The following is a 53,114-nucleotide window of genomic DNA, read 5'->3' as shown; positions in this document are numbered from 1 at the left end:
TTGTTGGATCACGTCCAATTTAAATTCTTTGCTGTAGGTTCGTCTTTTACTCATAATAGGTATTGGTCATAAATTGCGGCGACAATCTATGGCTTAACTGGGTGTCCACCAAAATGTAGCAAGTTCAAACTGCTAACTTACACCCCAAAAAACTTTCCAATTCCGTTCAAGATAAACTGAACACCAATAGCCATCGCAATAAAGCCCATCATTCGGGTGATGGCATTCATACCGGTAGGGCCAATATATTTGGCTGAAAAGGGAGCCACCCGCAATACGCCGTAAGAGATCAGGGCAACTAAAACAATAGCTCCCGACATAATTATCAGATCTATAAATCCTTCAGCCTGTGAAGCCAGGCCTATGACTACGGCAATACTTCCCGGCCCCGAAAGCATAGGCATGGCCATGGGGCTAAACGAAATATCCTCTTTGTCTTTGGCGGCCTCCTGTGCTTCTTCCGAAATCTTGCGCTCTGAGTGGTCGGGATTTAACATGGCATAGGCCGCCCGCAGGATAATAAGTCCGCCGGCAATACGAATGCCCGAGAGACTGATTCCAAAAAAACTCATAATATAGGTCCCCAAGAGTAAAAAAATCAGGAGGATGCTAAACATGTAAAAGGAAGATTTTTTTGCTATAACTACCCGCTCAAGATCAGAACTGCGTTCCGTCAGCGAAATAAAAACAGGCATAGCCGCAAGGGGATTGGCTACAGAAATGATGGAAGTAAAGGCTGCGATCAACAGGCTGGTTGGGCTGGAAAGATAAGTAGTAAAGAAATCATTTTGAACGAGGAGGTCTTCAAACATAATAGGAGCCGGCAGAAAGTTTGTTAGCGCAGATGAAGTTTTTGGTAGAGCTTATCTTTTCTTGGGAATAATAAAGTCGTATTTTACAACCCAAAATTTAGCTCTTAACCGAATTAATCAAGTTATAGTGGAAGATACGAAGTTACTGCAGAATGAAGTAAGCAAAATTGTTGAAAGTGCTGATCAAAGCCGTGATGAGAAACTTCAGCAAATCTGCCAATTGCTATCGGATGAGGTAGAAGTATTTGATTGGGTAGGGTTTTATATCGTAGATCCCAATGCCGAACGGGAACTGGTATTGGGACCCTACGTAGGAGAGCCTACGGATCATACGCGCATTTCTTTTGGCAAAGGAATCTGTGGACAGGCTGCCGAGACGAATAAGACATTTGTTGTGCAGGATGTGAGTCAGGCCGATAATTATTTATCATGCAGCATCCATGTAAAGTCAGAAATTGTTGTGCCAGTCAAAAAAGATGGGAAGTTTATAGCCGAACTCGATATCGATTCCCACACTAAAGATGCCATAACAGGAGATCATCAATTATTGCTGGAAGAGGTTTGTGGAAAGGTGGCCCGACTGTTTTAGATTAAGGCTTTTATTTCACCAACATTAAGGTTCGCCTGCTTTAACTAACAAAAATCAAGAGAGGCGAAGCTTTTTGAGCTATTTAACATAGCTATTACGTACATAACAGTACACAAACAACCATCAAGAAAACATTTCTATAGCTATGAAAACCAATTATTATTCTATCACCCTAATTTTTGCACTTTGTATTGTAACGCTGCAGGCCTGTAGTGATAACTCTTCGGGTTCTGAAGGTGGAGAAAAAGTGGAAGTAACAGGAACTATCCAGGCACCGGATGGCAGTACGCCACTTGCAGGGGCGACAGTGTTTATCCCCAAAGGTGGAGCCAATAAAGCAATAGCCAGTAAAGCCAAAGCGAGTCCACTGGCAACTACCATGGAAGGAGAATGCCCGGAGCCAGCCGAAAGTTATGCTGCTTTTACCTGCACGAACGCTGATGGTAGCTTTACCTTTAATATTCCGGTTTCCGGCAGCTCGGTTACCCTGAAAATTACGAAGGGCATTTTCTCTTTTGAGCAGAATATAAATATCAATGACAGTGATGGGACGTTAGGAGAGATTGTAATGCCCAGCACCCAAGAGAGCCTGGATGGAGAAGTTGCAGTCGTCGAAGGCTCTTATGATCGCATGCAGGATATTTTGGCAAAGGTCGGTTTTGGAGAAGTTGGAACCGATGAAGCTAACTTCAATTATGGTCGGCTTGTGCCGGGAACGGAACAGTTCGATATTTATAACTATACAAGCAAACTGTTTGAGGATGCCGATGGAGACGGACAAAAGGATCTTTTTAATTATGATATTATCTTTATTAACTGTGGTGCCAGTGAATCGCCGCTTAACGAAAAGGTAAGTACGCACACGCACTCGCATCTTCACGCAAAATCTTCGGACGGAGCAGCCCTTTTAAGTACAGAAGATCGTACGGCCCTCAAAGACTTTGTAGAGTCGGGAGGAATCTTATATACCACAGACTGGGCCTATGATTATATTGAACAGGTTTTCCCTTCTTATATTGATTATTATGGATCTGATGATACCCCTGCTGATGAACCAGAGGGCGAAAATTTTGCACAGAGTGGAAACGCTGGTATCGAAACTGACGGTTTAATCCTTCAGCCTAACATGGAATCGTGGTTGGCAAATGTAGATTGCTTTGATGGTGAATCCTGCTTGAATGCTGACAATACGGTTCATATTACTGACTTTTTAGGCGGATGGGCAGTCATTGACGGTCCACATGCATCTGCTGATGTAACACAATGGGTGGAAGGTAATGTTGAATGGGGTGGAGAATCAGGTGTTCGTCCATTAACTGTATCCTTCCAGGCAGGTGACGGAAGCGTCTTCTACAGCTCATATCATACTGTTGAATCCGAGCATACACCTAACTGGAGACCACAGGAACGACTTCTGCAGTACCTGGTTTTTGAATAATATGGATTAACGGCTCAGCCTTTATATGGATACAAAGAGAAAAGCGTATAAAGGTTGGGCCTTGTTAATCTTTGGTAATTTGTGTACTTATAATAAATAACTGGATGAGGGATAAGCATTAAACCAAGGATTATGGATATACAGTATATTATTGACAGAGCAAAAGGGATTATTGTAAGTCCAAAAGACGAATGGCAGGCAATTAAAGGGGAAAGTAAATCGAATAAAGAGCTCATTGTATTTTATGCCCTGCCGCTCGTGGTACTGGCCACTTTAGCTGGATTGATAGGTCATTGGTCTTTAAATATAGCCGTGTACCAATTGGTGATGCCTCTGCTTGGAATTGTAGTTGCAGCTTATGTGGCAAATGAACTGGCAGAAAAGTTTAATTCTACTAAAAATCTGAATAATGCTTTTAAGTTAGTGGTATATGCCGCAACCCCTTCATTTTTAGCTTCTGTCATTGCTAACCTTTCTTTTTTGTTGAGTTGGGTTAGTCTCTTTGGGCTTTATAGTATTTATCTGTTTTGGGTGGGCATCCCTGTAATGATGGAAACCCCTGATGATAAGCGCTTAGCCTATGTTATTGTTTGTGCTCTGGTCGTAATTGTCGTACAGCTTATTGTTTCTGCTCTCTTTGCTCCACCTATGGCAGGTATTTATTAAAGAAAAGGAATAGGCATTCTGCTCCTGTTGGAGGAGAGGCCGAAAGGGCGAAATAGCTTGCATTAGATGGAGGCAGGCTTAGGAGAGACAATTCAAGTCCGTCGATTCATTGTATGAGTCGGCGGGCTTTTTATTTTCCAGAGATATTATCTCTGGAAAAGTATTTCAGTTCTCAGCCAAATACCCTTATTTTTATCAATCGAAAAGAATATATTAATGCTTGCCTATCAGGTAATAACCCGGCAGTAAGGATAATATTATGACCTCCAAGAATAAGCTAAAATATGTCTTCATTGCAGTTGTTGTTGTGTTAGCTGGCTTGGCCCTGGCTGATGCACTTGGCTATTTTAATGAAAAGTCGTATACCGCGGTGTCACATGGTTCCCATTCCCACTATGTGCCTTACGATCGCGATCCTAATGTATCGATCGATAAATTTCCCATGGAAGAACCTGCACCCGGAGAAAAAATTACTCCCACCGGGCAGATCGTACCCGCAGATCAGTAGTTACTTGATTTGTCTTATAGGCAGAGAACTTTAGTCTGTTTGAGATCGAAATATTACTCTGCTTTGGCCTCAAGAACGTAATCCAGGGCACCTCTCAGAAGATCTAAGAAATGGGGTTCCGAATAGCTTTCCTCGGTATGGCCAAGCCCGGTATAAAATGCTCGCCCTCCATCATAGTCATGATACCAGCTGATAGGATGGTAGTCTCCATTTTCGCCGCCCTCATAGCTGGACTCATCCAGCTCAATAAGCACATTGATTTGATCACTGATCTCCTTATAGTTATACCACTCATCTGTTCGAACCCACTCGGATGGCAGGTGAGAGGTGGCAGGATGGGATTGGTCAATGACATTTAAGGTTGCCTCTTGTATTGCGGGGTGACTCACAAAATAGGCGCCCACCATATTTCCGTACCATGGCCACTCATATTCGGTATCGGCTGCAGCATGGATACCTACGAACCCGCCACCTTGCTGAATGAATTGCTCAAAATGTTGTTGCTGTTGGTCGTTTAGGATATCTCCCGTAGTATTCAAAAAGATGACCGCCTCAAAGGAAGCGAGGCTGTCAGGATGAAAGTAGGCAGCATTTTCGGTATGCAAAGGTTGTAACTCTTCCTCAGAAACCAGTTTTTGCACGGCCTCTGCACCTGTTTCAATCGATCCGTGTCGAAATCCTTCGGTCTTTGAAAAAATGAGTATTGAGGAGTTTTCTTCGGCCGGATTATTTTGTCCCTCTGCAGAGTCTTGATTACAACCTATAAATAATAATGTCAGCAATAGCAAAGAGAGTGTGTGGAAACGGAATTTTGAATGGATAAACATTTGAGCTTTTTAAGTGATTAGTCATTGATCGGTAATCTATAAAAATGAAGAATCCGTGCAAAATATTTAAAAAAAAGAAAAAGGCTTCACCGATCAGTGAAGCCTTTTGAAAAAAGTAGCTTAATAAGCTTACTTAAAAGTTTATGCCGGCAACAATAGAAAACACCCCGTTTTTACCGTCGCCTTCTTCAAAGGCGTTGGAGAGTCCGGCCGAATATCGTACCCCAACATTAAATTTAGTGATATCCGCTCCTGCACCAACGACAACCCCAAAATCGGTGCCTTTAACTTCATCGCTAATATCAGCAGATCCAGAGGTTTCTCCGGCAGAACCTTCTTGCTCGGCATTAATATTGAAGCCCATATAAGGTCCAAAAAAGACGTGCGGCGTTAGCATTGGATTATCAAGGATGAAATCAAATTTAGCAACAACAGGAATTTCGATATAATCCAGCCTTGTCGTTGTTTCTGCACCTTCTCCTGAAAATTTGGCTCCTTTTTGAGCATAAAATACACCGGGCTGAATGGTGATAGGACTCATAGGGATGCCAAAGTCATACGTCAATCCGGCTGTGAAACCTGATCGTGAGTCCAGGGAAGCATCTGTGTCATTAAAGTTGGCAGAGTTAAAACCTGCTTTGATACCCAATTGGGCATGGGCATTGGTTGCGCTAAAGCAAATAAATCCAGATAACAATAAAACTGACAGTAATAATTTTTTCATAACAAGAATGTTATTTTAAGATTAATGAGTTAGAAAAAACGAACACAAAATTTACTACTATGGTGCTTTAACTATCAAAAAGCACAAAAAGTTTCCATAATAGAAGTTAAAATCACCATTAAAATCGAATGGGATCTATTTTTTAGTTATTAATTAAAGTAATTTCCTATCATGTAAAGGAAGTGTTTTGAAAATCATCTTTTTTGCCAAGGTTTTTAAAGTAAGTGTTGGCAGGAAGTAAAAAATATTCAGAAAGGAATAACAGCTAATAGCTGGATTTTAAGGTGGGATTTGTGATTCCTCTGTAAATATTTCTCTGTTTGGAGTAAACTTATAACACACTTTATCAATTATTCAAGTAAGCTTGCGCTTTTTGGGGTTTCTTCCATGCCGCATAAAGCTTTGCAACTGTTTGCCGGGCCCTTCGAGTACGCCAGTCATTTGGGCCAAATTGCTTTTTTAGTACGCCATAGGTGTTGAGCAGTGTTTGTTCTGCTTGCCTGTATTTGCCTTGGCCAAGCCAGGCAAGGGCTAAAACACCTTCTGAAGCTGCAACTTTCCAGTGATTGGGCGGCAGGTGGTTTTTAAAGCTTTGATAAGCTTTCTTAACCAAGGGAATCGCTTCCTCAATTCTGTGTTCCTCCACTAAAACCCAGCCCAGCCTCAGATGAGACGATGCAATATAAGTATGACCGGGATCAAAAATTTGTTGGCGGATATTCAGAGCCTCTCGGTGATATTCTTCGGCTTTAGCAAGTTTCCCTTTTAGCTGCATTGTTTGTCCCAGCCCGGTCAACGCATTCGCGATAGCAACTTCTGGTTCTTGGTTGTACTCTTTAAACAATTCGATAGATCGCTCCAGGCTTGCCTCCGCTTCATCAAACTGTCCCAGTCCCATCAGTACGTATCCCCGATCCATATAAGTGCCGGCAATTTCGGGTGCACTTTTCTGCTCGTAGATTTGGATCGCTTGATTATACTGGTCCAAAGCTTCCTGGGGACGTCCCGTTTCAGAAAACAGAGCGCCCATCATTTTTACAGCATAAGCGTAATGAGTGTTCTCGATACCATTGTTACTTTTGTATATCCGTTTGGCATCCTCAAAAAGAGTCTCCGTTTCGTTGTATTCACCTTTTCTGAAAAGCATGAATCCCAGCAAAAGAGATGCCTGGGCCACATCCGGGGCGTTGGGCCCGAGTTCTTGCTTGTAGGTAGCCAGCGCATTGCGCAATAGTGGTTCCGCTTTGGGATACATAATGAGTCCGGAATAAACGCTGCCCAGTGCTTCCTGGAGTTCAGCCTTCACCAGTGGTTGAGATTCCAGCGAATTCGATATCCGGTGCATGCCGCGGTCCAAAACGTCCTGGATCGATAAGTCGTTGGCCTCTGGCTCTCGAAAAGGGTCTCCACTTTGGAATATACTGACAAGTAGTTCTTTAACCTGCTCTGCCTTTTGGGCCTGGAGCTGAGCCTCATTGCGCTGCTGGGCCAGTTGAAAGGTATAGAAAATCGTCAATGCGGTTATAATTATTACAGCACCGGCAGCAATACCAATTCTTTTTTTATGCCGCTTATAAAATTTTAAAATGTAATACCGGGTGGATCCATAGCGGGCCGTTACCGGCTTGTCGGCCTTAAACCGGTTCAAATCATCCACAAGTTGGCTGACCGACTGGTAACGTTGATCCATCTCTTTTCTAAGTGCTTTGCAGGTAATAGCATCAAGATCGCCCCTGAGCTGGCCCAAAAGAGCCGTCTGGCTGGTTTTTCGGGCTTCGATAAGAGTATCAGAATCATTGATCGCAGCCTGGCGTTGACTCGGTCTGGGTGGTTCTTCGTTCAGGATGGTCTCTTCAATCTCTTTGATTCCTTTTTCCTCAAAGTTAAAAGGATGTACCCCGGTAAGAAGTTCATATAGCAGGATCCCCAGTGGATAAACATCCGTAGAGGTAGTAATGGTGTTTCCGGACACCTGCTCAGGAGCAGCATATTCAAGACTCATCAACCGCATGCTTTGGCGGGTTTCGGCAGCAGGCAGATCATAAAGATCAGAATCAAGTAGCTTGGCAATGCCGAAATCCAGAATTTTAACATGCCCCTCTTCGGTTACAAGAATATTGGCGGGCTTTAGGTCTCGGTGTACAATCAGATTTTTGTGTGCATGCTGCACCGCTTGGCATACGGTTTTTAAAAGTGATAATCGCTGGTCGATCGTCAGCTGATGCTTATCACAATATTGATCAATGGGGATCCCGTCAACATACTCCATTACGAGGTAGGGGCGGCCGTCATCGCTAATGCCACCGTCAATCAGACCGGCGATATTGGGATGATGCAGACCCGCCAGAATCTGTTTTTCCAGCCGAAAACGCCGCATATTATCGGGCGTATTAAGTCCATGCCGCATTATTTTTAGCGCTCCTTTCTGGTGGATATCGGAGTCGCAACGTTCAACGTGATAGACTTCCCCCATTCCTCCTCGGCCCAGCAGAGCCGTAACTTTCCAGCTCCCTATGGTTTGGCCAACCAGCGAGCGATTGATGTTGGTTTCTTGGAGATGGGTAGTGAGGCTGTTGAGCAGAGCTTTATTTTTCCGAAGATGGTCATCCAGCATTTGGTCTGATGCTTCAACGGATGCCAATAAATCGTTGATTTCTTCTTCAAGTGCCGGATCATCTCTGCAGAGCTGTTTTATATAAGTCGTTCGTCGATCTTGGGGCAGGTTAAGAGCTAAATCAAAAATGTGGCTTATTTTTTTCCAATGTTGACGGTCCATAACTATTTATAAAGTTGATTGTTTTTACCCTCTTTATTAGTAAGACCGTTAAACACCGATATCCTTACAAAAAAATTTAGATTAGGTCTTAGTCAATTCCTGGTAAATCCATCCCCGGGCTTTGAGCCAGTCACGATCGATTGTACGAGTAGAGACATCGAGCAGCTCAGCAATTTCACGGATGGTCATTCCACCAAAAAAACGCATCTCAACGACCCGGCTTTTGCGTTCATCAAATTCGGCCAGTTTATCAATAAGGTCATTAAGCTCCAGCAGCTGTTCAGTATGATTGTCTAAGGCAATCTTTTCTTCATCAAAGGGCAGGGGCTCTTGGTTGCCTCCTCGTTTTTGGGCGTTTCGTTTCCGGGCATAATCTATCAGTATCTGACGCATAGCACGAGAGGCGATAGCATAAAAGTGTGTCCGGCCTTGCCAATCAACCCGAGTTTGATCAATAAGTTTAAGGTATACCTCGTGAACCAAGGCTGTTTTCTGTATGGTATGGCCGCTACGTTCTTTGCTGAGCTGGGCTTTCGCGATATCACGGAGCTGGTTGTATACGTGGGGATATAGTGCATCCATAGCCTCTTTATCTCCGGAACCGGCCTCGAGTAAAAGTTGTGTCATGCTGGGATTCTTATCCACGGACAAATGAGTTAAAATAGCATGTCGTACTCTTCGCTTTTTTTGCGCTTCTTCTACAGAGGGATCTTCTCAAAAAGTAATATATAAGCAAATATGGTAAAAAGTAAGGTTAACTAGGGTTGGAGAGGCCTACATAAGAGAGAGGGTAGATAATGCCGCAAGCAATTGCCTTGCGGCATTTCTATATGATGGTATATCCACCCGTTCGGTGTCGTGCTTACCATTTTTTTTACGCATAAACATGTTAAGGGATCGCCAAAGTCGATCTTTCGTACTTTAACCAATGAATAATTCAAAATGAGACGAAAAATATGAATATCATCAACCGACAAAGACATATTGCGATATTAAAGCTGGGAAAACGCATTTCTTATCTGCTATTACCTTTGTTGCTAATACTTGTTTTAGGAATGTCAGCTTGTGAAGGTCCACAGGGACCTCAGGGTGTCCAGGGTGAACAAGGACCACAGGGAGAGCAGGGACCAGAAGGCCCGCAGGGTCCACAAGGTGAAGACGGCAATGCCAATGTTATCTATTCAGACTGGCTGGACGCCAACTGGAACTATCTAGATGATCCTCAGAGAAAAGTTATGAGAATATCTCTGGAAGGCCAGATCAACTACAGCGATCTTCAAAACAATACCTTGGTTATGGTTTATGTATCAAACTTTGGAGATAGTTCAATTTATCCCTTGCCTGGAAGTGCCCGATGGGCCAGAGGGGAAGTATTATATTCATTCCGGTTTGGGGATAACCAAGAAAGCCAACGGGGACTGCTAATCATAGTCGAATCACTGGATGGCACTAACTTGCGCGAAATAGAATATGCTGCAGATCGGGGTACCCGGTTCCGCTATGTGATCATACCAGGATCCAATCCTTCTGGATCTTCGAAGCCTAATCTGCCGGTCGATTTGACAAGCTATCACGAAGTAGCAGAATACTATGGTTTAGTACCGACCAGTGAACAGCGGGTCGACAGTTGATTTATAGGCCTACCCAGTTCAAAGTCAGGCAGCCCTGATTTTTTCAGCACTAAATATTTGGAGTGCTATAGCAACAACAAATTGTGTGGTACACCTCCGGCTTTTAAGCACATACAAATAGAGTGTATCTGGTGGTAAGTTCCGTTTTCAGCCCGCTGATGGGTTTCAGGTTGTGTTCAATCAAACGAAAGCGACCATAAATGCTAATTTGTCGGAATCGGAATATGGCCAGGCAGTGCTTCGCAAGGCATGGGAAAGCGGTACGGGATTTCCATTTAATGACTATGACACCAACGGAAACGGGATCATAACGAACGAGGAGTTAGCCATTGTAATTATCAATCCGGGTACCGGATGTGCTGGACAAACACGTTTGGTCGATGTAGCCAGCGTGAACCCTAATATTGGGTCTTCTTTTAGGTATAAAGGACAAATTTCTCAGACCCACGGCGATGCCGATATGGATCTCTACGCATACGAGCTGTTTCACCAACTCGAGGGAGCCGAGCACATCTATGGCTCACCGACTCTGGTCGTTTCTAATCTGATATAGCCCAAATTGGGCTCCACAGGTGAAATAAAGGATAAAAAAATACTACGGTAAGATAGTATTTCACTATTTGTAAAGTGCAAAAAGGAAAAAATTAATCAATGACTAAGAACAAACTCCCACTATGTGTCGTGTTTTTGCTGAGTTTTACGCTTAAGTAAGTAGAAGGGGAAAAACCTTCATTCATCAAAGATAATTTGTAAATCAAATAGAAAATATTATGAATCAGACGAAAACAACGATGCAAGCTGCTACAAATAAGCTCTCTCTCTTATTATTATCGATACTTCTTGCCTTTGGGATGACTCTTGTTGGCTGTGAAGGGTCAACAGGGCCTCAGGGTGAACAAGGACCACAGGGAGAGCAGGGACCAGAAGGCCCGCAGGGTCCACAAGGTGAAGACGGCAATGCCAATGTAACACTCTATATTTTTGACGGGCACGACTTTTCAGCCGAAAACTTAGCCCGTCGTGAAATTAGCGGTCTAACTGAAACCGAGATGAACGAAAGCAAATGGAACGTATACCTGGTACATTCTTCGGGCTGGATCTACCATCTTTCCGGGTATGGATGGAGTGATCAGACCATGTATTTTGCTGCCCACCGCTGGGTTTCGGGAGATCCGGATTATATCGACTTCTGGATAGAAGCTGCCGATGGACCGGGTGATGAATATGAGGAAATTCGCATTATCCGAACAGCGACTAGTAATGTGGATGATCAGCGGTCTAAAGCCGCCGGCCTCGATTACTCCAATTATCAAGAGGTAGCTGATTTCTATGGGCTAACAGAAGAGAATGCCGTGCATATCTCATCAAACTGATGTTGGTGTGAGATAACCACCACTTTTAACATGGCAGGTTTCATAATCTGCCATGTTTTTTATTCAATAAAAAATCATGGCGTACTTGTCGCCATTTTTGTGCACAAAATAATAGAAGGAACATAACATCGTGTTTCATCATGTTATGAATTCACAAATATCAAAACTGAAGTCTATTTCATCATGAAGACCTTAAACGCTTTAAATATACTCGTGTTACTACTTTTTCTTCTGGGCTGTGACCCTATAGGATCAGCAGAGGAAGAAGCCCCGGAAATCGATCTGGCAGCCGAATCTATTACCTTTGACGTAGCAGACACATCAAATTTTGAAGGTACAGCTACTATTACTGGCACTGTAAAAAGTATTGGGGATGATTTTATTTCGGATCCCGGCCAACAAGTAGTCAATCTATATGAAAAACCGCTGGGAGGTTCACAGAAATTGGTCGCCCAAAAAGAATTCAACCGTCTGGATGGAGGGGATAGTCTGAAAGTGTCCTATTCCAGAAACTGGGATGCCTCTTCTCCGGCTGAAGGCGAGTTTCCTCCGGACTATATATTGATTATCTCGTATGGGCCCGATATCTCAACAGATGGTAAACAGACAAATGATGATAGCGATAGTGCTAATAATCGTTTGGAAAGGAGTGGCTCTGGTATCAATGAGATGTTTTAGGGTTGACCTGGCTTTGGGCAGACCAAAGAGATGCATCCAAAAAGATTAAAGGTAAGGTGTAAGGTCTCTGAGGATTTGGCAATAATCCAATGAAAACAAATCCCCTCTGTCGTACTTTTCCCGGTTTTTACGCATTTCCCTTTTTAGAAGTGTTGCAGGAGTTCTCAATTTAAACTCAAGAATGATGAAGATCCCTAAAATAGCTGCTATCGTTCTGTTAGTGATGGTTACAGGTCTTGGACAGGTGTCGGTGGCACAGGAGGAACAGAAGCCCATGAATTCTATATGGACGAACTTCATGGGCTTCAACCTATTGCTATCGTGTTGCAGACCCGGGATTTTTCGGCCAACCTACAGCTTCAACTCCGAAGTTACGCCTGGGCCGGCCCTCTGCGGGAACAGACTACGGATCATGAGGGGGCGCGCCATTTTGCAGATGCGAAAGCCGGAAAAGCGGCTCAGAGTATTGAAGAGCATCTTCGCGAATATGAGAAACTCTCTGATATAGAGGACTTTAATCTCGACCGTGAGGGGGATGACTCAGCTACCATCGGTATATGCCGAGTCGGCCGAGTGTGCCGAATGCTTTAGAAAGGCGCATAACGACCTCGTCTTTTACTGATTTTAGCTTGAAAAGCTGAGGATCATTTACCGGGAATATGCTCCTACGCAAACTCAGCCATCGCCTTTGGCGACAACGTTTCGGGTATCCATGCTGTGTCGGGCCTCGCCAGGCAGACGCAGCGACACCAGAACAAAGAGTCGCTCCGAAACCTACGACGAAAAGTATGGACAACTTATTAAGGCTTGCTGAAGGCGCTAAAACGATTGGGAGTCTGTGATATCTCGTTAAATTTATACCAAGAATGTCCAAGACTATTCTGTTTTTGTAGGTCCACTTCCGTGCATTTAACCAATCATGATCATTGGTGCGGATGGAGATATCAGAAATATTTACGAGGCCGTGTAGTACCGTAGATATTTTAAGCATATAATGACAAGGGGTGATATGTTACTATCAGGGGATAAAATTTCTATACCATAAAGCAAGTAATTATTATATTAGAATTGTAGCTGACGCTCTAGAAAGAACCAATACCTTTTATATATAAGGGAGGGAAGCAGTTTCAGGAAAGCAGACCAGTCGCTTTCGGTAAAACAGATTTGTTGAAGCTGGGCCCAAGAGGCCGGTTTTTAATGAATCAAAGTGAATTGAATGTCGTACTTAGGTCGGATTTTACGCATGAATAAATAAGGAGAGAGTTCAAGATGGGCTCTGTAGTTAAACTAAATAATACAAAAAGATAAGAGACTATGAGAATTGTCAATCGAGAACAAATTATCAGGGATTTAAGTATAAAGTACCACATTTCGTATTTCCTATTATCTTTAATGCTGGTAAGTGGAATCGGGCTGGCCGGTTGTGAAGGACCAATAGGTCCGCAGGGACCTCAGGGAGAGTCAGGGGAACAAGGAGAGCAGGGGCCGGAGGGTCCACAAGGTGAAGATGGCAATGCCAATGTAACGCTCTATATTTATGATGGGCATGATTTTTCTTCATCCTCTTTAGCCCGCCGAGAGGTCACCGGAGTCACTGAGACCGAGATGAATGAAAGTGAATGGAACGTATATTTGGTGCACCCCTCGGGTTGGTACTATCATCTTTCAGGATATGGTGTAAGTGATAGTACGATGTATTTTGCCTCCCACCGTTGGGTAGATAACGATCCGGGCTTCGTTGACTTTTGGGTAGAAGCCGCTGAAGGGCCGGGCGAAGAATATACGGAAATACGCATCATTCGTACGGCAGTTAATAATATCAATGATGAGCGGTCTAAAATATACGGCCTCGATTTTTCGAACTACAAAGAAGTAGCGGAGTTCTATGGATTGAGTGAGAAAGAAGCTGTGCGTGTTTCATCGCCCTAACGGAAGGGTATAACAGGGTTTCCTATATTTTTATCCACGAGAAGTACAAGCTAAGAGTTATTGGTTGGAGAGGATTTTAAACTTCTTAATAAGATCCATGAAGTTTTGAAAATTTTGTGGGTCTATTCTTGTAAAAATGAATATTACTGCTTTTCCGCAACTTAATCGACGGTTATGCAATAATTAAAATATCCTGAGCGGCTTCTAACTAAAAGTTATTGGTCCATAATTATGGTAGGAAGAGGCTCAAGCGCTAATCAGTGTTTGTAAAAAATAGGTCAACCGGGAAAGAACCTGATACAACCAGAAACGACCATGTAAATTTACAGTAAAATAACCTGGTGAGTGGTTAAATTGTTGATTTAGAGCTTTGTTCAACAACCCCTCTTTGCTATTGGGGAATTGTACTGTTGCAAGGTTTAATGAGTGAAATGTCTCCCTTAGAAAAGGGAGTACCGACTTTAGTCGGGGAGGGTTGTCTTTTATAACCGCTGAGCGCGTTAAAATATACTTTCGTTACCTATGACAGAACACTTTTTGATATTAAACTAAATTTGTTGTAATAATATAAAGTATAGTATATGATCACATATATGCTTGTTTTTAATTTATTTTCAAAATTAAGTTACCGTAGTTATGAAAAGATTATTCGGTATATTTGCAGTTCTTTTAGTCTTCACTGCTTTTACAGGCATTAATCCAGGTATCGATGGAACTTGGATTGCCCAAATGGATAGTCCCAATGGACAGGTAGAGATTACCTATAACTTCAATGTTGAAGGGGACACGCTTACCGGGAATGTTGTAGGTGGCATGGGAGAGGTTGAAATTTTGAATGGTGAGGTTGAGGGGAACAAATTTTCCTTCGATACTAAGTTTAACGGTACCACAATCTCTCATCAATGTGAGCTTAAGGAGGATGACAAAATTGCTATGGAGTTTACTTTTGAGGGATAAGGCGGTGCTGGGCCACAGGGTCCACAAGAGCTCACTTTGACAAGGGCTTCGGAGGAATAACTTTTGTACAGACTGGCGTGAGCCACGGCCTTTGCCGAAACAGCTACGCGCAGGCAAGGCATCTGCTCATGCCCAAGAGGCAAGCCAGCTGTGAATTAAAAGGTCGCCAAGAGTCAGTTTCCGGCCGTTATCTGGCTGATTAAAGTACCGTTTTAAGGTATCGGCCGGTGTGGCTTTCTTCAATGTTGGCAATTTCTTCGGGCGTTCCGGTGCCGACAATCTGTCCACCGGCAAAACCACCTTCCGGACCAATATCAATAATGTGATCCGCACTTTTAATAACATCCAGGTTGTGCTCAATAATAATGACGGTGTGTCCGCTGTCAACGAGTTCCTTGAAGGAGTCGAGTAATTTAGCAATATCTTCAAAATGGAGACCGGTCGTGGGTTCATCAAAGAAGTAGAGCGTATGGTCACCGGCCGGCTTGCTGAGGAATTTTGCCAGCTTTACGCGTTGGGCCTCTCCACCTGAAAGCGTCGGTGCGCTTTGTCCCAGCTTCAGGTAACCGAGTCCTACATCCTCCAGCGTTTGTAGCTTGTTGGTAATGCGCTCTTCATCCACAAAAAACTCGATAGCTTCGGAAACCGACATTTCCAGCACATCATGGATGTTCTTGCCTCGGTATTTAACCTGCAGCACATCCTTCCGGTATCGCTTACCGCCGCATTCTTCGCAAGTGAGCTCGATATCGGCCATAAACTGCATTTCAATTGTCTGGATACCTTCTCCTTTGCAGGTTTCACAACGACCACCAGGCACATTAAAAGAAAAATGCCCGGGTTCATAACCCATGATTTTAGACTGCCGGGTGCTTGAGAACAGGTCTCGAACACCATCAAAAGCTTTGGTATAGGTCGCTGGATTAGATCGCGAAGACCGCCCGATAGGCGACTGGTCGACCATCTCTACCGAGTCGATATGATTGATGCCCGTCACTTTACGATGACGACCAATTTTATCGTTATAACTGCCCAGCTGTTGTTGAACGGCTGCATACAACGTATCGTGCACCATGGTAGATTTACCGGATCCACTGACCCCTGTTACACAAATCAGCTTACCAAGAGGAAACTCCACATCCAGCATTTTGAGATTGTTCTCGCAGGCACCCTCCAACAGGATATGATCGCCCGTTCCTTTGCGGCGTTCTTCGGGAACCGGGATCTCTTTTTTACCGCTCAAATATTTACCGGTGAGTGTTTGGGATTCCAGCAATCCATCATAGCTGCCGGTAAAATTTACTTCTCCACCGTGGATGCCTGCAAAAGGACCAATATCAATAATGTTATCGGCGGCCTTGATCATTTCTGGGTCATGCTCAACCACCAACACGGTGTTTCCTATATCGCGCAGAGATTTCAGTATATTAATGAGCCGGTCATTATCCCGTGGGTGGAGGCCAATGGTGGGTTCATCCAGTACATACAGACTACCAATAAGTGAGCTGCCCAGTGAGTTGGCCAGGCTAATACGTTGGGACTCACCACCGCTTAGTGTTTTGGCGAGGCGATTAAGCGTAAGGTAGCTAAGGCCTACTTCATCCAGGTATTTAAGCCGTTTCCGGATTTCGTAAAGCACCTGGTCGGCTACTTCTTGCTCAAATTCTGTTAGCTCAATTTCTTCAAAGAACTCTCGGGCATGGCCGATTGTCATTTCGGCAACCTGGCCAATATGTTTGTCATTAATTTTGACATAAAGAGCATCTTTTCGAACACGGAATCCTTCACAGTCAGGGCAACGGCTGTATCCGCGATAGCGCGAATAGAAAACACGCATATGCACTTTATAAGACTGGCTTTTAACATCTTCAAAAAATGGACGAATGCCGACATACTCATCTTTGCCTTCCCAGAGAATTTTTTTCACTTCATCCGTCAAATCCTGATAGGGCGTATCAATAGGGAGGCTGTTACGGGCAGCAATTTTAATAAAGTCGCGAAGATGTCGGCTGAACTTCTCACCCTGAAACGGTGCAATAGCTCCATTTCGTATGGTTTTATCAGGTTCAGGAACGACTAAATTTTCATCGATACCGGCCACCTTACCAAACCCTTCGCAAGTGTCGCAAGCGCCAAAGGGATTGTTGAATGAAAACATCTGCGGCGTGGGCTCATTGAATTCCATGCCATCCATTTCGAAGCGCTCACTGAATTTGAGTTCTTCGCCGTCTCGTATTTTCACGGAACAACGATCATTCCCCTCCCGAAAGGCCGTTTCAAGGGAACCGGCAATTCGGGTTCGGGTATCTTCATCGCCTTTTAGAATAAGACGATCAACCAGCACCCGGTACTCTGAAGCGTCAATATCGGATGGATTGATATCGTCAGTAGTCAAATCCAGAATCTGCTCGTTTTCAATATTCAGCAGTCGGGGATATCCTTTTTCTTTGAGGACGTTCAACTCCTCTTCCAGGTTCTTTTGCTCGTGTTCGGGGATCGCGAAAAGGACATAGAATTTAGTGTCTTCCTCAAAATCGTCCAGCAGATGTTCAATAACAGTCTTTGTGCTGTCTTTTTGCACTTCCCGACCCGATTTAGGCGAAATAGTATGGCCAATGCGAGCATAGAGCAGTCGCATGTAGTCATAAATCTCAGTCGTAGTACCCACGGTAGACCGCGGATTGGAAGAGGTCGTTTTCTGCTGGATGGCCATCGCGGGCGAAATTCCCTGCATAAAATCCACATCCGGCTTATCCATGCGTTCCAGGAATTGGCGCGCATAACTCGACAGGCTCTCCACGTATCTGCGCTGGCCCTCGGCATAGATGGTATCAAAGGCCAGGCTCGACTTCCCGGATCCTGAAACCCCCGTCACAACCGTCATCTGGTTACGGGGAATTTTAACATCAATATTTTTTAAGTTGTGTACGCGAGCGCCCTTAACGATGATGGGACGCTCTTCGCTGGATTTTGACTCTTGTTTTTGAGAAATAGTGGTTTTCTGAGACATTCAGTCAATTGTTGCGTTTGTATAAACGGGTAAAGGTACAAATTTTATGACAGAAAATGAGGTTGAATCTGTTTGAACGATCTTAATTAACATGTAACGAAAAACCTGCGTTCGCATTGATAAATCAATAACTTAATTACGGGATTATGGAGAAGATACAGCCCCGCTGGTACCTAATACTGGAGGCGCTACTACTGTTTGTTGGAATTCCATTGCTATTTTACTGGGATCTGGTACCCATCCCCAAAATCATTGCATTATTGTTCGTTACAGCCTACTGCGGATACCAGCTTTGGAAAGACTCTTCTTTTGGTCGGGGGCTGCTGGCGGCCAATAAGACTAAAGAGATAAGTAAAAGTCTGATAGTTAGAATTCCCCTGGTAGCTGTTTCTTTAATCTTATTGATTTGGTTGTTTCAGCCGGACCAGTTTTTCTCCTTTCCCTCCGAACAACCTATACTCTGGATGGTGGTGATGGTATTGTACCCCGTTCTTTCTGCTTTGCCCCAGGAGTTCATTTATCGCACGTTCTTTTTTCACCGTTATGATGTCCTCATACTCTATAGAAACGGATCAATCATTTTCAGTACCTTGGCCTTTGCATTCCTGCATATCGTCTACGACAATTGGTGGGCAGTGGGCCTGAGTTTAATTGCGGGCCTGCTATTTGGATTAACTTACCAACGCACCCGATCACTTCTTTGGGTTACTGTAGAGCATGTATTCTATGGCTGGATGATCTTTACCCTGGGATTCGGAAACTTTTTTTACGAGCCTTTTTGAGCTACTCTTTAGATGTTTGATCAATTTGCTTACCCATTTTGATTCCTTTTACCAATAGGATTATTGGAATGGCGGAAGCCCAGAGAATGGGCGAGGTGATTGCTTGAGAAATGCCAGGGGTATCGATATGAATCGCACTGTACAGACCAGCAAGTATCCCCATTAATAAAGAAGCAAAAAGGATAATACCTATAGACTTAGCATTGAATTTAAGTGAGCCAATGACGAATGAAAATTCCATAATCGATAAATCAGTATTAAGCTGAGGCATGATTTGTATTACCATCCGGTGTAATGAATAATGGGTAAGTCCAATAGCTATAACCAATGGCAGCCAGCAGGATCAGAAAGATACCCAATACAACCCCCGCTTTATAAGCGGCAGTTTCGCTTGAGGAAAGAGCAGGCATAAGATCAAACAACAGGCTTTCTATAAATTTAAAAAGAGAAAAAACTAATCCGGATATACAGAAAAACTTTTTCATAGCAGTTTGATGAATGAGGAATGAATCTTAATCTATTTATTCTATTAGATAAGCTCAAATGGTGATACGTTAGGCTTGTGGAATAGATTTCAACAAACCAACTTTTGGATATGATAGTGCTTTGTAGAAAATAAGCCGTTGCTTTTATTTATCAGGGCTGCCCATATAGGAATGAAAAGAGGTTACAATAAAAAAGAGCCACACATTTAAAATGTATGGCTCTTTCCCAGGTATGGGGTTACTTATTGAGGATGAAGAATACGGTTATACAGCTTACTCACCATTATTTGGCTGAGTGCTGTTTTCAGGGTTGGTACCTTCTTCCTCTACCTGTTTGTTCCACCCACCGCCAAGCGCACGGTACAAATTGACGCCAGCGGTTAAACGCAGCAATCTATCATTAACGTTGCTGATCTGGGCGCTCAAGTAATTCTGTTGGGCCGTTAAGACTTCGGCGTAATTAGCTTCGCCATATTGGAGCAATTCACGAGAATATTGTACGGCATTTTCGAGAGCCTTTAGTTGTTTTTTACGGAGCATTAGTTGCTGATCGACATTTTTAAACTGGCTTAAGGCATTGGAAACTTCTGTGCTGGCATCCAGGATGGTACTTCGAAGCTGATTCAATGCCTGTTCTTGCTGTGCTTTTGACCGTTTCAAGCGAGCCCGGTTTTGGCCACGGTTAAAAATAGGCTGAGTCAACCCACCAATCAGGTTATAAAAAACGGAGCCGGGTTTAAACAGATCTTGCGTTTCCAGGCTTCGAAAGCCTCCTTCAGCTGTAAGGGTAAAGGAGGGATAAAAATAGGCTCGTGCGTTATTGGTAAGCTCAAAAGCACTACGGAATGAATTTTCTGCCGCAATGATGTCGGGTCTATTGCGAAGAAGCTGAGCCGGCACGCCCGTAGATAAAGAATCCAAGGCTTCTTGTTCGCTAAGGCTGCTGCGCTGAATAGAACCCGGTGCCCTTCCCAGGAGCTTGCTCAGGGCGTGTTCTTGTTCGGTAATTTGCTGTTGTAGCTGTGGAATTGTGACTTCCGCTGCATATTGATTAGCAATACTCTGCTGAACGGAAACCCCGGTAACTACAGCACTTTCTTTCAGACTTTTGACTGTCTCAACATCCTGCCGACGATTTTCCACGGTTTGTTTGGTAATCTCCAGTTGCCTGTCCAGAGCTAACAACCGGTAATAGGCGTTAGCGACATTAGCAATCAGAGAGGTTTGTACGGCGCGACGCGTGGCTTCGGTTTGAAGCAGTGCAGCGTAGCTTGCCTTTTTGACGCTGGTCAGCTTGCCCCAGACATCCAGTTCCCAGCTTGAGCTCAGAGATACGGCATACTGCTCGCTGGCTGGTATGGCAGCTCCTCCCGTGAGGGTTGAGCTGTTATCGGATTGCTCATTGTAGGAAGCACTTCCATTAGCAGTTAGGCTGGGCAACATGCTCATTTTGCCCTGGTAGAAGTCCGCTTCAGCAATGCGAATCTGTTGAATGGCATTCTGGAGCTCCAGGTTATTGCGAAGGGCTTCTCTGATCAGTTCTTGTAGTTTTGAATCTTCGAATACCTCTTGCCAGGGCATGTCAGCCAGCGTAGTGCTGTCGAGTTCGGCCTGTTTAAAAGGATAGAGGTTTTTCGTTTCAATATCCGGTTGCTCAAATGATTTCGTTGCAATACATGATGACAGGGATACTGCCAGCAGTAGTGCTGCTATAATTTTTGATGTTGGCTTAAAGTACATGGTAATAGTTACTCAGTCTTTAGGTGTTAATGCGCTACGGCATTATAATTTCATCTTTCTTTTTACGGATTACTTCCGGCGGACCTGAAATCTTTTCCTGCAGTTTTTGGAACAGGATAAAGAGTACAGGCACCACAAACAGCCCAAAGAAGGTTCCGATGAACATACCACCGGCGGTACCAATACCAATGGACTGGTTTGCATTCGCATTAATGCCGGTAGCCAGAGCCAGTGGCATCAGTCCCGCGATGAAGGCAAAGGAGGTCATAAGAATCGGTCGTAATCGGGCTTCTGCACCATTGATAGCTGCTTTGGCAATACTCATACCTTGTTCCCGACGGCGTTCGAGAGCAAATTCTACAATTAGGATAGCATTTTTAGCCAGCAGTCCCATCAGCATAATAGCTGAAATCTGAAGGTAGATATTGTTCGCCACGCCAAAGATATTGGCAAAGATAAAGGAGCCGGCCAGCCCGATGGGCAAGGGGAGGATAACGGCCCAGGGAATCAGGTAACTTTCATATTGGGCACTAAGCAGGAAGTATATAAAGAGAAGGCAGAGCGCAAAGATGATAAGCTCTTGTCCACTGGCCCTGCTTTCTTCGCGCGTTAAGCCCGAGAAGGCATAGGTGTAATCATCTGATATTTGTTGGTCAAATACTTCTTCAATGGCATCGATGGCGTCTCCGGAACTGTAACCGGGATTGGTAGCTCCAGTCAACTGGACTGAATTAAAGAGATTGAATCGCGATATATTTTGGGGGCCATACACTCTTTTAAGTTCAACGAAGGAGCTGATAGGCGTCATCTCACCTTGGCCGTTCCGCACAAAAATATTTTGCAGGTCAGACTCCGTAGCTCTATTCTGAGGTTCCGACTGAACATAAATGCGGTATAATTTACCAAAGCGAGTAAAGTTAGAGACATATAGGCCGCCAAAATAAGCTTGCATCACATCTAAGACCGATTTAGGAGATAAGCCCGCTCGTTTTGTTTTGGCCACATCCACATCAATTTGGTACTGGGGATAGCTGGTGCTGAAAAATGAAGTGGCATACTGAATTTCAGGTCGCCTGAATAAGGCTTGTTGCACTTCTTGGCTTGCTTGGGCCAACTCATCGATGTCACCACTTGTTGCATCCTGTACATTCACAGTAAAGCCACTGGTGTTGCCGAATCCTGAAATGACAGGAGGGGCGAAAAAGGAGATATTTGCTTCTTTAATAGAAGCTGTTTTCTTCTGAAGTTCTGCGATAACTTCGTTAACACTTTTTTCGCGTTCGTCCCATGGTTTTAGTCGTCCTACCCCGAAGCCGTAGGAGCTTCCCTGGCCACTAATAATTCCAAAGCCGGAAATGGTAAGTCGGGAATCAACGGCGTCAACGGAGGCAAATATGCTGTCCAATTCGGTGAGTACCTGTTGGGACCGCTGTAGCGATGAAGAGGGCGGCAGGCTTACATTCGTGAAAAACACTCCCTGGTCTTCATCAGGAACAAATCCGGAAGGAGTTGTTTGGAATAAAAATGCAAAGAGCGCAATAAAGCCCGCAATGGCGATAATGGAGGTCCATGCATAACGGGTAAAGAAGCCCAGTGATTTTTTATATCGGTGCTTCGTAGCGTCAAAGACCGCGTCAAAACCGACCTGGAATCGTTGGATAAAACTGCGATTGCCTTCCTTATGGTTATGCGTGGGTTTAAGCACCAACGCACAGAGGGCCGGGCTGAGTGTCAGGGCGTTAACGGCTGATATGATAATGGCAGTGGCGAGTGTAATACCGAACTGCTGAAAGAATACTCCGGTTGAGCCGGTAAGAAAAGTTACCGGGACAAAGATAGCCGCCATGACCAGGGTAATTGAAATAATAGCCCCGGTAATCTCATTCATGCCCTCTACGGATGCTTCAACTCCCGATTCTGCTCCTTGTTCCAGTTTAGCGTGAATGATTTCGACTACAATAATGGCATCATCCACCACAATACCAATAGCCAGCACCAGCGCAAAGAGGGTTAAGAGGTTAATACTAAAGCCAAATAGGTTCAGGAAGAAAAAGGTACCAATAATAGATACCGGAACGGCAATAGCCGGAATTAAGGTTGAACGCCAATCCTGCAAAAAGACAAAGACGACAATAAATACCAATATGAAGGCTTCTAAGAGCGTGGTATAGACCTTGGAAATGGAGGCATTTAAGAAGCTGTTGGCATCATAAAGGGTAGCGAATTCAAGATCATCGGGTAGGTTTTGCTCCGATTGACTAATCTGTTCTTTGACTCCCTCAACAACCTGCTGTGCATTAGAACCGGCGGTTTGTGAGACAAAAAGTCCTACACTGGGGGAGCCATTCGTGCGGCGGATGGATGAATAGGATTGAGAGCCCAGCTCTACCCGTGCCACATCGCCCAGCTTAAGTATCTGGGAAGAGTTACCTCCTTCACGGATAATAATATTCTCAAAAGCAGGAGGGGTAGAAAGACGTCCTTTGTAAGTCAGAGTGTATTCAAAGGATTGATTGCTGTTTTCGCCCAGGGCCCCGGGAGCTGCTACAAAGCTCTGTTCGTTCAGAGCGCTGATGATATCATTGGGTACTAAATCATAGGAAGCCATCACACTGGGATTCAGCCAAATGCGCATGGCGTAGGAATCAGCACCAAATGACTCAGCCGCTCCAACCCCATTTACACGCTGTAATTTCGGCAACAGGTTGATACGTGCATAGTTAGCGATGAAGTTTGAGTCGTAGCTTTTATTTGGGCTATAGAGTGAGAAAATGAGCAGCCGGCTGGTTTGCTGCTTCTGCGTAGTTACCCCGGTTTGGGTAACTTCTTGCGGCAGCAGGCTGGAAGCTTGGGTGACCCTGTTTTGCACATTTACCGCCGCAATGTCAGGATCGGTACCCAGTTCGAAATAGACCTGAATTTGGGCTCGGCCGCTGTTGCTGGCAGTAGAGGTAATGTAGGTCATGCCTTCTACCCCGTTAATCTGTTCCTCCAGAGGGGATACGACACTATTGAGTACCGTCTGGGCGTTAGCTCCGGGATAGGTGGCAGTCACCTGGATAGTTGGAGGAGCAATTTCAGGGTATAGAGAAACGGGCAAGGCCGCATATCCTAACAGGCCTAAAATAACGATGATGATAGAGATGACCGTCGATAATACCGGTCGTTGGATAAAGCGTCTTATCATTGTGTTTGGGTTAGATGCTTAAAATTGTTGGGTCGTTTCGACAATTGGGTAGATCTATTGGGCTATTTGCTGATCTTCAATGGTCAGTGATTGATATAAGCTGTCAGCATTAACCGGTTGAGGCTTAATTTTAGCTCCATCCTGCAGACTTCCCAGGCCTGTAGTTACGATGCTGATCCCTGGAGAGAGACCGTCCTCAACAACAAATAATTGTCTTGCAGAAAGATCCAGGGTGGTAATTTCAGTACTTTCTACCGTATTACTGTCGGTTACCGTATACACAAACCGTTTGTTCTGGATCTCATAGGTTGATTTCTTGGGAATTACGATGGCATCGGTTTGTTGTACCGGAATCTGAATGTTTGCCGAACCTCCACTGCGTAGAATTTCCTGAGGATTGGGAAAGACCGCTCGAAATGAAGCCGATCCCGTTTGTTGGTCAATAAGTCCACTGGCCAGTCGCAATGTGCCTTGTTGCCTGTAAGTTGTATTATCAGGAAGTATTAAGTTAACCTTAGGCATCTCAGAAATACGTTCTTGTAACGTTTTACTCCCTCCCTCGCCAGATGCTGCAACACTTTGCGACATTTCCAGCAACTCACGTTCACTCATGGAGAAGTAGGCGTATATGTTGGTAATATTGGATATCATCGTTAAGGGCTGAGCAATCGTGCTACTCACTAAGCTTCCAATACGGTAAGGAATTTTACCAATAACCCCGGCTGTAGGGCTTTTAACATTGGTATAACCCAGGTTAACCTGTGCATTCTCGAGAGCTGCCTGGGCTTGTGCCAAAGCTGCTTGCTGAGACTTCAGGTTATTTTTAGCCGATTGCAGCTGGTAGTCACTGATAATGTCCTTCTCGGCAAGGCTGCTCAATCGTGTCACTTCGTCTTCAGCTGTACTAACGCCGGCTTTAGCGGCTTCCACATCGGCTTTGGCAGATCGAACCTGCTGTTCAAATTCTTCACTATTTAATCTGAAAAGAGTTTGGCCTTTTGAGACAACCTCTCCTTCATCTACAGGCATATCTACAATATAGCCCTGTACGCGCGGACGTATTTCAACCGTTTGTTGACCTTCCAATGTTGCAGGATAACTGCTGGTTAGTTCGATAGAACGCGGTTGCAGGTTGAGTACCGGATAAGGTTGGACTTGCTGCTGGCCGGGCTGCATTCCTTGTTGACCTCCGCCACCGCAAGAAATAAGCAGAAATGAGGTTATAAAAAGAAGCAGGTTCTGGTTGTTGCGTTTCATGAGATAGTAATTTTAGATATTTACGAGATTAAAATCTTCTTAAAGGTTGATGATATCAACAGAAGTCGTCAGACATTGTTTGGTTGTAAATGTCAGCAAGAAATTCGTCGAGTTTTTCAAGTTTTTCTTTTGGAATACCGTCACTTATTTCCTCATCCAGTTCATGGTCGAGCACTTTGGCTTTTTTGAGTTCCTCAAATCCCGCCTTGGTTATGAGTAAAATTTTCCGCCGTTTATCCTCCGGATCCTTGGTACGGGCAACAAAATGTTTCTCTTCCAGGCCATTGATGTGTCTAAGGACTGCAGACTTGTCTCTGTCAACGATATCCGCCAGATCCTGAAGAATTAACCCTTCTTCATTATTTAAAATATTCAAAAGGAAGAACTGTTCGAGGGTCAGGTTAATTTCTTCATCTTTAAATCGTTTATTAAGGGCTCGCATTATGCCTTTTACAGCATAAGCCATTTTACAGCCTAAAGTATCGCAATACAGTTTTTGATGGGTAGACATAAATCATTCTTTAATTCCAAAACGCTCAAAGATACGAGATAATAGTTGATGTGTGCAACTAAATGATAGATAAATTTACAATTCTTAATACTCTGTTAACATTGCCGGGGGCCGTAGCCATTGGATGGCGGGTCATTAGTATCCATAGATATCCAGCTAATTTGCTTTTAGCACTAATTGGAAGAGGGTAAAACAAAAGTATGCTTGGAATTTTATCGGAGAAGGTATCAGCTAATCGTCAATTTTTTTGGGCTTTATCCTATTGCATTGCATGGACTCAATACAATAGACTATTACAGTTAATTTCTATAAAACGCTTTATTTTTGAGAATAAAGCATTTTTCATTACCTTTTTTAGATGTTTTTAGGAGGGGTAAAATACCTATAAAAACGTGCATATATTCTACATAACCCAAAGTTATAGTTCAGCATTTTATGGATTTATTTGACAAACTTCAGGGCAGGCCCGGACCGTTGGGAGAATTTACCTCGGATGGGTACGGTTATTATACTTATCCAAAACTGGAAGGACCGTTAGGCCCAAAAATGGAATTTGACGGCAAGGACGTTATCGTATGGAGTATTAATGATTATCTGGGCGTAGGCAGCAATGATGAGGTTAAAGCCTATGACGAAGAGATTGCCAAGGAGTATAGTCTAAGCAGTCCTATGGGAGCACGACTGATGACTGGAAATACCTCAGAGCATGAAAAGCTGGAAGAAGAACTTGCTGATTTTGTTCATAAACCAGATGCTTTTTTGCTGAATTACGGTTACCAGGGGATTATGAGTGTAATTCATGCACTGGTTGATCGCAACGACTTTTTGATTTATGACGAGCTGAGCCATGCTTGTATTGTAGATGGGAAACAGCTGGCGATGGCTGAAAAGTATGTATTTAAGCATAATGATATCGAAAGCTTCGAAAAGCAGCTTGAGCGAGCACATCGCAATGCAAGGCCCAACTCTTCTATTCTGGTTGTGACAGAGGGCGCTTTTGGTATGACCGGCGATTTAGGCATACTGGAAGAAATGATCGCTCTGAAAGAAAAATACCCTTTTCGTTTACTTGTCGATGATGCACACGGAGTAGGCACCATGGGTAAGGATGGATCAGGAACTGGAACACACCTCGGATGCCACGAAGGTATTGACCTTTATTTTGGGACTTTTGCCAAGGCATTTGCATTAATTGGAGCTTTCGTTGCTACCGAAGAGCGTGTGGTGGAGTTTTTAAAAGCGAACGTCCGCAGCCAAATTTTTGCAAAATCTGTACCCATGCCCATTGTAAAGTCAGCGCGGAAACGACTTGAGATGATCCGAAATAATCCTGAGTGGAGAGAGAAGCTTTGGGAAAATACGAATATGCTTCGTAACGGTCTTCGGGAAATAGGCTATAATGTACTTCCCGCAGAATGTCCTGTCACTCCTGTCTTAACGAAGGGGAGTACGGATCTTTGCCAGCTTATAATGCGAAAATTGCGCGAGGAACACGGCGTTTTTGTGAGTGGTGTTACTTATCCCGTAGTGCCTAAAGGAACGGTGCTCATCCGATTGATACCAACCGCAGCTCATACGAAAGAACATATACAGCAAACGCTGGATGGTTTTGAGGCTATCAAAGATTTTGCACTGGGTAGTGTAAGTGTAGAGGCTCAAAAGAAGATGACGGCCTAAGACTTATCGTTTAATAACTTGATTGAAATTAAAAAAGCCCCGATTTGATCGGGGCTTTTTTATCTAGGTATTCATTCTTGGAAGAGAGGCGAGATCAAGAAAATAAATTTTTCAACATATTGATAACACCCGACTTTTCATCTTTTTTATTTTTGCCAGCCTTGCCTCCACTTAGCTTATCGTAACTTGGGCGAGGAAGCTCCATTTCATTACTCTTTTTATTTTTCTTCTTAGGTCGGCTTTTTTTCTTGCCGTTTTGTTTCTTCTTTTGTGCGCTTTTCTGCTTCTTCCGCTCCTTAAGTTTTTGTTTAACTTTTTCAGGGAGGTCAAGCTCCTTGGGCGAATGTCCCAGCTTTTTCTCAAGCTCATTGATATCACTTCTATCCTGCTTAGATACAAGAGAAACGATACTGGAGGATTTATCGTCAGAGATTAAATTGGTTCTATACCGGTACTCATCTGCATCTTTGGGGACATCATAATTAATGACTTTTTTCACATCCGTAATGTTAAGCGTAGTAGCCGAGAGGTCGCCAACCAACAAGAATTGTACATCTCCATTCGTAAAGTTGGCAAATCGCTGCGAACGTTTCTCATCCGAAAGCTTGGAATGCAGGCTGGTAGCCTTATAGTTCCGCTTACGCAGAATTTTATAGAGACGATCAGTACCTCTTTTGGAAGCAGTAAAGATGATACATTGGTCCTTGGGAGAGTTCTCAATATGGGCCATTAATGTGGTAATCTTCATGCGGTTTGGCACGTAGATATATCCATGAGATAAATTTTGGGTAACCTCAGGGGGCTTATTGAGAAGCATCTTCTCCTTATCGTTAAAGCCGATGTCTATGCCTTCATTCAATGTGTCCTCGGCAAATTCTTGTATCTCATCCGTCAGCTCATCGGTAAAAATAAGCGTCTGATGATCAGACAATACACGCTTCAAGATGTCCTGGACCTTTTGAAGAAGATTTAAGGAGATAATTTTGGAAAGATCATCAATCACCAGGTAGTCCACATGGCGAAAAATGTAGCGTAATTCTTGCAACGTGTCTGCCAGTGGTCCGGGGTTGCCTACAACCACTTGGGGTTCTGCTGCTAAGGCTTCTCTTTGTTCCTCCTTACTGCTATCAAGATCAATACAGGCACACTCTATTTGTGCATGATAGCCTAAGCCACGGACAAGGTCTTCAATTTGCTGTGCTTCAGCAGAATTGGGAGTGAGAATGAGCGTAGTAATCCCCTCTACATTCTCTTTAGCATCTATTTTAGCCAGTGCGGGTATCGTAAAACATCCATTTTTACTTTTACCCGGCGAGGCCTTAATGATAGCATCTTGCCCTTCAAGTATAGCTGGGAGTGCTTGTTCCTGGAGTTCAGTAAGTTCAGTGTAGTTTACATCTCGAAGCCCGCTCAAAATATTGGGGCTTAATGACATTTCTTCAAACTTCAACGTTCTAACCTTTCATTTTATTAATGTTATCTTGCAATATGCACCGCTTCAACAGCAAGCGGTACTCATCAGGTAATGGAATATACAAAACTTATCGGCCTTGCTCATCTGATTTTGTATTTGCTCTGTACCTTTTACTAAATAAAGGAGCTACCTTCCGTTCATAACCCGACTTCACTATATAAACGTAGGAGCCTCCCCCAATTATTGCCATGCCCAGAACACCTAACAATCCTGCTTCCGGGCCAAATACTCCACCGGTCCAAAATATAGGTCCTTTTTGAGTAATCTGTATGACAGAGGCATCCAGCCGGATACCACTAACAGCAAATCCTAAAATGCCCCCCTGTACGAAATTCCAGCTAAAATGCAGGCCGATTGACAGCGCCAGGTTCCCCGTTATGATATAGGGGATGGCCAATACGATACCCGCCAGCATTATATTAAATATTGCAATTCCCGAACTATTGGGATTAAAGGCGTGCATGAGCCCAAATACAGCTGAAGAGGCCAGCGTAGCTATGGTAACGGCACCCCGAACCCCTAATTTAGGATATTGTAGCCCTTCAGTGAGATTGAGAAGCTGGTAGCCTCGGAAACACCATTCTTCATAAAAGCCAACCAGCAACATAGCCCCCAATGCGCTAAGAATACCCCAAAGAAAAGAGTGCCCGGAGGTTGGTGTCCATCCATAACCGCTGATAATCAGCCATCCCGCGGTCCATTCAATCAAAAAGATAACGCTTAAAGCAAATCCGGCAATAATGATGCCTGCTGCTAAATCCTTCCACCATTGGGGGCTGAGAGATAAGCCATAATCTTCAAGATGTCGTTTATCCAGGGCGTAGGCTGCCAGGATAATACTAACGGCCACACCAATCAGTTGGGGGATGGCAGAGGCTATGCTTAAGCTGCTTGGGAATAAGGCATTAAATGCTAATGCCGCAAACCCCGATATGAAAAAGAAAAGAAAAAACTGGATGAGTACACGCCATCCGGCGCGGGTCCGCTGTTCATCTTTATTAAAAAATAAATTCATATCTATTAAAGAAACATTGGCGGTTTTGTAGCGGTTACCTTAGTATAAAAGAAGTGGAATCTACGTGAAAAGAAGAAAAGACTAAAATTATAGTAAATTTATGAGTGACCGATATGTATTCGATGCTACGAAAGAACAAGTAGAGCAACAGTTTGGCGTTTCTACTAAGCGTAACGATTTCTATGAGTCGCATTTCAATATTACACCAGGTTCATTGATCCCGGTTATATATTTTGAAGACGGGAAAAGGGAAATCTATCGCTTCCGATGGGGACAAATACCCCCTGGGGCCGATGAAGAGCGTGACGGTATCGAAAACTATGAAATATCAACAGACCAGGTATTGGAGAGTAACTGGCAGTTGAAATGCTTGAAGTCGCAACGTTGCCTTATACCTGCACACGGTTTTTATAAGTGGAAGACTACCGAGAAGCAAAGCACCCCTTTTTATATTCGATTGCTATCCAACGAGCTTATGGCTATTGCAGGAATCTATTCGGTATGGGAATCGGATTCCGGACGCAACGTTTATTCCTGTTCGATGCTTACCAGCGATGCCAATGCATTGATACAACCGGTAGGGGATCGGATGCCCGTCATCCTGGAGCCTGAAAACTATAATCTTTGGTTGGCCCAAGAACCATTAGGTCAAGATATTCTGAACAGCCTGGTGAGTCCATTTCCAATGAGTAAAATGGCGGTGAATCGAGTCTCAGAGGATGTTAATGACAGGAGTAATAATAGCCCGGAACTCATCCAGCCCATTCCCAAATAAAACTGCTATTTCTCATCAGAAGAATCTCTTAAAATGCGCATAGTAGGATAGGCCAAATCGATATCCTCATGCTCATCCAGGAGCCGTAGGATATCTTCCCAAATGGCCTGAGTAACGCTTCTCCGTTTTCGTGGATTGGAAAGATGGCGGATGGTCAGGCAGATTCCGCTATCCTGCACATCCGTATAGACAATAGGAGTAAGGTGACGATAGTAAATGAGATATGCTTTTTGTGCTTTCTGAACCTGCTGGTCCGCATTTTTAACAAATTCTTCTAAATGTTTTTCGGCTACTTCCTGCAACAGTTCTTTGGCTTTTTCCCAATCGCTTTCGAAGGTCAGGAGTACTTCCAGTTCATTCCAGATGAATTCAAAGTCACTGGTATAGTTAGCTAATGGGTCAGAAAAAATTTGATGATTGGGCAGGTGAACAACACGTCCGGTACTTTGGTCGCTACGTACCCAATTTCCGATTTCAAGAACAGTAAATTTAAAAATGCGGATATCAATGACATCCCCTTTAACATCCCCCAGTTGAATACGATCTCCCACATCAAAAGGCTTGCGCCATAGAATGAACATCCAGCCCGCAAAATCAGAAACCGGATCTTTCAAAGCAATGGCAAGGCCGGCGGACAATAGTCCCAGAAAGGTAGCCAGCGACTGCAAGCCCTCAAACCAGATGCGTCCAATAATGAACACACCTACAAAAACGGAAATGTAGGTCAGATTTTTGCGCCATTTGTACTGTTCGCGTGCTTCGGGCAATCGCTTATTTACGATACGGACTGTTATCAGGCGAAGGGCCCATATGATCAGAATGATTGCCGCTGAAAGAAATATTTTATAACGCAGTTCGGGGGCATTTTGTACCCATTCCTGTATTTGAGTGATGAAATCTTGCACTAAGAACAGTCTTTAATGAAATTAAATGCTTATATAGCAGTTAGTAATATAAAAAGGAGATTAATTTAAAAGTAGAGTATTGTAAAAAAAGGGAATTTTGCCTAACTTACGAGTCTGAATTTTAGCGTTATCTATATACCATGCTTTATAATATTATTTTAACAGTTATTGTTCTTATTTGTGTACTTCTAACGATTGTCATCCTGTTGCAACCGGGGCAGGGACAAGGCCTTTCCGGTGGATTGGCCGGCGGTATGCAGGGAGGAGCGGGTTTAGGTGCCCGGCGCACAGCTGACTTGCTCTCAAAATCGACTTCTATTTTGGGCGGAGCTTTACTCGTGTTGTGTCTTTTTGCTAACTTTGCTATCGATGGTGGTGAAACAACCAATAGTGCCGTACAGGAACAAGGTGTTGAACTGCCCGGTCAGCAAAATGCCCCTTCCGAGACGCCATCTGCTGTGCCAGAAGTACCGCAGCAAAATAATAATGGAGGAAACAGCGGTGGGGACGGATCCAATGGAGGTTCCGGTTCTGACGGAGGCAACTAACACTCCTGCTGTATATTTTTGTGTATGAAATTTGAAAGCCCGGCTATTGATGTCGGGCTTTTTTTATGTCAACAAATTGAACGATTAGCCATACCATGCTGTTTATTTAGTTTAATGTTAAACGATAAATAGAGAAGCTGTCTAATGGAAAACCACAACATACGACTGCGCCGGAGTGAAGAGCGAGGATTTGAAGATTTTGGGTGGACAGACAACTGGATGACGTTTTCATTTGCCAATTATCACAACCCTGAGTGGATGCGTTTTGGTCCAATTCGGGTGATCGTGGAGAATCATATCCAGCCTCATGAGGGATTTGATACCCATCCACATAAGGATATGGAAATATTAACCTATGTTTCCAGTGGCGTATTAACCCACGGCGACAACATGGGAAATACCGAAGAGATTGGTGCTGGTGAAATGCAACGGTTAACGGCGGGCACGGGTATCGTTCACAGCGAAAAAAATGAACATGCCGAGGTAGAGCATAATATTCAGATTTGGATACTGCCCGACAAGGCAGGCTTGGAGCCGGGGTACCAGATGAAGCGGTTTTCAGAAGAACAGCGCACAGATCGTCTTTGTCACTACGTATCGCAGAGTGGACGCAATGAATCTATGTCCATCAACCAGGATGTGGATATTTATGCGGGAATACTTCCGGAGGGTACCCAAACGATCCATCTGTTGGAAGAGGGGCGAGGGGCCTGGATCCAGCTCATCCACGGAAGCCTCCGCCTGAACGAAGGTATCCGGCTGGAGCAAGGGGATGGTATAGGGGTAGAGAAGGAAGGGAAGCTAAGATTAGAGGCTCTGGATGATGGAACGGAGCTGATACTATTTGATGTAACTATGGACTTTGTAACACCTTACCGACTGGGATAATATAGTAATCCTGAAGTTGATTCAGGATCTACAGGTTGAACAGCTGAACAAATGAAAGAGAGTCATCGGACAAATAACTTTACTTAATTGAAAGGTCTGGAACCCTTCAGTGCCCGATAACTCTTTTTTCTGTTACTGAATATTATCGAGTAAAATTCGGATGAATTGATCAAAATTCTCAATATGGGGCAGATGACCAATACTATCCAGCTCGACCAGTGTGGCATGGGGAATAGCTTCCGCAGTCTTTTTGCCCAACTCCGTGTAGTTACCCATTGTTGCTGCCACGGAATCGGGGACCAGATTAGAACCAAGAGCGGTACGATCGCGTTGACCAATAATGAGTACTACCGGCATTTCCAGTTCCGGGAATTCGTAGAGCACGGGTTGCGTCATCACCATGTCCGTTGTCAGAGCTTGGTTCCAGGCATATCGATCGTAATTGGGGCTATTAAAAAAGGCAGTACGCAGATATAGCCATTCATCGTAGGCCGCTTTCCAGTTGTTATCGTAATAGCTGGCAGACATATATTCTTTTACTCCTTTATACGTTTTGCCAAGCTCTCCCTCGTACCAGGTTTCTACGCCTTGATAAGGTACTTTTCGCTTCCAGTCTTCCAGACCAATGGGATTTTCCAACACCAATTTAGAGGTGTTGTCTGGATACATGAGGGCAAAGCGGGTTGCCAGCATGCCACCCATGGAATGTCCCAGCACAACCGTTCGATTTACACCAAGAGAATCCATTAAAGTTTTGGTGTTTTTAGCCAACTGCTGGAAGGTGTAGTGGTAGTAATCAGGTTTAGATGATTTCCCGAAGCCTACCTGATCAGGAACCAAAACATCGAATCCTTCGCTAAGCAGTCGCTTCATGGTTTGTCCCCAATATGCCCCATTAAAGTTTTTACCGTGAAACAGAAGGACCGTCTTGCCATTGGGTTCTTCGGCCTCTTCATGCATGTAGGCCATGTCCAATGTTTGATTTTGTGACTGAAGAGTGAAAAATTCTGTGTTATAAGGATACTCATATCCTTCAAGGTTTATGCCCAGAGGTTCTTCCTCCGGAGTTTGGGCAAAGGATGACAATGCCATTGAGATAAATAAAAATAATAGGGTCAGACGTGTCATAATTAATGATACATATTTTGTCAGTGATGAATTATTACTCGAAACAAGATGACTTACGCATGCCGCTGAACTGAGAACTCCTTCATGATTTCCGAAAACAGTCGATGCGATTTAATGCGCTCTTGATAATCATAGACATAAGAAGCTATCATCAATTCATTAGCCCCGGTTTTATCTATAAATTCTGTCAGTTCTTTTTGGATGGTTTCTTTGCTGCCTATAAAAGTATATTTCAGCATCTGTTCTACGGCCATTTTCACCCTTAAATCCCAGACTTGGTTCATATCGTCCACCGGGGGCGGCATGGGCTTGCGCTCTTTGGTCACCACGCCCATGAACATCTGCTTTAGAGAAGTGGATAGATATTGGGCCTCTTCATCCGTGTCTGCCGCCACGACGTTAATGCACGGCATAACATACGGTTCATTCAGTTGTTCGGAAGGCTGAAACTTATCCCGATATACCTTCAGGGCGGGCATCAGCTGCTGTGGAGAAAAATGGCTGGCAAACACATAAGGCAAGCCCAAAGCAGCAGCCAGATGAGCGCTGTCGGTGCTGGAGCCCAAAATCCAGATGGGGACGTTCGTGCCTTTACCGGGAATCGCATTGATCTTATTGGAGTTGTCGGAAGAAAAATACTGCTGCAGCTGCTTCACATTATCCGGGAACTGTCGAACCTGCTGCATGCGATCAGGGCGAATGGCCTGGGCCGTAGCTGGATCGGTGCCCGGCGCGCGGCCTAATCCCAAATCGATGCGGTCGGGATAAAGCGTGGCCAGAGTGCCGAACTGCTCGGCAATAATTAACGGTGAGTGGTTGGGCAGCATGACACCGCCGGAGCCGACGCGCAATGTTTCGGTAGCTTGGGCTACGTGACCGAGTAGTACGGAAGTGGCCGAGCTGGCAATGTTTTCCATGTTGTGGTGCTCGGCCATCCAGAAGCGGCTATAGCCCATATCTTCAACCCGGATGGCTAAGTCGCGGCTGTTTTGGATAGCATCAGCTGGGCTCTGGCCTTCAGTAATAACGGCAAGGTCTAAAACGGAATAGCGAATATTATTTGATGGTGGGTAACTGTTCATTGAGTCAATTCAATAGCTTAATGTATGTTTAATCTCTTTTTTTATAAATCAGAACTGACCAAACAAATTTATCAGTGGTAAAGTTTTAATGGATTATCTATCGGTCAATTGTTTTTGGATTTTACTGTCAAAGGTCCCTCTATCTGAGCGTTGATTTAAAAACCGGTAACAGAGCTATTCTTTTGAGTTGATCAGAGGACCCAATACTATGTATTTGAGGTTGCAAATTTTAATGTACCCCGTCGTATAAAAACAATCACTGTGGCAATGAGTACCCCGGAAGCGGCGAGTCCAGCTCCAACGAGATCGGCGGAGGTAAATCCATAGCCGAAAGCAATCGGCAGTCCTGCCAGGTAGGCGCCAGCGGCATTGCCGATGTTAAAAGCACTTTGGTTAAGGGAAGACCCCAGCATTTTAGATTCTTTGGCCGTATTAATCATCATAAGCTGCAGAGGTGTTCCAATGCAGAAAGCAATCAAACCAATGGCAAATGTCATAACCAGCACGGCGGTTTGGTGGGACGCCAAATAAGTGTTGAGTATCAATCCGCCGGACATCAGCGAAAGCGCAAGGATGGAGGCGTAGAGCGGCCCCATCTTTTCAGCCATCTTAGCGCCCGTAAGGTTACCGACGGTCATCCCGAGGCCTGCTAAAATCATGGCCAGGCTTACCATACTACCGGGATGGCCGGCTACTTCGGTAATGAGTGGGGCAATATAGCTGTACCAGGCAAAAAAACCACCGGTGCCGATGGTGGTCAGAAAGAAGACAATCCAGAGCTGGGGACGTTTAAAGACCTTCATATCTTGCAACAGCCCCTCTTCGGAAGCGGAGGGCGGCAGCTTCGGCATCCAGAACCAGATGCTAGTTAACGTCATGATGCCGACAATACCTACAATGATAAATGCGATTCCCCAGCTATAGTGGTGGCCCATGTACGTGCCCAACGGTACGCCGATAACATTGGCAATGGTCAGCCCGGTAAACATCGTAGCGATGGCCCGGGCCTCTTTACCGGGACGCGCCAGCTCACCCGCTACAACCGCGCCAATGCCAAAGAAAGCACCATGAGGAAGTCCAGATAAAAAGCGCACGACAAGCATACTGCTGTAACTGTTGGCAAAAGCCGAGGCGGTGTTAAAAATAGTAAACCAGGCCATAAGTGCTAATAACACTTTGTGAGCGGGCCACTTGCTGCCCATAGCCGTCAGGAGGGGGGCGCCCACAACGACCCCAACGGCATAGGCGGAAATGAAATGACCCGCCTGAGGGATTGTAACGTTAAGAGCGCTGGCAACGTCTGGTAAGATACCCATGATGACAAATTCGGTCATTCCGATGCCGAAACCACCGAGGGCTAATGCTAATAGTGCTTTTTTCACGAAAAAGTATTAAGGATTATTTATGATCACCGGTTAAATAATAGAATTGACTACGCCACCGTCAACGCGCAGAGCTGCACCGTTGGTTGCAGAGGCCAATGGACTGGCCACATAAGTTACCATATTTGCGACTTCTTCGACATCCGCAAACCGATTAATTAGGGAGGTCGGTCGTCTCTCACTAAAAAAGTCTTCTGTTAACTCTTCGATCGTTTGCCCGGTTTCCTCAGCCTGTTCGTTCATACTTTCTTCGAGCGACCTGCTCCACGTAGGGCCAGGTAAAACGGCGTTGACCGTGACATTTGAGCCTTTGGTCAGCCGGGCGAGTCCACGCGATACAGACAGCTGCGCCGTTTTGCTCATACCGTAATGAATCATTTCGGTGGGAATATTCATCCCCGATTCGCTGGAGATGAAGATAATGCGACCTTCATTCTTTTCCATCATTTTTGGGAAATAGTGCCGGGCCAGCCGAACGCCACTCATCACGTTGACTTCAAACATTTCAAACCATTCGTTATCGCTGATGTCGGTAAAATCGACCTCATTAAAGATACCCACATTGTTGACCAGAATATCCAGGTCGGGGATTTTTTCAATAAGGGCATCTACTTCTTCTTTTTTAGAAAAATCGGCTACGACTCCCGAAATAAAGCCATTGTCGGTTGATTGGCGAAGCTTGGAAGCGGCTTCATCTACGTCAGTATGCTTGCGACCATTGATAATAACATGAGCGCCTTCCCGGGCCAGCGATTCAGCGATAGCATAGCCGATGCCAGCCGTTGATCCTGTTACAAGTGCTTTTTGTTCGCTTAGTTGTAAGTCCATGGCTAGAATTATTGGTGTTTAAAAGTGTATGAGTACAGGTGTATCCTAAAGAAATAAAGATCCTAAATTATCTGGATAGAAACGATTGGCGAGCTTACGATCAGGCTGGAGCCACATGAGCCCACATATCAATACCTCGCCAAATACGGATGAAGCTACTTGTTCAGGTTAATCAATGTCGATAATTTGTCCCGTAATTTTGGTCTGAAGGCTTTTGACGTAGCCATCCACTACATCGGACATGGTTGCAGGCGTATGACCGGGGAAATAGTCGGCCAGCGCTTCGGCGGAATCTTCGACCAGTGCGGGGCTTACGACATTAATGCGGAATCCTTTTTCCAAGAATTCCCCGTAGGCACCGATCACAAATCCATTTACGGCATTATTGATGGCGCTGAGCACCGTACCCTGGGGAATGGGATCATGCGATAAAATGCCCGAGGTGAGGGTAACGCTGCCGTTATCGTTCAGATAATCCAGAGCCGTAAGCGCAACGTTAATCTGGCCCATCATCTTGCTTTGTACGCCTTCCAAAAAATCATCGTTTGTTAACTGATCGATGGGTTTCATGGGCGCCGAACCAGTCGTAACGACGACCGCATCCACGGCACCGACTTCTTCAAAGAGTGTTTTAATGGATTCAGGATCTGTAATATCGGTTTGTATATCGCCTGAAGAATGTCCGGCAATTACGAGATCGTGATCATCAGACAACCGATCTGTAATTCGAGAACCAATGGTACCAGTACCACCAACTAATAAAATTTTCATAGTATGTAGAAAAACTTATAAATGACTATTTTTACAATTTGGATGAATGCTAACAAAAAAGAATATCCTACCGTTTATCCTGCTGCCATTAATATTGCAATGGTCATGCTTTAATTCAATAGAGAGAGCGCCTGATAAGTATACCAATATACCTTTCGTTAAGTGTACTATATGAAGAAGTAAGGTTTTAGTTATTGCCTATTATTAAATTATTAAGTTTCAATTAGTTGTTAATCTGATTCCTTAATCCAGAAATAATATTGATCTAACACCTCGGTTAAGGCCCGCCTGTATGTTCGACACGAAATAAAATATGAGGAAGGACTCATATCAAATGATAAATGTTGAACACTTTAAATTTCAAAACGAATAATGAAAAAGTATTGGCTACTATTTGTAGGCTTTTTATGTATAAATGTAATGAGTCAGGCTCAGGATAAGCAGGTAAAGGGTACCGTCACCAGCTCTGACGGGGAATCTTTGCCCGGGGTAAATGTTATGATCAAAGGCACAACGCAGGGCACCTCCACCGATATCGATGGAAAGTATGGTTTAGCTGCAGGCCCGTCGGATACGCTCATCTTTTCATTCGTTGGATATGAAAAGGAGACGATACCTGTGGCCGGCCGTGAGGTTATCGATGTGTCTTTGCAGATGTCTATCGGTGAAATTGGCCAGGTTGTGGTTACGGCCATGGGGGTTACGCAACAAAAAGAGAAAATTGGTTATTCCACGCAGGAAATTGAGACCGAATCTCTTGAGGGAACGACGGCTCCCAATGTGGCAAACCTTTTCAGCGGCAAGGTATCGGGACTGACGGTCAATAATCCAACGGGTCTGTTTCAGAGCCCGGAAATTCGGTTGCGTGGCAAGGAGCCGCTCATCGTTATTGATGATGTGCCGGTCGAAACCGACTTTTTTGATGTCTCTAAAAATGATATCGCCGAAATTAATGTGCTGAAGGGAACAACGGCTTCGGCCTTGTACGGTTCGCGTGGTAAAGATGGCGCGATATTGATTACTACCAAAGATGCCAGAACCGAAGGGCTACAAATTAATATTTCCAATAGTACAATGCGTACCGCCGGCTATGCCGTCTTTCCGGAAGTACAAAAGCAGTATGGCAATGGCTCTAATGGACAGTATGAGTTTTGGGATGGCAAAGGAGGCGGAATTTCCGATGGTGATATGATCTGGGGGCCCAAGTTTGAGGAGGGCAAGATGATTCCCCAGTGGAACAGCCCCATCCGCGACACGCAGACCGGTGAGACGATTGAATGGTATGGCACGGTTGAAGGCTCCAAATATGATGACAAATCGCGTTATGAGCGTGTGCCTATTCCGTGGGAATCGCATGATAACCTCCAGGAATTTATGCGTCCGGGCATATTCAGCACCACCGACTTTTCCCTGGCCTACAAAAAGGATGATGCCCGGTACCGATTCTCGGGTAATTATGGTCACCAGCAGGGGCGTGTACCGAATACCTCGGTGGATCGGGGAGGTCTTTCATTCGCATCCACTTTCAATATCGGTTCTTCCATCACACTGGATAACAAAGTATCCTATAATAAAGTAAAGTCGCCCAACTACCCCGCCTACGGGTATGGTCCTAACAATCATATTTATACGCTCCTGATTTGGCAGGGTACCGATGTGAATCCCCGGGCGCAGCGCAATAACCTTTGGGTTCCCGGACAGGAAGGATACAAGCAGGCTAACTGGAATTATGCCTGGTACAATAATCCTTATTTCGGAGCCTATAATCGCAACCAGGAGTATAATTCTGATGTATATCGCGGGCAGCTCAAGTTACGGTGGGATGTGACCAACAACTTTTACGTACAGGCGCGTTCATCGGTCAATAACCGGGATCGGTTCGAAGACCAGGAGCGTCCCAAGTCCTATCTCCGATATGGCGATCCCCGGGATGGCTTTTACAAAACCTGGAATATGGATGCCCTTACTTTTGATAACGACTTGCGATTTAGATATGAAAATCAGCTGACATCATTTTTTAACTTCAATGTAATTGGCGGCGCAAACTCTAATTTCCAGAGCTACGAAGAGTACTATAACTCGACGGATGGCCTGGTCGTCCCCGGCGTGTACAGCCTGTCCAACACTAAGCGGAATGTTCAGGGATCCACCGAGCAGCGTAAAAAGGCCATTCGAAGTCTATATGGCTCCGTTGATCTGGAATTTTTGGATGCCATCTTCCTGAACCTCTCGGGACGTAACGACTGGTCGTCCGTCATGCCGGAGTCAAACAACTCCTATTTCTATCCTTCAGCTTCATTGAGCACAGTGATATCTAACCTTGTTGATCTGCCGCAGCCCATCTCAAACTTGCGGGTGTATGGTTCATGGGCAAAAGTATCCAGCGACCTTGATCCGGATTTCAATAACCCCTACCAAACGGTCGCTTATTATAACAAGACGGGGAATTTCAACGGAAATCCACAGCTGACGTATCCTTCGGGAATCGTCAACCCTTTTATTAATCCACAGCAGTCCATTACCAAGGAAGTAGGCCTCTCGGCAGGACTGTTCAGCAACAGGCTCAACTTTGATGTAACCTACTACAACATCGTAGATAAAAACCAGATCATTGACTTGCCGATTTCATTGGCTTCCGGATTTAGCAGCCGTAAAATCAATGGTAACGAGTATACCACCAATGGAGTAGAGGTGACTGTTAATACGGCCCCGGTGCAGAGTCAAAATTTTGATTGGAACCTTACAGCCAACTGGTCGCGGCGCGTGGAACGGCTGACCAGCATTTATGGCGACCAGGATGAATTCAAGAATCTGTCAGTGGGTGAGCGGTCTGATAACTACTACGCTACTGGCTGGATGAAATCCGCGGATGGTTACCTGATCCTCGACGAAGAAACCGGGCTGCCTACGCAGGATTCGTATCCCCAACTGAAAGGGCATCTGCTTCCCGACTGGCGGTTTGGGCTCCAGAACCAGTTTAAGTACAAAAAGTTAGCCCTTAACGTCAGTATCGATGGTGCTGTCGGCGGAGTGATGAACTCCCTGACCGTAGAGAAAATGTGGTGGGGCGGCAAGCATCCGGAATCTACCCAATGGCGAGATGAGGAATATGCTGCTGGCGAACCGGTATATGTTCCAGAAGGCGTGAACGTGGTAAGCGGAGAATTGCAGACCGATACGGACGGGAATGTCATCAGTGATACCCGCGAGTATAAGGAAAACACTACGGCGGTAGGCTGGCAACAGTGGGCCCAAAATTATCCGTACCGGGCACGAGTTACCCAGGATGAGAGTGAATTGTTTGCCAATGTATTCGACCGCAGCTTCGTAAAGCTTCGGGATGTTTCACTGACCTATAGCATGGCTCACTTATTTCCCAACTTAGGGGTCAAAAAGCTGAACCTGACGGCCTTTGGGTATAATCTCGCTATCCTGAAGAAGGCAAAAATTATCGACCCCGATTTCGGCAATGACAACGATCTGCAAGACCCTTCCAGCCGCTACATTGGCCTTAAGATTGACCTATCTCTTTAATAATAAATTCATTTAAAAATATAAAGATCCCAACAATGAAGAAGTCACTATACATCCTTTTGATGATGGTATTCGTCATTACTTCGTGTAATGATTTGCAAGAGCTTGACGATAATCCCAACAGCGTTTCGCAGACTCCGCCGCAGTTGCTGTTAACCGAAATCGAGTCGAACACTTTTCAGGTAGAGGGACTTAGTCCTCTGCTGGCAAGCCGGATGATTGTAAGTACATCAGGCGAAAGTTCACTTCAGTACTATAAGTGGAATCGCGAAAGCTTTGACGACTACAACCGTCTGCGTAACGTCACCAAGATGATTGAGGAAGCAAAGCGGGTGAATAATCCGGTATACGAAGCCCTGGGCAAGTTCTTTCGAGCCTACTACTTCTATAACCTGACGCTGAGGTTCGGTGATATTCCCTATTCGGAAGCGCTGCAAGGCGAAAAAGAAAATATTTATGCCCCGGCCTATGATCCCCAGGAAGCTGTTTTCGAGGGTATTTTAACCGAGCTGGAAGAGGCCAACACTTTGCTGAAAGAAAATAACGATGTCATTGAAGGAGACATTATCTATACCTCGGATGCTTCCCAATGGCAGCAGTTGGTGAACTCTTTTCGGCTCAAGGTGCTGATGACCTTATCCAATAAAGTAGGAGAGACGGATATAGATATCCCCGCTCGATTTGCTTCCATTGCACAAAGTGAGCCGCTTATAGAGTCAATTGCCGACAACGGACAGATGGAGTTCTATGATCAGCTGGGAAGCCGCTACGGCGAATATAATTCCAGCACTTACGGTTCTGACATCTATGTCGACTCTACATTCATCAAGCGGCTGCAAGACCGGCAGGATCCCCGCTTATTTATCTATGCCAACCGAACCAAGAATGCCAGTGAGCAGGGCTTATCCACCGATAATTTTGATGCGTACGAAGGCGGTAATCCTATTGGACAGTATGGTAAGAACAGTGATAAAGCGGCGGCCGGCAACATCTCACTTGTTGACCTGCGCTATACTGAAGATCCGACTAATGAGCCGCACGTGTTGTTGGGCTATTCCGAGCTTCAGTTCATTCTGGCAGAGGCCCGACTGCGGGGCTGGATAAACAGCTCGTCGGCAGAAGCTTATTACAACGAAGGGGTAAAAGCCAGTTTCGCTTTTTATAATAGGTATGCTGAAGATTACGCTTCTTATGTGGATGAACAGGCGGCCGCAGAGTACTTGCAGGGACCAGAAGTTGACTTCTCGGCCGCAAATACGATGGAAGAGAAAATAAAGCGCATTGCTTTACAGAAATACTTACGTTCTTTCCTGCAGGGTGGGTGGAGCCTCTATTTTGAGCAGCTGAGAACCGGCTATCCGGAATTCCTGCAGCCGCAGACCGGACCTCCTCCCACACGATGGATTTACCCGCAGAGCGAATATCAGAATAATAACGCGAATGTTTCAACCGCCATTGAACGTCAGTTTGGATCGGGTAATGACGGAATTCGCGAGACGCCTTGGTGGCTTAAATAACATAGCAGAGGTTTTATAATGGATAGAAAAGATTTTCTAAAATATTCCGGCAGCGCCACCTTGGGCAGCCTTTTGACAGCAGGAAAAACTGATAAGCAGTCGACCGAAAATAAGAAGCGGGTCTTACGTATTGCTCATATCACCGATGTACACGTCAGCAATAATACGAATGACAAATATCGCTCTGCCAAGGGACTGGAGCAGTGCCTGCATCATCTGCAAGGGCAGCAGGATCCACCCGATATTATTTTTAATGGCGGTGATGCCATTAATGATGCCCTGGGCGCCTCCCGTTCAGAAGTAAAAGCACAGTGGGATCTTTGGCACCGCATCCTCCGGCAAGAAAACGGCTTGCCGGTGATTGATTGTATTGGAAATCATGATGTATGGGGCGAAGGCGCAAAAGATGACCCGCTTTATGGCAAAAAATGGGCAATGGAGGCGATGGAGTTAGACCAGCGCTACTATAGTTTCGACCGGGCGGGTTGGCACTTTATCGTGCTCGACAGCACCCGCTCGGTCAATGGCGACTGGTATACCGCCCGGCTCGATGAGGAGCAGTTTGCGTGGCTTAAGGAAGAACTTGCAGAAACCCCGGAGGACACGCCCGTTCTGGTGCTGTCGCATATCCCCATTGTGTGTGCAGCAGCCTATTTTGATGGTGATAATGAGAAGTCTGGCGATTGGGAGGTTCCCGGTGCCTGGATGCACATCGATGCCCGCCGAATTGTGGAGCTGTTTCACCAGCATCCTAACGTGCAGCTGTGTATAAGCGGTCACATTCATCTGCTGGATCGGGTTGATTATAATGACGTAACCTATTACTGTAATGGAGCTGTCAGCGGTAACTGGTGGAATGGCCACTATCAGCAAACCCCGCCGGGCTACGCGATGATTAATTTATACGAAGACGGCTCCTTTGAACGGGAATATCTATCCTATTACAATACATAATTGTAAAGCATTGAATAATATGAAGAAACAAGCTGTACTCTTGGCGCTGGTATTGATTAGTCTCCTTCTTGGGGCATGGACACAAGATGTTCGTGCCCAGGATAACTCCCCGGCAGAAAAAGTGGTACTGATAACCCTTGACGGCCTCCGCTGGCAGGAGCTTTTTACTGGGGCAGATTCCCTGTTGGTCGGCAATGAAGAGTATGTGTCCAACGCTTCCTCGCTAAAAGAAAAGTTTTGGCGCGTATCACCGACCGAAAGGCGCAAAGCCCTGCTTCCGTTTACCTGGAATACCATTGCCGAAATGGGCACCATCCATGGGAACCGGAAGGAGGGGAGCAAGGTGAACCTGACGAACGGAATGCTGTTTTCCTATCCGGGATACAACGAAATTCTGACGGGCGAAGCTGATGATGGGCGCATCAACAGTAATGATAAGGTGAATAATCCCAATGTAACGATATTGGAACAGTTGAATAACAGCGACCGCTATGAAGGAAAAGTGGCGGCTTTCGGCAGCTGGGATGTCTTTCCCTATATCATTAACGAGCAGCGTAGCGGTGTTCCGGTGAATGCGGGCTTTGAGAAAGCAAAGGGCGGGGATCTTACTAAGATCGAACAGTTTCTGAATAAAGTGCAACCGCATACGCCCAGCCCCTGGGGATCCGTCCGCTTGGATATGTTCACCCACAACTATGCGCTGGAGTACATGAAAAGAGAGCACCCGGATATCGTTTATATTGCCTATGGGGAAACGGATGATTTTGCCCATGATGGCAACTACCAGGCCTACTTGAACTCCGCTCACAGCACCGATGCATTTCTAAGAGAGTTGTGGAATTATACCCAGGAAGATCCCTATTACAAAGGGAAGACGACCTTTATCATCACCACAGACCACGGGCGGGGCACCCAGCCACTGGATACCTGGCGAAGCCACGGTTCTGACATCGACGGGGCCGACCAGGTATGGCTGATTACCTATGGGCATAAAGCCCCGGCCAAGGGAGAAGTAACTAAGGACGAGCAGCTGTATAGTACCGAGGTGGTAAAACGAATTAAAGAAATAGCAGGCGAATAAAGGGAACTCAAAACAGAAGGTTATTGCTCTTTTTTTGAAGCAATGCTATACCTCCTTCTCCTTGTTGCTTGCCGAGAATCCAACACCTTCACAATCCTGAGGCCGGGGGGCAGAATTTAGAATATAAGCTAAAGCAGTGGACAGGAGATACCATCGGCCTTAAATTTGTTGGCCATGAGCGCAGTAATTTATTCCCGCGATAGATATGATCCAAGGGATCCATCTCGCGGATTGCCTTTATCTGGGGAGCAGGCTTTGCTTATCAAAAAGCACATGATGAATTACTGAATCATAGGTTCATTTTTTCAATGAGGAAAAAACGAACCAAAAAACTCACCGAGAAATAGTAGATGTTGTACTGATATTATTTAGAACCATAACGTTTACTGCTTTGAATCGTTTTTAGCTTATAAGTACAGCTTTCCCGCGATTTCCCGGACCCTTAGAGTGGCCTTTTGTTATAGTTATAGCAAGGCTCAAAAATGTTGAACAATCTGCGATAAACTGCTTAATTCGCACCATCTGCGTTCTATGTACATTTATCACTTACCGATACAAAAGCGGGAGAATATCGAATCCAAAACATCTTCAGTGGTAATTTCGCCGGTAATGGTACCGAGATCTTTGAGCGCCGAGCGCAGATCGATAGAAAGGAAGTCGCCCGTCATGCCCTGGTCCAGCGCCCGGATGGCACTCGTTACATTCTGTTGGGCCTTCTGGAGGGCATCGCGATGACGGCTGGAGGTCACCAGCAGGCTGGAAGCGTCATAATGTTTGTTCTCCAGCGCCCGCTGTTTCATCAGCTGCTTCAGGGCATCAACCTTTTCGCCTTCCAGGGCTGAGATCTTCAGGTCGTAGCTCATGCGCTCATCGTCGACCTGCAGCGCAATATCGTTTTTGGTGCCGATGAGCACAAAGGGCGTATCACCGGCGGCTTGCTGGAATTGAGCGATATCCTCGCGTTCTTGCGGCGTTAACGTTTGGGACAGATCTTTCAGATAGACCGCCAGATCGGCCTCTTCAAAGGCTTTTTGTGATCGCTTGACGCCCTCGGCCTCAACCACATCCTCCGTCTCCCGTAGTCCCGCCGTGTCTGTGAGGATAAAACGGATGCCGTCGTAGCTCCAGTCCACATCGATAGTATCGCGGGTGGTGCCGGCTATATCCGTAACGATAGCCCGATCTTTGCCCACCAGCGTATTCAGCAGGGTCGACTTACCAGCGTTGGGCAGTCCGATGAACACCGTACGCACACCGTGTTTAACGAGGCGTCCTGTTTCGTAGGTGGCAAGAAGGTTGTCGATTTCCTCATCCAGGTCGGTCAGCAGCTCGTGCAGCTGCTCTTTGTTGGCAAACTCCACATCTTCTTCCACGAAATCGAGTTCGAGCTCCACCATGGCCGTGGCGTCGATAATCTGTTGGCGAAATTCTTTGATATGTTTGCCCAGCTTCCCTTCCAGCTGCTGGTGGGCGGCATCCAGTGCCTTGGCACTTTTGGCGTGGATCAGGTCGGCCACGGCCTCGGCCTGGCTTAGTTCCATCTTACCATTTAGGAAGGCGCGCTGGGTAAACTCACCGGCTTCGGCCGAGCGGACGCCCAGGGCCAGGATGGTCTCCAGTACGGCCTGGGTGACCAGCACGCCGCCATGGCAAGATATCTCGACGGTTTCTTCCCCGGTATACGACTTGGGCGACTGGAACAGGGTGACCAGCACTTCATCCACCACGGCTCCTTCCGCATCTACAATATTGCCGAAATGTACGGTATGGCTCTCTTTGGTGGCGAGGTCAGTGCCCTGGAAAGCGCTATTTACTTTGGCAATGGCCTCTTGGCCGGATACACGGATGACGGCAATACCGCCTTCGCCAACAGGGGTGGCAATGGCTGCAATGGGTTCACGTTCGGTAATTGAGTTTTCTTGTTTGGAATCAGTGGGCGCTGTAGTGTTTTCCATAGCATTCAATATAAGGAGTCTGATATCCTTAATCAGCATGCAAATGGTAATCAAGAGTTGACTGCTTTCCTTTTTATGTTTAGTGTTGTTGCTGATATCAATGAATTTTATAAAAAGTAGATATAAATACAGGGAATATGGTGAGGCAGGTTTTACATATCGATTGTCCCGATGAAAAGGGACTGGTATACAGAATTACAGAAGTGCTGTATAAACACGGCTTAAATATTGTGAGTAACCAAGAGTTTGTGGATGCCACCACAGAGCATTTCGTAATGCGAACGGCTTTTGAGGGGGCCGAAACGCCTAATGGCATGCTGGAAGATCTGGAGCAGGCCTTGCCCGCGAAAGCGAATATCCGGCGTGCTAAAATTGGTGATCGGTCGATGATTATTATGGCAACCAAAGAGGCCCATTGCCTGGGCGACCTGCTGCTGCGATACAACTATGGCGAAATTCCCGCAGATATTGACGCCGTCATCAGTAATCATGAGGAACTGCGGTCGTTGACGGAGGCCTTTGATATTCCGTTCCACTATGTGGATCATGAAGGCCTGGAAAGGAGAGAGCACGAAGAGCAGATCCAAAAGGTTATTGATCAGTACCAGTCGGATTATATTGTGCTGGCCAAGTATATGCGGATCTTTACGCCTGAGTTCGTGACCCGTTACCAGGATCGTATCATTAATATTCACCATTCATTCCTGCCCGCTTTTGTGGGCGCCAATCCCTATAAGCAAGCCTTTGAACGCGGGGTGAAAATTATTGGTGCCACGGCTCATTTTGTCACCGATGACTTAGATGAAGGACCTATTATAGCACAGGATGTGTTGCCCGTCAATCATTCCTACACGGCCGAAGAGATGGCAAATGCCGGCCGCGATGTGGAGAAAACGATCTTGGCGAAGGCGGTTAAACTGGTGCTCGAAGAGCGCATTTTTATCCATGACAACCGGACGATTGTGTTTGAATGAAACATGTAGGACGACGAGCATCTTGCCCGACCTAACGTGCGTTCGAGACGAGATATGAAATCTTCTTATAAGTCAAAATAAGGTGGTTTTGCTGGAAACAATATGTAGATCGGCCATCTTGGCCGATACGATCCACGGAAATTATGGCGGTACTACCCGGACAAGATGTCCGGGCTACATGTTATATCGAACTCACGTTAATTGGCTAAATGTTCCTATATTTTCAATCAAGCTGACGTTGGTTTAATTATCGGTATGCTGAACTCGGGTTGAACGCATCAAGAGCGATACGCCTTGCCGGCCTGAGGGATCAGTACCATCAAAAGAGCAAGAACCTTAAGTTAATATTACCGATTATGCTACACTATTGTCTATATGAGAACCCTTTTACCCCCGACGACCCAGACAGCCGGCTGGCCCGCCCGCTGGATGTGACCATGAATACCCGCGAGGACCTGATTGAGGATATCACCGCTCCGGGCTCCATCCTGAAACCCACCGAAACCAACGCCGTTATCGACAATTACTGGCAGCGTATTATTCACTACCTGCGGGAAGGCGAAGCATATGCCGATGAGTACATCCGCACGCGTTTCGGTATCAGCGGGCGGTTCCGGGGCGATGATGACCAGTTTGATCCGGACCGCCACGAGGTGCTGATCAGCGTGGTACCTAAAGGCACCGTCACCGAAGTTGCTGTGGATATTTCCCTGCTGAAGCAGGCCGCGGGAGGGGTGGGGCCGGAAATTGATGAGGTCAACGACTGGGCCAGCGACACCAGCGACGACCCCCTGACCCCCGGCGATGTGCTGGAGGTTACCGGCAATAACCTGAAGATCTATAATAATATCGAAGACGAAGGGGTGTTCTTTGTCCATGAGTCCGGCGATGATGAGATGGAGGTTGCCCAAATCCACACCAACGAGCCCAAGACGCTGACGCTGCGCCTCCCCGAAGAGCTGGCGCCCGGCAGCTATCGGCTGGAAGTCCGGAATACACCCCGGAACGGCAATCAACTGCGATCGAGTATGTTTACGCCCCTGTTGACGGTACAGTAGGTTCATAAGGCCAGGGGCTGGTATAGGCCCTGTTAAAACCACGACCGTATGCCGTCGTAGGGTAGGGCAATATCCTGTCGTAGATTACGACGTAATCATGTCGCGACCCCGACATATCCCTGTCGTAGCCTACGACAGGGTCCCGTCGCGAAGCCGACTTGGTCTATACATGGCCCTGACTTGGGGTAGTGCAGGCAGGTAAGTCTCTTGAATGTCGAAAGGAATGTTCGCCTCCGGCGTCAGGATTGTGAAGGTGTTGGGGGGGGCAGGGAGCAACGAGGATCAGAAAGGTTGTCTGAATATCGCTTCTGTGGGATGTGTCGTTCCGATACGGCTAAAACCATTGAACTCATCCACTTGGGGTGGATCCAAACAGCAATAGTTTTTATACGCCTGCCCTCCACTCCTTTGTTCCAGCGAAATTTTCGTTATGCCGGCGGTTACGTCTCTTGGATACTGAAAGAAATGTTATCCTCCGGCCTAACGAATCATGGGCGTAGGTGGAAGGATGATACCATCCGAGACCGGAGCGGGTTCATGATTCTCAGCCAGTGAGCTTTTTTGGTTCCAGCTTGTGAAAGAGTGGAGAAGGTCACCCCGCAGGCTATTCGGGGCAGCTGCCCCAAACCGGGTGGTACTCATCAGAAAGAGCACTTTCGTTTGAAAAATCCTCTGGTTCTTCACTGATATTACTGACGCACCAGCCGCTTAGATCCTGGTCAAAGCTTGTGGCCCCCTTAAACATCCATCTCATATCAATTACATTACTGACATTCCAGCCACTAATATCTTGATTAAAGCTTGAGGCTCCCCTAAACATACCGCTCATACCAGACCCATAGATCTCAGCAGTATGATCATAGCTGCCAGTAACCTTGCTTACATCCCAGCCACTAATATCCTGGTTAAAGCTTGAGGCCCCAGCAAACATGCTGCTCATATCCGTAACATTGCTTACGTCCCAGCTGTTGATATCGCCATTAAAGCTTGAAGCCCCCCTAAACATATGGAGCATTGCGGTGACCTTGCTGACATCCCAGTCGCTAAGATCCTGGTTAAAACTTGAGGCTCCCTCAAACATCCAACCCATATGCGTGACCTTGCTTACGTCCCAACTGCTTAAATCGCTATTAAAGTTTGTAGCCGCAGAAAACATATAGCTCATATTTGTTACTTTGCTTACGTCCCAACTACCTATATCAGCATTAAAGCTTGTAGCCGCAGAAAACATACTGCCCATATTCGTTACGTTACTTACGTCCCAGTTACTTAGGTCCGCGTTAAAATGGTCTGTGTAAGCAAACATTGAGCTCATATTTGTTACATTGTTTACATTCCAGCCGCTAATATCTTGATTAAAACTTGAGGCCACATCAAACATGCTACTCATATCCGTTACGTTGCTTACATCCCAACCACTAATATCCTGATTAAAACTTAAGGCCCCAGCAAACATACCACTCATATTAGTTACATTACTTACATCCCAGCTGCTGATATCAGCGTTAAATTTTTTTGCCCCATTAAACATGCTGTTCATATCAGTCATTTTGCTCACATCCCAACTGCTTATATCTTGGTTAAAAGATTCTATATCTGGATTATAAGATCCATTTACTGTACTTAAGCTTGGCATATTCGTTACGAGTGAAGTGCATACGGTAGACAGATCCTCTCCATTTTCTATTTTTTGCTCCAGAAGGGTGCTGTCAACCGCTTCATATTCAGTTCCATTAACTGTTCCTTTCTGGCCGGGTTCGGCATCAGGACACAGGATGGTAACCTCATTTTCATGGAGATGAAATATACCGTTACCATTGCCGGGGTCAGGACTTGTTCCATTATCGCTGCAAGAAACTATAATAAGCGCTAATACAAAGAAAAAAGCGTAATGTAGAGTATTCATGATGCTCTCTGTTGAATTATTATAAAGTAAATGTAAAGGGTTCCCGTTGCTATAATCCCGTGATTAATAGTGTCCATTATTATTGAAATGGATAAATACAGGAACACCCATGCCAAAACACAACTTAGCATAACTATTTTGATTAATAAAGATCACTGAGGTGGGGATAACACCTTGAGGCATGGTGGAGGGAGGCAAAAAGAATAAAAGGTGTGCTACCTCTGCCCCTGTGGGGAAAGGCAACACACCGCAATAACCATTTACATATAGCTCAAAACTAAACTTTACTCTATATCGCCCATGAGTCGGCGGACGAACGGACTGGCAAGCAGGCCTACAATACCCGCGGCACCTACCATCATGGCTACACTCCAGAAAAGGCTGCTGGGGGCCAGGGTTTCCAGCTGTCCGGCCACCAATCCGGCAAAGAGGTTGCCCAGTGCTGCAGCCACAAACCAGATTCCCATCATCTGGCTTACTCTGTTTTCGGGCGCCAGCTTGGTCATGGATGAAAGTCCCACCGGAGACAGTGCCAGCTCACCACAGGTATGTAGAAAGTAGGTAACAATAAGCCAGGAGACTGAAACAGGATTGCTGGCCGATGCATTGGCCGCTCCCCAGGAAAGGACAAAGAAGCCGGCAGCCAGTCCCAGCAGACCCAATCCGAATTTAACCGGGATGGAAGGATTGGCATTCTTTGAGGCCAGCCAGGTCCACATCCAGCCGAAAACAGGAGCTAATATCACAATAAAGGTTGGATTGATGAGCTGAAGTGTACTCGCTGGCGTTTGCCATCCAATGCCAACATTTTGGAGAATCCAATAGATAAGGACCAGTACCCCCACGGCAGCCAGCCCAACAATCCACTTGGCCATATTCCATAATTCTTTGCGTTTAAATACACGGTTGATTACATAGAAGACAGGGAGGGCCACTAAAAAAGTAATACCGTATGCTCCCCAATTAGCAAGCCATCCGCTGGGACCAAAGGAGCGGTCGATAAGCTCTTTGGTAAATATGTTGAGTGATGAGCCCGCCTGCTCGAACCCACTCCAGAAGAGCGCGGCCAAAATAAACAGCCAGAAAATAACGCCCAGTTTTTTCTTTTCGTCTGTCGTATGTCCTCCAAAGAAGATGATATAACCAAAGAAAACTACGGTAATAATGACCGTTGCGTATCCCAGATAGGTGGCGAGGGTCTCCAGGCCGATTTCAATAGCTCCCGAGCTCATCAGGAAACCAAAGAGTACGATGACAGCAACAATAACGGAGGTAATGCCGTAAAACCGTCTGCTTCGCTTATTAATGACCTCGTCGCTCTCGCCTGTCGTCAGTTGTCCTGCTGATCCTAAAAACCTTCCTCCGGCTTTATAAGTAAAGAGTCCGGCAACCATTCCAATACCGGCCAGCGAGAATCCCCAGTGCCAGTTATACCCTTCGCCCAGCAGGCCACAAAGCAAGGGGCCAAGGATAGCACCAAAATTAATACCCATGTAGAAAATTGAGAAGCCCGCGTCACGACTGGCACCCCCTTCAGGGTATAAATCACCAACCATAGAACTTACGTTGGGTTTCAGCAGACCGGTACCGATGACGATCAAAACCAAGCCTAAAAAGAAGAAAGGCGTAGTGGGAATGGCCATGCTAAAGTGACCGGCGGCAATAATGCATCCCCCGACAAAAACAGCCTTTCGCTGTCCCCAAAGATTATCGGCAACCCAACCACCCGGGAGGGAGAGTACATAAACGAAAAAGGTATAAAGTCCATAGATGGCGGTGGCT

The 53,114-nt window shown here is 45.5% G+C and carries 46 protein-coding genes (1 of these 46 only partly in view); 22 read left to right on the top strand and 24 right to left on the bottom strand.

The features are described 5' to 3' along the window. Positions 1 to 137: 137 nt before the first annotated feature. The gene (locus J6I44_RS16655) at positions 138 to 812 is read right to left on the bottom strand and encodes a MarC family NAAT transporter (RefSeq protein ID WP_265767291.1); all 675 of its coding nucleotides are present in this window, start codon (positions 810 to 812) and stop codon (positions 138 to 140) included. Between the two features lie 127 nt (positions 813 to 939). On the opposite strand from J6I44_RS16655, the gene J6I44_RS16650 reads away from it, so the two are divergent. The 4 genes from J6I44_RS16650 (at position 940) to J6I44_RS16635 (ending at position 4,013) form a co-directional block, all read left to right on the top strand. Further along, positions 940 to 1,401, top strand: coding sequence for a GAF domain-containing protein (locus J6I44_RS16650; RefSeq protein ID WP_265767290.1), 462 nt, complete (start codon positions 940 to 942; stop codon positions 1,399 to 1,401). 145 nt (positions 1,402 to 1,546) lie between these two features. Then, on the top strand, positions 1,547 to 2,839 hold the full coding sequence (locus J6I44_RS16645) for a hypothetical protein (RefSeq protein WP_265767289.1): 1,293 nt from the start codon (positions 1,547 to 1,549) through the stop codon (positions 2,837 to 2,839). Between the two features lie 132 nt (positions 2,840 to 2,971). Beyond that, entirely contained in the window at positions 2,972 to 3,505 is a 534-nt protein-coding gene (locus J6I44_RS16640) for a Yip1 family protein (protein WP_265767288.1), read from the top strand. Between the two features lie 259 nt (positions 3,506 to 3,764). After that, positions 3,765 to 4,013: a hypothetical protein gene (locus J6I44_RS16635; RefSeq protein ID WP_265767287.1), complete on the top strand. Its 249-nt coding sequence runs from the start codon at positions 3,765 to 3,767 to the stop codon at positions 4,011 to 4,013. 53 nt (positions 4,014 to 4,066) lie between these two features. Here the strand turns inward: J6I44_RS16635 and J6I44_RS16630 are convergent, their stop codons facing one another. From J6I44_RS16630 to J6I44_RS16615, 4 genes are all read right to left on the bottom strand, one after another. Then, positions 4,067 to 4,840, bottom strand: a complete 774-nt coding sequence (locus J6I44_RS16630) for a ThuA domain-containing protein (protein WP_265767286.1) — start codon at positions 4,838 to 4,840, stop codon at positions 4,067 to 4,069. Between the two features lie 133 nt (positions 4,841 to 4,973). Then, positions 4,974 to 5,564: a porin family protein gene (locus J6I44_RS16625; RefSeq protein ID WP_265767285.1), complete on the bottom strand. Its 591-nt coding sequence runs from the start codon at positions 5,562 to 5,564 to the stop codon at positions 4,974 to 4,976. A gap of 346 nt (positions 5,565 to 5,910) precedes the next feature. Continuing rightward, positions 5,911 to 8,340, bottom strand: a complete 2,430-nt coding sequence (locus tag J6I44_RS16620) for a serine/threonine-protein kinase (protein WP_265767284.1) — start codon at positions 8,338 to 8,340, stop codon at positions 5,911 to 5,913. Between the two features lie 81 nt (positions 8,341 to 8,421). After that, positions 8,422 to 8,967 carry a sigma-70 family RNA polymerase sigma factor gene (locus J6I44_RS16615; protein WP_265767283.1) on the bottom strand — a complete coding sequence of 182 codons (546 nt, stop codon included), beginning with the start codon at positions 8,965 to 8,967 and terminating at the stop codon, positions 8,422 to 8,424. Positions 8,968 to 9,296: 329 nt separating this feature from the next. Between J6I44_RS16615 and J6I44_RS16610 the strand changes: the two genes are divergently transcribed. The 7 genes from J6I44_RS16610 to J6I44_RS16580 all read left to right on the top strand — a co-directional run bounded on the left by J6I44_RS16610 (position 9,297) and on the right by J6I44_RS16580 (position 14,908). Further along, entirely contained in the window at positions 9,297 to 9,971 is a 675-nt protein-coding gene (locus J6I44_RS16610; RefSeq protein ID WP_265767282.1) for a hypothetical protein, read from the top strand. Positions 9,972 to 10,143: 172 nt separating this feature from the next. Continuing rightward, complete coding sequence (locus tag J6I44_RS16605) at positions 10,144 to 10,524, top strand: EF-hand domain-containing protein (RefSeq protein ID WP_265767281.1); 381 nt, start codon at positions 10,144 to 10,146, stop codon at positions 10,522 to 10,524. Positions 10,525 to 10,741: 217 nt separating this feature from the next. Continuing rightward, on the top strand, positions 10,742 to 11,344 hold the full coding sequence (locus tag J6I44_RS16600) for a hypothetical protein (protein WP_265767280.1): 603 nt from the start codon (positions 10,742 to 10,744) through the stop codon (positions 11,342 to 11,344). 183 nt (positions 11,345 to 11,527) lie between these two features. Then, the gene (locus tag J6I44_RS16595) at positions 11,528 to 12,022 is read left to right on the top strand and encodes a hypothetical protein (RefSeq protein WP_265767279.1); all 495 of its coding nucleotides are present in this window, start codon (positions 11,528 to 11,530) and stop codon (positions 12,020 to 12,022) included. 285 nt (positions 12,023 to 12,307) lie between these two features. Continuing rightward, positions 12,308 to 12,613, top strand: a complete 306-nt coding sequence (locus tag J6I44_RS16590; protein ID WP_265767278.1) for a hypothetical protein — start codon at positions 12,308 to 12,310, stop codon at positions 12,611 to 12,613. Positions 12,614 to 13,336: 723 nt separating this feature from the next. Beyond that, on the top strand, positions 13,337 to 13,951 hold the full coding sequence (locus tag J6I44_RS16585; protein WP_265767277.1) for a collagen-like triple helix repeat-containing protein: 615 nt from the start codon (positions 13,337 to 13,339) through the stop codon (positions 13,949 to 13,951). Between the two features lie 636 nt (positions 13,952 to 14,587). Then, the gene (locus J6I44_RS16580; protein WP_265767276.1) at positions 14,588 to 14,908 is read left to right on the top strand and encodes a hypothetical protein; all 321 of its coding nucleotides are present in this window, start codon (positions 14,588 to 14,590) and stop codon (positions 14,906 to 14,908) included. A 199-nt stretch (positions 14,909 to 15,107) separates the two neighbouring features. Here J6I44_RS16580 and uvrA read toward each other — a convergent pair whose 3' ends face one another. Continuing rightward, positions 15,108 to 17,918: an excinuclease ABC subunit UvrA gene (gene uvrA / locus J6I44_RS16575; protein ID WP_265767275.1), complete on the bottom strand. Its 2,811-nt coding sequence runs from the start codon at positions 17,916 to 17,918 to the stop codon at positions 15,108 to 15,110. Between the two features lie 146 nt (positions 17,919 to 18,064). Between uvrA and J6I44_RS16570 the strand changes: the two genes are divergently transcribed. After that, the gene (locus J6I44_RS16570) at positions 18,065 to 18,700 is read left to right on the top strand and encodes a CPBP family intramembrane glutamic endopeptidase (RefSeq protein WP_265767274.1); all 636 of its coding nucleotides are present in this window, start codon (positions 18,065 to 18,067) and stop codon (positions 18,698 to 18,700) included. 1 nt (position 18,701) lies between these two features. Here the strand turns inward: J6I44_RS16570 and J6I44_RS16565 are convergent, their stop codons facing one another. From J6I44_RS16565 to J6I44_RS16540, 6 genes are all read right to left on the bottom strand, one after another. Then, complete coding sequence (locus J6I44_RS16565; protein WP_265767273.1) at positions 18,702 to 18,971, bottom strand: hypothetical protein; 270 nt, start codon at positions 18,969 to 18,971, stop codon at positions 18,702 to 18,704. Then, the gene (locus tag J6I44_RS16560) at positions 18,958 to 19,185 is read right to left on the bottom strand and encodes a hypothetical protein (RefSeq protein WP_265767272.1); all 228 of its coding nucleotides are present in this window, start codon (positions 19,183 to 19,185) and stop codon (positions 18,958 to 18,960) included. Before J6I44_RS16560 ends, J6I44_RS16565 begins: the two co-directional genes overlap by 14 nt. Positions 19,186 to 19,458: 273 nt before the next feature. After that, a complete protein-coding gene (locus J6I44_RS16555) occupies positions 19,459 to 20,925 on the bottom strand; it encodes an efflux transporter outer membrane subunit (RefSeq protein WP_265767271.1) in 1,467 nt (488 codons plus the stop codon). Between the two features lie 34 nt (positions 20,926 to 20,959). Continuing rightward, positions 20,960 to 24,112: an efflux RND transporter permease subunit gene (locus tag J6I44_RS16550; RefSeq protein ID WP_265767270.1), complete on the bottom strand. Its 3,153-nt coding sequence runs from the start codon at positions 24,110 to 24,112 to the stop codon at positions 20,960 to 20,962. A 54-nt stretch (positions 24,113 to 24,166) separates the two neighbouring features. Then, positions 24,167 to 25,369, bottom strand: a complete 1,203-nt coding sequence (locus tag J6I44_RS16545) for an efflux RND transporter periplasmic adaptor subunit (RefSeq protein WP_265767269.1) — start codon at positions 25,367 to 25,369, stop codon at positions 24,167 to 24,169. A gap of 55 nt (positions 25,370 to 25,424) precedes the next feature. Beyond that, on the bottom strand, positions 25,425 to 25,880 hold the full coding sequence (locus J6I44_RS16540; RefSeq protein WP_265767268.1) for a MarR family winged helix-turn-helix transcriptional regulator: 456 nt from the start codon (positions 25,878 to 25,880) through the stop codon (positions 25,425 to 25,427). A 435-nt stretch (positions 25,881 to 26,315) separates the two neighbouring features. On the opposite strand from J6I44_RS16540, the gene J6I44_RS16535 reads away from it, so the two are divergent. Then, entirely contained in the window at positions 26,316 to 27,557 is a 1,242-nt protein-coding gene (locus tag J6I44_RS16535) for an aminotransferase class I/II-fold pyridoxal phosphate-dependent enzyme (protein ID WP_265767267.1), read from the top strand. 94 nt (positions 27,558 to 27,651) lie between these two features. Here the strand turns inward: J6I44_RS16535 and J6I44_RS16530 are convergent, their stop codons facing one another. Further along, entirely contained in the window at positions 27,652 to 29,007 is a 1,356-nt protein-coding gene (locus J6I44_RS16530) for a DEAD/DEAH box helicase (RefSeq protein WP_265767266.1), read from the bottom strand. Positions 29,008 to 29,098: 91 nt separating this feature from the next. Continuing rightward, positions 29,099 to 30,046, bottom strand: coding sequence for a CPBP family intramembrane glutamic endopeptidase (locus J6I44_RS16525; protein ID WP_265767265.1), 948 nt, complete (start codon positions 30,044 to 30,046; stop codon positions 29,099 to 29,101). A gap of 100 nt (positions 30,047 to 30,146) precedes the next feature. Between J6I44_RS16525 and J6I44_RS16520 the strand changes: the two genes are divergently transcribed. Then, positions 30,147 to 30,821, top strand: coding sequence for an SOS response-associated peptidase (locus J6I44_RS16520; protein WP_265767264.1), 675 nt, complete (start codon positions 30,147 to 30,149; stop codon positions 30,819 to 30,821). A 5-nt stretch (positions 30,822 to 30,826) separates the two neighbouring features. Here J6I44_RS16520 and J6I44_RS16515 read toward each other — a convergent pair whose 3' ends face one another. After that, a complete protein-coding gene (locus J6I44_RS16515) occupies positions 30,827 to 31,726 on the bottom strand; it encodes a mechanosensitive ion channel family protein (RefSeq protein ID WP_265767263.1) in 900 nt (299 codons plus the stop codon). Between the two features lie 140 nt (positions 31,727 to 31,866). Here J6I44_RS16515 and secG point away from each other — a divergent pair, with 140 nt between their 5' ends. Next, positions 31,867 to 32,274 carry a preprotein translocase subunit SecG gene (gene secG, locus J6I44_RS16510; protein WP_265767262.1) on the top strand — a complete coding sequence of 136 codons (408 nt, stop codon included), beginning with the start codon at positions 31,867 to 31,869 and terminating at the stop codon, positions 32,272 to 32,274. A 144-nt stretch (positions 32,275 to 32,418) separates the two neighbouring features. Beyond that, positions 32,419 to 33,162, top strand: a complete 744-nt coding sequence (locus J6I44_RS16505; RefSeq protein ID WP_265767261.1) for a pirin family protein — start codon at positions 32,419 to 32,421, stop codon at positions 33,160 to 33,162. A gap of 132 nt (positions 33,163 to 33,294) precedes the next feature. Here J6I44_RS16505 and J6I44_RS16500 read toward each other — a convergent pair whose 3' ends face one another. The 5 genes from J6I44_RS16500 to J6I44_RS16480 form a co-directional block, all read right to left on the bottom strand. Beyond that, positions 33,295 to 34,290 carry an alpha/beta fold hydrolase gene (locus tag J6I44_RS16500; protein ID WP_265767260.1) on the bottom strand — a complete coding sequence of 332 codons (996 nt, stop codon included), beginning with the start codon at positions 34,288 to 34,290 and terminating at the stop codon, positions 33,295 to 33,297. Between the two features lie 53 nt (positions 34,291 to 34,343). After that, positions 34,344 to 35,372 carry an LLM class flavin-dependent oxidoreductase gene (locus J6I44_RS16495; RefSeq protein ID WP_265767259.1) on the bottom strand — a complete coding sequence of 343 codons (1,029 nt, stop codon included), beginning with the start codon at positions 35,370 to 35,372 and terminating at the stop codon, positions 34,344 to 34,346. Positions 35,373 to 35,578: 206 nt separating this feature from the next. Then, entirely contained in the window at positions 35,579 to 36,754 is a 1,176-nt protein-coding gene (locus J6I44_RS16490) for an MFS transporter (RefSeq protein ID WP_265767258.1), read from the bottom strand. A 33-nt stretch (positions 36,755 to 36,787) separates the two neighbouring features. Beyond that, positions 36,788 to 37,582: an SDR family NAD(P)-dependent oxidoreductase gene (locus J6I44_RS16485; RefSeq protein WP_265767257.1), complete on the bottom strand. Its 795-nt coding sequence runs from the start codon at positions 37,580 to 37,582 to the stop codon at positions 36,788 to 36,790. Positions 37,583 to 37,750: 168 nt separating this feature from the next. Next, positions 37,751 to 38,353, bottom strand: coding sequence for a short chain dehydrogenase (locus tag J6I44_RS16480; RefSeq protein WP_265767256.1), 603 nt, complete (start codon positions 38,351 to 38,353; stop codon positions 37,751 to 37,753). Positions 38,354 to 38,725: 372 nt separating this feature from the next. Between J6I44_RS16480 and J6I44_RS16475 the strand changes: the two genes are divergently transcribed. Genes J6I44_RS16475 through J6I44_RS16460 form a run of 4 tightly spaced genes read left to right on the top strand, consistent with a single transcriptional unit; the run spans position 38,726 to position 45,439 of the window. Further along, positions 38,726 to 41,887, top strand: a complete 3,162-nt coding sequence (locus tag J6I44_RS16475; protein ID WP_265767255.1) for a SusC/RagA family TonB-linked outer membrane protein — start codon at positions 38,726 to 38,728, stop codon at positions 41,885 to 41,887. 35 nt (positions 41,888 to 41,922) lie between these two features. Beyond that, positions 41,923 to 43,404 carry a SusD/RagB family nutrient-binding outer membrane lipoprotein gene (locus tag J6I44_RS16470; RefSeq protein ID WP_265767254.1) on the top strand — a complete coding sequence of 494 codons (1,482 nt, stop codon included), beginning with the start codon at positions 41,923 to 41,925 and terminating at the stop codon, positions 43,402 to 43,404. An 18-nt stretch (positions 43,405 to 43,422) separates the two neighbouring features. Continuing rightward, complete coding sequence (locus tag J6I44_RS16465) at positions 43,423 to 44,358, top strand: metallophosphoesterase family protein (protein WP_265767253.1); 936 nt, start codon at positions 43,423 to 43,425, stop codon at positions 44,356 to 44,358. A 19-nt stretch (positions 44,359 to 44,377) separates the two neighbouring features. Then, entirely contained in the window at positions 44,378 to 45,439 is a 1,062-nt protein-coding gene (locus J6I44_RS16460; RefSeq protein ID WP_265767252.1) for an alkaline phosphatase family protein, read from the top strand. Between the two features lie 542 nt (positions 45,440 to 45,981). On the opposite strand, the gene mnmE is transcribed toward J6I44_RS16460, so the two are convergent. After that, positions 45,982 to 47,448 carry a tRNA uridine-5-carboxymethylaminomethyl(34) synthesis GTPase MnmE gene (gene mnmE, locus J6I44_RS16455; protein ID WP_265767251.1) on the bottom strand — a complete coding sequence of 489 codons (1,467 nt, stop codon included), beginning with the start codon at positions 47,446 to 47,448 and terminating at the stop codon, positions 45,982 to 45,984. An 83-nt stretch (positions 47,449 to 47,531) separates the two neighbouring features. On the opposite strand from mnmE, the gene purU reads away from it, so the two are divergent. Then, entirely contained in the window at positions 47,532 to 48,368 is an 837-nt protein-coding gene (purU, locus tag J6I44_RS16450; RefSeq protein WP_265767250.1) for a formyltetrahydrofolate deformylase, read from the top strand. Between the two features lie 356 nt (positions 48,369 to 48,724). Further along, positions 48,725 to 49,426: a DNA-binding domain-containing protein gene (locus J6I44_RS16445; protein ID WP_265767249.1), complete on the top strand. Its 702-nt coding sequence runs from the start codon at positions 48,725 to 48,727 to the stop codon at positions 49,424 to 49,426. 480 nt (positions 49,427 to 49,906) lie between these two features. Here J6I44_RS16445 and J6I44_RS16440 read toward each other — a convergent pair whose 3' ends face one another. From J6I44_RS16440 to J6I44_RS16430, 3 genes are all read right to left on the bottom strand, one after another. Then, the gene (locus J6I44_RS16440; RefSeq protein ID WP_265767248.1) at positions 49,907 to 50,068 is read right to left on the bottom strand and encodes a hypothetical protein; all 162 of its coding nucleotides are present in this window, start codon (positions 50,066 to 50,068) and stop codon (positions 49,907 to 49,909) included. Further along, entirely contained in the window at positions 50,031 to 51,332 is a 1,302-nt protein-coding gene (locus J6I44_RS16435) for a BspA family leucine-rich repeat surface protein (protein ID WP_265767247.1), read from the bottom strand. Before J6I44_RS16435 ends, J6I44_RS16440 begins: the two co-directional genes overlap by 38 nt. A 284-nt stretch (positions 51,333 to 51,616) precedes the next feature. Further along, on the bottom strand, positions 51,617 to 53,114 hold the 3' portion of the coding sequence (locus J6I44_RS16430) for a peptide MFS transporter (protein ID WP_265767246.1). Its footprint extends 197 nt past the window's final position; the window shows 1,498 of its 1,695 coding nt (coding positions 198-1,695); its start codon lies beyond the right edge, outside the window — the gene reads right to left on this strand; its stop codon occupies positions 51,617 to 51,619.

It is taken from the genome of Fodinibius salsisoli, from assembly GCF_026229185.1.
GTDB classification, from domain to species: Bacteria; Bacteroidota; Rhodothermia; order Balneolales; family Balneolaceae; genus Fodinibius; species Fodinibius salsisoli.
The sequence above is the reverse complement of the archived record's forward strand: the minus strand, read 5'-3'. Positions and strand labels throughout refer to the sequence as shown.

Coding starts and splice junctions, on each gene's coding strand:
- purU (WP_265767250.1), top strand. CDS start 47,532: ATGGTGAGGCAGGTTTTACATATCGATTGTCCCGATGAAAAGGGACTG.
- J6I44_RS16545 (WP_265767269.1), bottom strand. CDS start 25,369: ATGAAACGCAACAACCAGAACCTGCTTCTTTTTATAACCTCATTTCTG.
- J6I44_RS16580 (WP_265767276.1), top strand. CDS start 14,588: ATGAAAAGATTATTCGGTATATTTGCAGTTCTTTTAGTCTTCACTGCT.
- J6I44_RS16475 (WP_265767255.1), top strand. CDS start 38,726: ATGAAAAAGTATTGGCTACTATTTGTAGGCTTTTTATGTATAAATGTA.
- J6I44_RS16465 (WP_265767253.1), top strand. CDS start 43,423: ATGGATAGAAAAGATTTTCTAAAATATTCCGGCAGCGCCACCTTGGGC.
- J6I44_RS16445 (WP_265767249.1), top strand. CDS start 48,725: ATGCTACACTATTGTCTATATGAGAACCCTTTTACCCCCGACGACCCA.
- J6I44_RS16485 (WP_265767257.1), bottom strand. CDS start 37,582: ATGGACTTACAACTAAGCGAACAAAAAGCACTTGTAACAGGATCAACG.
- J6I44_RS16550 (WP_265767270.1), bottom strand. CDS start 24,112: ATGATAAGACGCTTTATCCAACGACCGGTATTATCGACGGTCATCTCT.
- J6I44_RS16495 (WP_265767259.1), bottom strand. CDS start 35,372: ATGAACAGTTACCCACCATCAAATAATATTCGCTATTCCGTTTTAGAC.
- J6I44_RS16595 (WP_265767279.1), top strand. CDS start 11,528: ATGAAGACCTTAAACGCTTTAAATATACTCGTGTTACTACTTTTTCTT.
- J6I44_RS16635 (WP_265767287.1), top strand. CDS start 3,765: ATGACCTCCAAGAATAAGCTAAAATATGTCTTCATTGCAGTTGTTGTT.
- J6I44_RS16525 (WP_265767265.1), bottom strand. CDS start 30,046: ATGAATTTATTTTTTAATAAAGATGAACAGCGGACCCGCGCCGGATGG.
- J6I44_RS16630 (WP_265767286.1), bottom strand. CDS start 4,840: ATGTTTATCCATTCAAAATTCCGTTTCCACACACTCTCTTTGCTATTG.
- uvrA (WP_265767275.1), bottom strand. CDS start 17,918: ATGTCTCAGAAAACCACTATTTCTCAAAAACAAGAGTCAAAATCCAGC.
- J6I44_RS16615 (WP_265767283.1), bottom strand. CDS start 8,967: ATGACACAACTTTTACTCGAGGCCGGTTCCGGAGATAAAGAGGCTATG.
- J6I44_RS16620 (WP_265767284.1), bottom strand. CDS start 8,340: ATGGACCGTCAACATTGGAAAAAAATAAGCCACATTTTTGATTTAGCT.
- J6I44_RS16505 (WP_265767261.1), top strand. CDS start 32,419: ATGGAAAACCACAACATACGACTGCGCCGGAGTGAAGAGCGAGGATTT.
- J6I44_RS16470 (WP_265767254.1), top strand. CDS start 41,923: ATGAAGAAGTCACTATACATCCTTTTGATGATGGTATTCGTCATTACT.
- J6I44_RS16600 (WP_265767280.1), top strand. CDS start 10,742: ATGAATCAGACGAAAACAACGATGCAAGCTGCTACAAATAAGCTCTCT.
- J6I44_RS16480 (WP_265767256.1), bottom strand. CDS start 38,353: ATGAAAATTTTATTAGTTGGTGGTACTGGTACCATTGGTTCTCGAATT.
- secG (WP_265767262.1), top strand. CDS start 31,867: ATGCTTTATAATATTATTTTAACAGTTATTGTTCTTATTTGTGTACTT.
- J6I44_RS16440 (WP_265767248.1), bottom strand. CDS start 50,068: ATGAGTACCACCCGGTTTGGGGCAGCTGCCCCGAATAGCCTGCGGGGT.
- J6I44_RS16435 (WP_265767247.1), bottom strand. CDS start 51,332: ATGAATACTCTACATTACGCTTTTTTCTTTGTATTAGCGCTTATTATA.
- J6I44_RS16645 (WP_265767289.1), top strand. CDS start 1,547: ATGAAAACCAATTATTATTCTATCACCCTAATTTTTGCACTTTGTATT.
- J6I44_RS16560 (WP_265767272.1), bottom strand. CDS start 19,185: ATGAAAAAGTTTTTCTGTATATCCGGATTAGTTTTTTCTCTTTTTAAA.
- J6I44_RS16610 (WP_265767282.1), top strand. CDS start 9,297: ATGAATATCATCAACCGACAAAGACATATTGCGATATTAAAGCTGGGA.
- J6I44_RS16655 (WP_265767291.1), bottom strand. CDS start 812: ATGTTTGAAGACCTCCTCGTTCAAAATGATTTCTTTACTACTTATCTT.
- J6I44_RS16535 (WP_265767267.1), top strand. CDS start 26,316: ATGGATTTATTTGACAAACTTCAGGGCAGGCCCGGACCGTTGGGAGAA.
- J6I44_RS16520 (WP_265767264.1), top strand. CDS start 30,147: ATGAGTGACCGATATGTATTCGATGCTACGAAAGAACAAGTAGAGCAA.
- J6I44_RS16640 (WP_265767288.1), top strand. CDS start 2,972: ATGGATATACAGTATATTATTGACAGAGCAAAAGGGATTATTGTAAGT.
- J6I44_RS16590 (WP_265767278.1), top strand. CDS start 12,308: ATGGACGAACTTCATGGGCTTCAACCTATTGCTATCGTGTTGCAGACC.
- J6I44_RS16500 (WP_265767260.1), bottom strand. CDS start 34,290: ATGACACGTCTGACCCTATTATTTTTATTTATCTCAATGGCATTGTCA.
- J6I44_RS16460 (WP_265767252.1), top strand. CDS start 44,378: ATGAAGAAACAAGCTGTACTCTTGGCGCTGGTATTGATTAGTCTCCTT.
- J6I44_RS16555 (WP_265767271.1), bottom strand. CDS start 20,925: ATGTACTTTAAGCCAACATCAAAAATTATAGCAGCACTACTGCTGGCA.
- J6I44_RS16570 (WP_265767274.1), top strand. CDS start 18,065: ATGGAGAAGATACAGCCCCGCTGGTACCTAATACTGGAGGCGCTACTA.
- J6I44_RS16565 (WP_265767273.1), bottom strand. CDS start 18,971: ATGCCTCAGCTTAATACTGATTTATCGATTATGGAATTTTCATTCGTC.
- J6I44_RS16625 (WP_265767285.1), bottom strand. CDS start 5,564: ATGAAAAAATTATTACTGTCAGTTTTATTGTTATCTGGATTTATTTGC.
- J6I44_RS16585 (WP_265767277.1), top strand. CDS start 13,337: ATGAGAATTGTCAATCGAGAACAAATTATCAGGGATTTAAGTATAAAG.
- J6I44_RS16540 (WP_265767268.1), bottom strand. CDS start 25,880: ATGTCTACCCATCAAAAACTGTATTGCGATACTTTAGGCTGTAAAATG.